The organism is Haloferula sp. BvORR071, from assembly GCF_000739615.1.
In the GTDB taxonomy this organism is placed as follows: Bacteria; Verrucomicrobiota; Verrucomicrobiia; order Verrucomicrobiales; family Akkermansiaceae; genus Haloferula.
In genome coordinates, this window is the sequence record NZ_BATP01000030.1 from 1 (window position 1) to 56741 (window position 56741).

The window sequence follows — 56741 nt, forward strand, 5'->3', positions numbered from 1 at the left end:
TGATTTCCGTCCGCGGGATTGAGCGCTGCTGGGGCTTTGCAGGTGCGAGTCCGGGCACAAGCGGCAGAGGCCAGGGCAAGGGCTCCGTTGCCCAAAAGGAACTGAGCCGCGAGCGCGGCGATCAGGAAGGCGGGGTATTCCCAGCCGCCATTCGGCGCGGTGAACATCCAGCCATTTGGCAGATGGACCAGCAGAGCTCCGAGCATCACCGGGATGAGCAGCGCGGCTACCGGCCGCACCGCGAAACCCAGTGCCAGCAGCAGGCCGCCTAACAGCTCCAAGGCGAAGACCGGATAGGCGCTCCAGCCCGGGAAGCCGTGCGCGGCGAAGAAAGCCGCGGTGCCCGGTAGGGTGAATAGCAGCAGCTTCGCCATGGCGTGGGCGATCATGACTGCCGCCAAGGCCAAACGCAGGACAAGCGCGGCATAGGCGGACAACTTCTCTTCCGAGGCAGGCAAATGTAATTGCATGCGCAACTACTTGCCGATTTGGTTGCACGCGCAACTAAATTTCTTCAGGCTTTCCTGGTGAAGAAGAATCCCAGCTCCGAGTGCATCGCCGCATGGCGGCGCCTGCTCACGGTTCATGCCCGCGTGATCGCCCGGATCGAAGACAAGCTGGCGGCAGCCGGGCTGCCTCCCCTGGGGTGGTACGATGTGCTCTTCGCGCTGCATGAGCAGCCCGGCAAGCGCCTGCGGATGGCCGCGCTGGCGGAGGAGGTGCTGCTCAGCCGCAGCGGGCTTACCCGCCTGGTGGACCGCCTGGAAGCGAAGGGCCACCTGCGGCGCGAGCCCTGTGCCACGGACAAGCGCGGCTTCCTGGTGGTGCTCACGGAATCGGGCACCGAGGTCATGAAGCAAATCTGGCCGGTTTACCGGGCCGGGATCGCAGAGCACTTCTCCGGGCCGCTTTCGGACACGGACGTTGCGAACCTTTCCTCGGCATTCGGGAAGATTCTACTACCTTCACCGTAGCCGGGCGGTTCACTTGAACTCTAGCAGCCAGGCCAGCAGAGCCTGGAAGTCCTTCTCCGGAATTGCCTGCGCGAAGGAGGGCGGCATGAGGGACATCGAGGTTTCTTCGTTGCTGGCGATTTCCCGAGCCGGGATGCGCTGTTCCTTGCCGGTGGCATCCACGCAGACGAGAACCTCCCCTGCCCTGCCGCGCTCCAGGCCGGCGAAGGCGCTGCCATCCGTGCGGGTGATCATGTGCAGTCGGAAGTGGGCATCGACGTTGCGGCTGGGATCGAGAATGTCCTCGCAGAGGCGGGCGGCGCCGCGGTTGCCAATGCCATCCAGCTGCGGCCCGACCAGCGCGCCCTTGCCACCAATGGCGTGGCACATGGCGCAGTTGTTAGAGAAGACGCTGGCGCCGCGGGTCTTGTCGGCGGTCTTTGGATCGAAGGCCGCGACGCGCTGCTGGATGATTCGGTCCGCTTCCGCGCGCATCTCCGGGGTGATGGCAGAAGGCGGCGGTGGTGGCGGCGCGGGAAGGTAGGCCGCGAGGCGATCGCGCAGGCCGGCGGGCGCGGCGTATTTCAAGAGCAGCGCGAGGCGTCCCAAACGCGTGCCGCGGTCATTGCCGGGGCGGAAGGAGTCCACGTTGATCGCAGAGGGCTCGAAGCCGCCCACGGCGAGCCAAGCGTAGGCGTCGCCATCATCTCCATCAGTGATCTCAAAGCGCAACGGCTTGCCAGCCTGCGCGGCGAGATTCCAGCGGATGCGGACGCTGGCATCGTTGCGTGGTGGGAGGGCGCGCTGGAGTTCGGTGCCGGTCGCATCGTCGATCAAGCGGACGAAGTTCCGCGGGTGGGCCGCCTTGTCCGGGTAACCCGAGTGGCCGCAGAGCAGGAAGGAGAACTCCGCGGGCGCGGGAAAGGCCGGGGAGCGCAAGGTGCCCATGCGGCCCTCGGGCTCGGCCCCGGCGCCATCCAGGCTGGAGATCATGGTCGCTTCCCCACCCCCCTGGCGGGGCCGCGCTTGCAGGGTCCAAGGGGCGATGGGTGATTTCGGATCGGGGACTATGGTCCAGGCGCTAGGCTGCTCCTTGGCATCCAGCAGGACTGCGGCGAGTTCATTGCCCCAACTGGTGAGCTCGCTGCCGGGCAGTTCGCCGCGCTGCTGGACGCCATCGGCAATGGCGACGAGCAGATCCGCCTGCGTGCTTGGGTCCTTCTCGAAATGCGTGCGTGCGAATGCCACCAGCTCCGCGGCGGGCATCAGGGTGGCGAGCTGCGTGAAGGACTTGGCCAGCTCCGCAGGCGGCTGCGGATGATTGCGCAGATAATCGAGCAGGTAGCGTGCGGCATCGGCCGACCTCACCGAGCGGGCGATGTAGGCAAGGGCATCCGAGCCGGCGGGAACTTTTGCAAATGCGCCCGGCAACTCGAGATGCTTGCGGATCACGATCTTCAGCTGCTGGGACAAGGCCTCATCTTCCAGCGGGGTCTTGCCCAGCAGGTCGATCAGCTCGGGCAACCAGTCGACCGAGACCGGACGAATCAGGGCCTCCACCGCAGCGCGCTGCTCAAAGACATTCGAAGACTTCAGCCAAGTCTTCACTTGTGCCAGCGATTCTGCCGAAAGCGGCCCGCTGCGCGCCTTGAAGCGCAGCGCGGCGATTGCATCCGTGTCCTGCGCGGCCGGGGGAAGACCATCGGTCTTCACAATCCGCCAGATCCGGCCGCGCTCGCGGTCACGCCCGGGGTGCGTCAACGGCACCTCGTAGTGGCCGATCACCTTGTTGTAGAAATCGGCCACGTAGAGCGCGTGATCCGGACCGATCCGCAGATCCACGGGGCGGAACCAAGGATCCTCGCTGGTGAGGAAATCCGGCTCTTCGCTGGCCATGGGGGTGCTGCCCTTGAAACTCACGCGGTCGCGGTTGATGCGGGAAGTGACCACATTCCCGATCAGGATCTGGTCCTGCCATTCCTTGCCCCAGATGTTCTCCGTCAGGTAGGTGATCCCGCAGATCCCGGTAGAGGAGTGGGTGTGGTGCATCATCACTGGCCCGAAGCCGAGGCCGTCATCCGGCTTGCCGAAGCTGGGATACACCGCGCCAGGCAGGAGCTGATAGATCGGCGCGCTGTGGCAATCCGCGCTGTAGAGATTGCCATGCTGGTCCCAAGCGAGGCCAAAGGGATTCACCTGCCCGGCGCTGAAGAGCTCGATGCGGCTGCCATCCGGCAGGAAGCGGTAAACATTGCCGGAATTCAGCGAGAGTTCGGTGCCGGGATCGCCGGGCTTGAGGCCCTTGAGATTCTCCGGGCGGACCTTGAACTCACTGGTGTTGCTGAAGCCGTGGGTCGCATAGACCCAGCCATCCGGCGCGAGGCGGAAGCTGGAGTTGTTGCCATGCACGTCCTTCTCCCAGCCAAGCGGGCCGAAGAGGATCTTGCGCTGATCGCAGACGCCATCGCCGTCCGTGTCGCTGAAGAACCAGATATTCGGGATGCTCCAGGCGATGCAGCCATTGCCATAGGGCAGCACCCCGGTGGGGATGTTCAGGCCGTCAGCGAAAACCGTGCGCTTGTCGGCCCGGCCGTCATGGTCGGTGTCCTCGAAGATCAGGATCGCATCGCGGCTATCGGCGACGCGGCTGCCCTCGGGATCGGCCCAGCGCTCGCGCTTGGCGGCGTAGGGATACTCGTGGCTGCTGGTCACCCAGAGGCGGCCGCGCGCGTCGAAGGCCATGTTGATCGGCTTGTCGATTTGCGGCTCCGCGGCGAAGAGCTGGATCGAAAAGCCCGGCGGCAGGGTGAAGCCCTTCAGCTCCTCCTCCGGCGTGAGTGGCCCGGATTCGCGCACCAGCGAGGTGTCCAGAGCCATGGCGGAACTCGCAAAGGCGAGCAAGAGGGCGGAAAAGCGCGGGGAATCCATGCAAAAGAAAGCGGCGATCTCCTCTTACATGCGGAAAGTGCCGGACTTTTCCACCAGCTGGCCCGTTCCACCACTATCGACAGCCGCCCGCTCCCCGCCTAGGCTGGCGGCGGATGACGCTGGCCGAGCTGGGATGGGATGATTTTTTCGAAGAAGCCTTTGCCCCGCACGCGGCGAAAGGCTGGGTCCCGGCACGCCTGATCCGCGAGACCGCGATCAATTACAGCGCCTTCGTGGCGGAGGATGCGGATGAGGTGGAGGAGATCGACGTGGTGCTCTCCGGCAAGGTCTGGCACGAATCGGAGACGGATGCAGATTTGCCGGCCGTCGGCGATTGGGTCGCGGTCGAGCTGGGCGGCGAGAACGAGGATCACGTGATCCGCGCCCGCCTGCCGCGGAAGTCCTGCTTCTCCCGCAAAATGCCGGGCAAGAGCGTCGAGGAACAGGTGATCGGCGCAAATGTGGACGTGGTGGCGGTGGTCACCGACTCCGGCCCCGACCACAACCCGAGGCGGATGGAGCGCTACTTCGCGCTGATCGGCCGCAGCGGCGCGAAGCCGGTGGTGCTGGTCAACAAGTCGGACCTTTTCACGGCGGGCCACAACGAAGGCTGCGCGGACGAACTGCGGGCGCTCTGCCCGGAGGCGGACGTCCACGTGACCAGTGCACTGACCGGCCAAGGCCTGGAGGTGCTGCAATCCTACCTGAAGGAAGGCGTGACCATGTGCGTGGTCGGCTCCTCTGGTGTGGGCAAGTCCACGCTGGTAAACCAGCTCTACGGCGAGGAATGGCAGTTCACCTACGATGTGAACGAGGTGACCGGGAAGGGCCGCCACACGACCACTTCCCGCGAGCTGGTCCCCCTGCCCTATGGCGGCATGCTGATCGACAATCCCGGGATGCGGGAGATCCAGATGTGGACCGATGAGCAGACGCTGCGCGAGAGCTTCGCCGACGTCGAGAACATGGCGTTGGAATGCAAGTTCGCCGACTGCAAGCACGGCAACGACAAAGGCTGCGCGATCCGCGCGGCGGTCGCGGTGGGAACCCTAGACCTGCATCGCCTGGAAAGTTTCCTGCGGCTCGACGATGAGATCCTCAAGCTGAGAAAGCAGATCAAGAAGCGCCAGATGACGGTCGAGCGCTGGGCGAAGCGCAACAGCCGCGTGAAAGCGCGCAACCTCAATGACCGGATTCAGTTGGAGAAAGATGAACGCGGCGAGTGCGACTGAATTGACCGGCGTTTATACTACTTCTCATGAAATGGTTGATTGCGATTTCCGTGGCGATGGTGCTCGGGCAGGTTTCTTGCTCTCCCCGTGCCCATACCGGGCATGACGAAACCACCACCAAGGAGGCTCCCAGCAAGGATGGCCCGGTGAAGGTGGAAGAGGCCGCGAAGGAAATCGATTCCGGCATCCAACTGCTCGATGTCCGCACGGCGGAAGAATGGGAAACCGGCTTCCTCAAGGGTGCCACGCGAGTGAGCTTCGGCGAGCCGGACCTGGTCGGGCGGGCCAAGGCTGCGGTGGATCCCGCAAAGCCGGTGCTGGTCTACTGCCGCAGCGGCGCGCGCAGCGCCAAGGCAGCACAGGAACTGCGCAGCGCCGGCTTCGCCCATGTTCTGGAACTGGATGGCGGCGTGATCGCCTGGGAGAAGGCCGGAAAGCCGCTGGTGAAGGGCCAATAATGAAACATTTCCTCCGGCAGCTTCCGTTTCTAGCAGCGATGAAATGGCTCCTTCCGCTCTTCCTCGCGAGTTGCTCGGTCGTGCCGGCACAGGAATCGCCGCTGCCCCAGCCCCTGCTGTCGGAGCTCCAGAAGGAGTGGCCGAAGAATCGCACGATCCATCTGGTCTTCCACGGCCACAGTGTCCCGGCGGGTTATCACGAGACCCCGGAGGTGAAGCCCTTCGAGTCCTATCCGCTGATGGCGATGGAGAAGATCCAGAAGGCCTATCCGCACGCCGTGATCAACGCGATCACCACCGCGATCGGCGGCGAGGACTGCGTGAAGGGCGCGGCGCGCTTCCAGCGTGATGTGCTGAGCCTGAGGCCCGACATCATCTTCATCGACTACGCGCTCAACGACCGCCGCGTGCCAGAGGCCGAGGTGGAGAAGGCCTGGCATTCCATGGCCCAAGCTGCGAAAGCAAAGGGTATCCCGGTGGTCTTCCTGACGCCCACGGGTTCGCGCGGCGTGAAGATCGATGATCCGACCGAACCGCTGGAGATCCGCGCCGCGATCATCCGCAAGGTGGCCGCGGAAGAAGGCGTGCTGGTGGCCGACGTGTGGGCCGCGTGGAAAGCCGAGCTGAAGCACGGCGTGAACCAGGATAGTCTCCTGGCGCAGGCGAATCATCCGAACAAGAAGGGCCACGAGATCGCCGCGCGGGTGATTGCGGGGATGTTCGGGGTGAGGTAGGGTTGCGACGATGCCTGCGGAGAAAAAACCGAGTTCCGGGGAGGAGTCCTCGTGGAGCTTCGATAGCCAGGGCGACCACGCGGTGGACCGCGGCCAGCGGACGGAGCGGATCGCGGCCCTGGCGGTGGCGGCCTTGTGGATCGGGCTGATCTTCTACAATTCTGGCTTGGGCTACGCGATCCGTGGCGCGGCTCTCTTCGGCTTGGGAGTAGCCGCGATCTGGTGGCCGGATGCGCTGAGCCAATTCCACAGCCTTCGCCCCTCCTTGAGATCCCTCGATTGGGAGGCCATGAAGGGCGGGCGCCCGTCGCTGGGATCGGCACGCATCGCGGGCTGGTTGATCTTGATCCTTCCGGTGATCATTTGGGGAGTGGCGAAGCTGATCCGGGTTTCAGGCTGAGCTTCTCCAAGGCTGTCCGACACATATCGGGGAGAAATCCTCCCTATTCGCATAGGTAGATCCGTGCCCTGTGATTCCGTATCGTGTGATAGTCGCGACATCGGCGGCCAGATCATCCCACTCCTCGCTTTGAAAGACTTTTTGCCGTTCTGCTTCCTCCCGCTGTTGGCACTCGCCTCTCCCTTGAGAGCAGCGGAGCCGGAGCATGTCGATTTCAGCAAGGACGTGCGGCCGATCCTCTCGAACCGCTGCTTCAAGTGCCACGGTCCGGACGAAGGAGCACGCAAGGGCAAGCTGCGGCTCGACCTCAGGGCCTCGGTCCTCGCCCCCGCGGAATCCGGGAAAGCCGCGATCGTCCCGGGCAAGCCGGAGGAAAGCGAGTTCGTGAAGCGCCTATTTCATAGCGATCCGGAGCAGATCATGCCGCCCGCGAGCGCGAAGATGGAAATGTCCGAGCGAGAGCGCGAGGTGCTGCGCCTGTGGGTCGCCCAAGGCGCGGAATACAAGGACCACTGGGCATTCCTGCCGCCGGTGAAAGCCACGCTGCCCGGCGGCGAGGGGACGAACCCGATCGATCAACTCGTGGGCAAGCGCCTCGCGGTGGAGCATTTGAAGCCCTCCCCGGAGGCGGGCAAATACCAGCTCATCCGGCGGGTGTCGCTCGACCTCACCGGCCTGCCGCCTTCGCCGGAGGAGACTGAAGCTTTCATCAAGGACACGGCGCCGGATGCTTACGAGCGCTTGGTCGACCGCTTGCTCGCCTCGCCCGCCTATGGGGAGCGCTGGGCCCGGCGCTGGATGGACCTGGCGCGATATGCGGACACCAACGGCTACGAGAAGGACCGCGAGCGCAGCATCTGGCCATGGCGCGATTGGGTGATCCGCTCGCTCAACGAGGACATGCCCTTCGATCAGTTCACGATCCGGCAACTCGCCGGGGACATGCTGCCGAATGCCACGCCCGATGACATCGTGGCCACCGGCTTCCACCGGAACACGATGCTCAACGAAGAGGGTGGCATCGATCCGCTGGAGTTCCGCTATCACGCCATGACCGACCGGGTGGCGACCACCGGGATCACCTGGCTGGGCATGACGGTGGGCTGCGCGCAGTGCCACACCCACAAGTACGACCCGATCCAGCACCGGGAGTATTTCCAGTTGATGGCCTTCCTGAACAACACGGAGGAGATCAACTACGAGCTGCCGGATGCCAGCTTGGCCCAGCGCCAGGCAGCCCGGGACAAGGAGGTCGCGGATCTGATCGCAGCGCTTCCGGACAAATGGCCTGCACCGCCACCACCGGCGGTGAATCTGGCCGCGGTCGAGACCGGCACCGGTGAGAAGGCCACGATCCTGCCGGACCAGTCCGCGCTCTTCAGCGGGCCCGGGGCGAACAAGGACACCTACACTTTGTATTTCGATGCCAAGCAGCACGTGGTCGATCGCATCCGCCTGGATGCGCTGACTGATGCGGGGATCATTTCCGGCGGTCCCGGGCGGACCTCGCATGGGAACTTCGTGTTAAGTGAGATTCAGGTCTTCACCCGTGCGGATCGGGCCGGTGCGACCTGGGAACCGGTTGAACTTGCCAGCGCGAGTGCGGCCGTGGAGCAGCCGGGATTCCCGGCGGCCGCGGCGATCGATGGCAAGCTGGATACCGGTTGGGCGGTGCAGCAGGACGGCGTGCCGCTCAAGGCAGACAAGGATATCAGCTTCACTTTCAAGCGACCGGTTGCCGGCGATCGCTCGCCTCACTTCATGGTGAAGCTGGTTCAGGAGTTCGGCGGTTCGCACACCATCGGGCGTGTCCGCCTTTCGGTGAACGGGCCGGACAAGGCCCAGCGCGGTGCGGATAATGCCGTGAAGCTCGCCTTCGACGCTTGGCTGACGAAGACCCGCGCGGAGACGCTGCCGTGGACCTTGCTCAAGCCGGTGAAGATGGAGTCGAACGAACCCATCCTCACCCTTGAAGATGACAAGTCGGTCTTCGTCTCCGGGGATACCACGAAGGACGACCGCATCGTCCTGACTTTCCCAAATCCTCCCGCCGGTCTCGCGGCGATCCGGCTGGAAGCGCTGGCCGACAAGCGCCTGCCTGCTTACGGACCCGGCAGGACCTACTATGAAGGGCCCAAGGGCGATTTCCTGCTCTACGACATGATCGTGAAGGCGGATGGCCGTGAGATCAAAATCGCTAGCGCTACGGCGAGCAACGACGGCACTCCGCAGTTGGCCATCGATGAAGACGACCTAACAGGCTGGGGACCGGGCGACCGCATCGGCGAAGATTGCCAAGCTGTCTTCAACCTTGCCGAGCCCCTCCCCTCTGCCCGTGAGTTGACTGTGGAACTGCGGATGGGCCGCCACTATGCGGCGACGCTCGGAAAGTTCCGTCTCTCTGGCAGCACCAAGCCGGGCAAGGCCACGTCTAACATCCTGCCGCAGGAGCTGGAGGAAGTCCTCGCCAACGGCGATGCCGGGAAGCTGGCCGATGAGCGCGAGAAGCTGTTCCGCCAGTTCCTGCTCAACGCACCGGAACTCTCGAAATACAGCGGCCAGATCCGCTCGATGCTGAAGCCGCTGTCTTCCACCCCGACGCTGGCGATGGCGGAGCGCGATCCCCAGCACCCGCGGAAAACCTTCCTGCACAAGCGCGGCGAATTCATGCAGCCGGCGGAAGCCGTGACGCCGGATGTGCCTGCCTTCCTGCCGCCGATGGATCCGAAGGAGCCGAAGAACCGTCTCGGTTTCGCCCGCTGGCTGGTGTCGTGCGGCCATCCGCTAACTGCGCGTGTCACCGTGAACCGCCAGTGGCAGGCCTTTTTCGGGACCGGCCTGGTGAAGACCTTGGATGACTTCGGCTTCCAAGGCGAGATGCCAAGCAACCAGGAGCTGCTGGATTGGCTCGCGGTGGACTTCATGGATCAGGGCTGGTCGATGAAGAAGCTCCACCGCCTGATCGTCACCAGCGCGACTTACAAGCAGAGCTCGAAGCTGACGCCCGAACTCCTGGAGAAGGATCCGCAGAATCGCCTGATCGCGCGTGGACCGCGCGTCCGCGTGGAAGGTGAGATGATCCGGGATCTCTCGCTCAGCGCCGCCGGCCTGCTCTCCCACAAGATGTATGGACCCTCGGTGAGGCCACCGCAGCCTAACAGCGTCACGGAAGCGGCCTATGGCGGGATGTCCTGGGATGTGAGCAAAGGCGAGGACCGCTATCGCCGCGGCCTCTACATCTTCTCCAAGCGCTCGGCACCCTTCGCTTCCTCGATCACCTTCGACGCGCCGACCGGTGAGGCCTGCATCGCCCGCCGCGAGAATGCGAACACACCGCTGCAATCGCTGGTGCTGCTGAATGACGAAGTGTTCTTCGAGGCCGCGCAGGTGCTCGGCAAGAAGGTCGCAGCACTATCCGCGACGCCCGAGGAGAAGCTGAGCTATGCCTTCCAGCGCTGCCTGACCCGGCCGCCTGAGGCCAGCGAGGTCGGGACTCTCGTTACTTTCTACAAGAGCCAGCTCGACCGCATCTCGAAGGGCGAGCTGAAGACTGCCGAGCTGATGCCCGCCGGTTCGAGCGACGACGAAACCGCCTGGATGACGGTGGCCCGCATCCTTCTCAATCTCGACGAGACCATCACCAAGAACTGATCCGATGAACTGCCACAACTCACTTTTCGCGAGGCAGCATCTGCCCGGCAATTCGGTCAGCCGCCGCTGGTTCCTGCGCGAGTGCGGGCTCGGGGTCGGCAAGATCGGCCTCGCCTCCCTGATGGGAGACGCGATGATCCAGACTCTCTCCGCATCGCCGGAGCCGATCGGCGCGAACTACCGCGGCAAGGCAAAGTCGGTGATCCATCTCTTCATGGCGGGCGCGCCCTCGCAGCTCGATCTTTTCGATCCGAAGCCGGAGCTGGCGAAGCTGGATGGCAAGCCGCTGCCGCCATCGGTCACCAGTGGGCAGCGCCTCGCCTTCATCCGCCCGGACGCTGCGGTCATGTCGTCGCGCTTCAAGTTCGCGCAGCATGGCCAGAGCGCGGCATGGGTCAGCGAACTCCTGCCGCACACCGCCAAAATCGCCGATGACTTGTGCTTCGTGAAGTCGGTAAAGACCGACCAGTTCAACCACGCGCCGGCGCAGATCTTCTTCAATACCGGGTTCCTCCAGCCGGGACGCCCCAGCATCGGCTCATGGGTGACTTACGGGCTGGGCTCGATGAACGAGAACCTACCGGCCTTCGTGGTGCTGAGCACCGGTGCGGGTGTAAGCGGCGGCGCGGCGAACTGGTCGAGCGGCTTCCTGCCGACCATTTATTCCGGCGTGCGTTTCCGCAACTCTGGCGATCCGATTCTCAACACCGCCAGCCCGCGAGGTGTTGATGACACGCTCCAGCGCGAGACGATCAATGTCACCGCCGAGCTCAACCGGATGCAGCTCGATAGCGTGGGGGACCCGGAGATCTCCACCCGCATCGCCGCGCACGAAATGGCCTTCCGCCTTCAGCACAGCGCGCCGGAACTCACCGACCTTTCCGGCGAGAGCGAGGCCACGCTGAAGATGTATGGCATCGATGACATCAAGAAGCCGTCCTATGCCCGCGCCTGCCTGCTCGCGCGGCGCATGGTCGAGCGCGGCGTGCGTTTCATCAATATCTACCACGAAGGTTGGGACGCTCACTCCGACCTGGCCGGGAATCACAGCAGCATGTGCAAGGCCACCGACCAAGCGAGCGCGGCCTTGGTCGCGGACCTGAAGCAGCGTGGCTTGCTGGACGAGACCTTGGTGGTCTGGGGCGGCGAATTCGGCCGCACCCCGATGGTCGAGACCAACCCGACCCTCGGCCGCTCACTCGGCCGCGACCACCACCCCTCCGCCTTCACCGTCTGGATGGCGGGCGGCGGCATCAAGGGCGGGCAGAGCTACGGCGAGACGGATGATCTCGGCTATCATGTGGTGGACAAGCCGGTCCATGTTCACGATCTGCAGGCCACGATCTTGCACTGCCTCGGGATCGATCACGAGCGCCTCACTTACCTCTACGCCGGCCGCCATTTCAGGCTGACCGACGTGCATGGGAGTGTGGTGAAGGACCTAATGGCCTGAGGCGGCCCTCAATGCCCGCTGCTCGCCTTCTCGGCACCGAGGCCGGTTTGCGCGCGGAAGTTGAGCTCGGCGAACTTCGCTTCCGCATTGGGATCACGCGGCGAGAAGATGGTGCCCAGGTAGGCTCCGAGGAAGCCTAGCGGGATGCTGACGATGCCCGGGTTCTCCAGCGGGAACAGCGCGCCTTCCTTGCCGAAAATACCATTCGGGCTGAGTAGGATCAGGATCACCGCGGAAGCCAAACCGGTGGCGAGACCACCCACGGCACCGGCAGTATTGAAGCGCTTCCAGAAGATCGAGAACAGGATCACCGGCAAGTTCGCCGAAGCGGCCACGGCGAAGGCCAAGCCAACGAGGAAAGCAGCATTCGCGGTCGGGCCCATCTTGATGGCGATGCCGATACTGACCGCGCCGACGAAGAAGGCGGTGATGCGCGCCACCTTCACTTCGGTCTCCGGTGCCGTGTCCTTCCCGTGCTTCATGACATTCGAGTAGAAGTCATGAGCGAAGGAGGTGCTGGCACTCATCGTGAGACCGGCGACCACTGCGAGGATGGTGGCGAAGGCCACGGCGCTGATGAAGGCGAAGAACAACTCGCCGCCGAGCGCTTTGGCGAGGATCGGTGCGACCATGTTGGTGTTCTCCTTGGCACCGATCATGATGTCCGGCTTCGGCAGCACGGTGGCGGCACCGAAACCGAAGAAGGTGGTCAGGATGTAGAAGACACCGATCACCCCGATCGCCCAAGCCACGCTGACACGCGCGGTCTTGGCATCGGGCACGGTGTAGAAGCGCACGAGGATGTGCGGCAGGCCCGCCGTGCCGAGTACTAGGCCAAGCGCGAGCGAGATGAAGTCGAGCGGTCCCCAGGGATTCACGGAGGCACCGTATTTCATCCCGGGATCAAGCAGGTTCTTCGGCGGAGCGGTGCCAGCATAGTCGGCGTGTCCCACGGCGGTGAAGAACTTGGTGAGGCTGTAGTCGTGCTTGCCGAGCACCAGCCAGCTCAGGGCGAAGGCACCGCCCATCAGCAGCACCGCCTTGATGATCTGCACCCAGGTGGTGGCGAGCATGCCACCGAAGACGACATAGACCAGCATCAGCACGCCCACGCCGATCACGGCGGGCGCGAATTCGATGTGGATCAGCTCCTTGATGATGCCACCGGCACCGACCATCTGGGCAATCATGTAGATGGTGGAGACCATCAGGGTGCTGAGCGAGGCCATCGCGCGCACCGGCCGGGGACTCATGCGGTAGGCCAGCAGGTCGGCCATGGTGTATTTGCCCGCATTGCGCAGCGGCTCGGCTACCAGCAATAGCACCGTGAGATAGGCGACGAGGAAGCCGACCGAATACATGAAGCCATCGTAGCCCTTGAAAGCGATCATCCCCGAAATGCCGAGGAAGCTGGCGGCGCTCATGTAGTCGCCGGCGACGGCCAGACCGTTTTGCCAGCCCTTGATGCTACGGCCGGCGGCGAAGTAGGCGGCGGAACCTTTCGCCTTGCGAGCGCTAAGCCAGGTGATGACCAGGGTGAGCGCCACGAAGGCGAGGAACATCCCGAGTGCGGGCGTGAATTGAATCGCGGAGAGAAGCATCATCGGCTCAGGACTTGGATTGGGAGTTCTCGATGGAGGACAGGAGGGCGTGCTCCATCGCATCCCACTGGCGGGCGCGGCGCATGTAGAGGGCCGCGACGATGAAAGTCATCAGGAACTGCGAGAATGCGAAAAGGTAGGCACCGTTGACCTTCCCGACCAGCGGGCGCTTCATCAGCTCCGGGAAGTAGCCGATCAGCACTGGCAGGGCCATGTAGTAGAAGAGGAAGAAAATCGTGGCCGGGATGATGAAGCGGCGCTTGGCCGCCAGCAGCGCGGCGAAATCGGGACGCGCGGCGAGCGCTTCCCAATCGGGTTTGGTCGGGTTTGCCATGGTTATTCACAGGGCCTAGCAGCCGCAGCGGAACGTGTCAAAAACGCATGGGGGTGATGCCGCAGTGAGAATCCATTGGGCAAGGGGCCCGGGCTGTGGTTGCGTGGGTGTGGCGATGCGCTGCTTCTACTCGCAAGACCTGGAGCTGAAATTGCCATCGGGGCACCCCTTCCCGATGGAGAAGTTCCGTATTTCCAAGGACATGCTCCTGGATGGCGGGATCCTGCGGCCGGAGGAAATCGTGGAGGTGAAGGTGGCCGACAGCCATTTGCTCAAGGCGGTGCACGACACCGCCTACATCGAGCGGATCTATTCAGGCCTGCTCGACCGCAAGGAGCAGATCCAACTCGGCCTACCGGTCACCCCGGAGCTCTACGGCCGCAGCGCCACCGAGGTGGAGGCCACCCGCCAGACCTGCCACGCAGCGCTGGCCGAGGGCGTGGCAGTCTGCCTCGCCGGCGGCACCCACCACGCCTTCCGCGAGCACGGCGAGGGCTATTGCGTTTTCAATGACGTTGCGATCGCGATCCGGGATCTCCAGGACAAGCGCCCGGGGATCAAGGTGATGGTGGTCGATACCGATGCCCATCAGGGCAATGGCACCGCCGCGCTGCTGGGCAATGACCCGCGGGTCTTCACCTACTCGATCCACGTCGGGAAGAACTACCCGACCCAGAAGATCGCCGGCTCCATGGATGTGGAGACGGTGCGCTACGTGGAGGGTGAGATGTACTTAAAGCAGCTCTTCAGCACCCTGGCAGCCGCGCTGGATACCTTCGCACCGGATCTGGTGATCTGGATCGCGGGTGCAGACAATCACCGCAACGACCGCTTTGGGCAGATGCATCTTTCCGTGAAGGATCTGCAAAAACGCGATGAGGTGCTGCTCCGGTCCTTTATTCGGAACCGCGTGCCGGTGGCGGTTTTGTATGGCGGTGGCTATAACCGCCAGCCGGACTTCACCGCGAAGATCCACCGGAACACGGTGGCCACGGCGAAGAAGCTGGCCGGGGAGTATCGGGGTTTGTGATGTGGAGTGCGGTGGCACGACACCGCTTTGACTGCGGAAAGTTGCCGCTGCGGTTCACGGCCACGAATCGGTGGAGAACAAGTCTTCACCAAGCCAAAGCGACGTCGTGCCGCCGCACTCCATAGGTAGGCTTAGCGTCCGGAAGCCAGCGCCACCAGGATCGCCTTCTGCGCGTGGAGGCGGTTCTCCGCTTCCTGGAAGATCACGTCGGCGTGCTTCTCCAGTATTTCCTCCGTGATCTCCTTGCCGCGGTAGGCCGGCAGGCAGTGCAGGACGATGTGATTCGGCGCGGCGTGTTCCAGCAGAGCCGAGTTCACCTGGAAGGGCCCGAAAGCCTCCTCCTTGTCCTTCTGGTCCTCTTGGCCCATCGAGAGCCAGACGTCGGTGTTGATCACATGCGCGCCCTTCGCGGCAACTACGGGATCCGTCGTAACGGTCACGTTCGGCGCATCCAGCTTCGCGAGGAAATCCGCGGTCGGCTGGTAGCCCGCCGGTGCCGCGACGGCGAGTTCGAAGCCGAGGTGCTTGGCCGCCCACATCCAGGAAATGGTCATGTTCGAGAAGCCATCGCCGATGAAGGCGATCTTCTTCCCTTCCCATTCGCCGAGCACTTCCTTCACCGTGAGCAAGTCCGCCAGGATCTGGCAGGGGTGCTCGTCATCGGTGAGAGCATTGATCGTCGGGATGCCGGAGTATTCGGCAAAGTCCACCACGTCCTGCTGCGCGAAGGTCCGGATGATGCAGCCGTGCACCATCCGCCCCAGCACGCGGGCGGTGTCCTTGATAGGCTCTCCGCGACCGAGCTGGATGTCATTTTTCGAGAGGAACATCGGGAAGCCACCCAGCTCGCGGATGCCGACCTCAAAGGAGACTCGGGTCCGCGTGGACGACTTGGTGAAGATCATCGCCCAAGTCTGTCCTGCCAGCGGCTGGCCACTGTGATAGCCACGCTCCGCCTTCAGTTCGGTGGCGCTATCGAGCAGCGAGACCATCTCGCTGGCGGTAAGTTCCTCAATGGAAAGGAGGTGCTTCATGACAGGGTGACTAGGACGGATTTGAAGATGGCAAGGGCCTCGTCGATCTCCGCATCGGAGACGTTGAGCGGTGGCAGCAAGCGGATGGTTTCGGGGCCGGCGGGCGGAACCAAGAGGCCCGCTTCGAGCAGCTTCCCGCAGACGAAGGCAGCAGGAAGCTTGCCTTCGGGAACAGCAAACGTGGAGGTATCGAGGCCCACTCCCAACAGCAGGCCAACGCCGCGGACTTCCGTGATCGCGGGCAATTGCCACGAGGCAATCGTTTCGCGAATCTGCTGCTCCTGTTTGAGCGCGTTCGCGTTCAGATCCTTCTCCGCGACTTCCGCCAGCACCGCGAGCGAGGCCGCGCAAGCAAGCGGATTGCCGCCATAGGTGGTGCCATGCGAGCCGGGCCCCATGAGCGAAGACAGGGTCTTGCCCGAGGCATCAATCGTCTTGTCGGACAGCCAGAAGGCACCGATCGGGAAACCACCGCCCATGCCCTTGGCCCAAGAAATGGCATCAGGCTGGATCTCAGGGGCAATCGCCCGCCAAGCCATGGCCTGACCGCAGCGGCCGAAGCCAGTCTGCACTTCGTCGAGCATCAGCAAGAGGTCATGCTTCTTGCAGAGCGCCGCGACGCCCCGCAGGAACTCCGGGGTGGCGACATTCACGCCGCCTTCACCCTGCACTGGCTCTAACAAGATCGCCGCGGTCTCCGGCGCAATCGCCGCTTCGAGGGCCGCGAGGTCGTTGAAGGGCAGATGCCGGAAGCCCGGTAACATCGGATCGAAGCCCTCCTTCACCTTGTCCTGCCCGGTGGCATTGATGCCGCCGAGGGTCCGGCCGTGGAAGGACTTCGTGAAGCTGAGCACCTCGTAGCGCGGCGCGCCGTCCGGCATCGGCCGGGCATGGCCGAAGCGCCGCGCGGTCTTGATCAGGCCGTCATTCGCCTCCGCACCGGAGTTCGCAAAGAAGACCTTGCCCGGCAGCTTCACGTGGTCTTCCACGATCACCCGGGCGAGCTCTTCCTGCTGCGGAATGGTGTAGAGGTTCGAGACATGGAGCAGGGTGCCGGCCTGTTCGCAGATGGCGGCCACCAGCCGCGGCGGGCAGTGGCCGAGGGAGCACACGGCGATGCCGGTGCAGAAATCAAGATAGGACTTCCCAGCCTCATCCCACACCCGGGTGCCCTCGCCGCGGACGAGCGTGACAGGGAATCTGGCGTAGGTGGATAGAACGTGGCTCATGGGAAAGGGGCGGACGCTAGCGGTCTTCATGGTTTTGGCAAATCGGGAATTTGGACGATATCGGAAGCAAACAATCAGGGGTCGGAGACCGCCACGACCGGGGTCGCGGCTGGATCTCCCGGAATCACGGAGGGGGTTTCCTCGCTTCGTCGTCGTTTCGGGGCCGCGGCGACCCGCCAGGTGGCCAGCAGGGTCAACGCGCCACCGGCCAGCTCCACCGCCGTGAGGCGCTCGCCGAAGAACAGATAGGCCCCCGCCGCGGTCACCAGCGGCAGCAGCATCTGGATCGAGGAGCCTTGGGAGACCGGCAGGGTCCGGTAGGCATTGGTCATCACCAGTTGGGAAATGCTGACAATGGCGGCCGCCAGGATCAGCACGACGTGACCCGGCAGCGGGACCTCCATGACATGCCCGGCCCGCAGCGGCAGGGCAAAGAGGATACTATAGAAGCACTGCGAGCCGTAGATCGTCCCGGCGTGCTCGGTGGCCCGCAGCTTGCGGATGATCACGACCACGATGCCCGCGCCCAGCGCACCGGCCAAGGCCAACAGGTCCCAAGCGCTGAAGCCGTGCGCCGCATCCCCTTTCACGAAGGCCAGCAGGCCCACGAAGCCGGCGAACATCCACAGCAGGGCCCGCCGGGAAATCGCCTCCTTCAGCCACCAAGCGGCGATCAGGGTGGCGAAAATCGGGTAGGTCAGGTTCAGCACCACCGCCCGGGAGGCTCCCAAGCTGCCGATCGTCACGTAGAAGGCCGCGGTCGCCAGCGCGCCGATGATCCCCCGCAAGGCGACCAGCGGGGTGCCGACCAAAGCCTTGAAGGACAATCCCCGCCCGAAGCCGTAGAGCGCGGCCACCATCAGCATGCCGACGGAACCCCGGTAGAGAATGCCCATCCAGCCGTCCGCCGCCGGGATATGCAGGCTGAGGGCCCTCATCAGCAGCGTGTTCGCGGCAAACAGGAACACCGAGAGCAGCATCAGCAGCACGCCGCGCGGGTCGGAAAGGGAGGAATCGTTTGGTTTCATCGGATCGGCAGGAGATCCGGAAACGGCTTCAATCAGGCGCGGCGAAAGTCAGCTCATCAGCACTTCCTCCGGAGGCCCGTGGGCCGCGTCCGGAGGTGGCAAGTGGCCATCAAGCTCCGAACGCACCCATACGCCAAATGGCGCGGGCGGCGAGTCGGACGGCTTTGCGATGGAGCGCGGGCACGGGCGGGGAGTGGCAAAGCGCGGGTGGAAAGTCAAGGACGCATTGGAACGGGCCCCGTTAGGCCGGGCTTGCATGCCCCGGAAATCACGCTGAGACTTCGCCCCGATGTTCACGCCGAAGTGGAAGAAAGAGGCGAAGCTCCTACACAAGGGGGCCAAGAAGTTCCTCCATTACAAGCGGGACCTCCTCAAGCAGGACCGGATCGATGAGATCGAGTCGCGCCGCGCCGATCTGCTCGACGCGATGAAGGCCGACGATCAGGCGAAGGCCGCGGAGGCTTCCAAGCATCTGCGCGACACCTGTGAGAAGGCGCTCCCGCATTTCCCGCAGCAGAGCGCTTGGGAGGAGAACGTGGAGGTCATCTTCGTGGCCTTGGTGGTGGCCCTCGGCCTGCGAGCCTACGTGGTGCAGCCCTTCCGAATCCCCACCAACTCGATGCAGCCGACGCTCAACGGGATCAACATCACCGAGCACGACGCCGACGAGAAACCTTGGTTCGGCAAACAGGCGCTCGACTTCGTGCTGCGCGGGCGCTCCTACCAGAACATCGTTGCCGAGAACGATTGCCACGTGACGAATGTGGAAGACACCTCTTGGTTCCTCTTCACCCGCACGGCGGTCACCTTCTCCGATGGCACCAAGATCAAGATCGCCGCTCCGGATGGCGAGACCTGCCGCGCGCTGCGGATCCCACGCGATAGTACCCGCAAGGTGATCGAAGCCCACGCCCCAGTCTACAAGAAGGGCCAGGTGATCTTGAAAGGGACGATCGATGCCGGCGACCTGGTTTTGGTCGACAAATTCTCCTATCACTTCCGCAGTCCGAAGCGCGGCGAGGTGTTCGTATTCGACACGCGGGCTATTCCCACCGGCGGTCTCAAGGCCCGCGCGATGGGCGACCAGGCCGACGGTACCCACTACATCAAGCGGCTCGCCGGCGTGCCCGGCGATACCCTGCAGATCCGGCCGCCGGATCTCTACGTGAACGGCAAGATCGCCCAAGAGCCTGGATTCCAGAGAGTTATTAAAGCTGAGGACCTCTACGGCCGGCTTAACCCGAACGGCTACGAGCTGGCGCGGCCCGATTCGGATTACCCGCAGCCGCTGAAATCCAGCGAGCAGCAATTCAAGCTCAAGTCCGAAGCCCCGCGGGGCATGCGTGAGTACGCGGCGCTCGGTGATAATACCGGGAATTCGCTGGATTCCCGCTACTGGGGCACGGTCAAGGAGTTCAATCTGGCTGGACCGGCGCTTTTCTCGCTCTGGCCGATCACCAGTGGCCATTGGGGATTCATCCGTTGATCTTGCGCAAAAGCACGAATGGCGGGACTGGCACTTCACGTGCATCGTACCCCACCCCATCCCATGCAGCACGATTCCGCTGAGATCACCAAGCAGGCGAAATCGAACCTCGCGTTCGCACTGCAGATTTTGCCGAAGGAGCGGCGTGAAGGCATGGTGTCCTTCTACGCTTTCTGCCGGGTCGTGGACGATCTGGCCGACGACCCTGACCGCCCGATCAACGAACGGGAGGCGAGCCTGCTCGCGTGGAAGGTGGGTCTTGAGAACGGTTTTCCCAATCCCGATCCGCTGCAAGCGGAGGTAGTGGCCCTGATCGAGCGCCACTCGATCCCGGTGCATCTGCTCACCGCGATCATCGACGGCTGCCTGATGGACTTGCGGCCGCAACGCTTCGGGACTTGGGAGGATCTCTCGCAGTATACCTACAAGGTGGCCTGCGCGGTCGGTCTGGCCTCGCTGAAGGTTTTCGGCGCCCAGGATCCGGCCTCAGAACGCTACGCAGTGGAGCTGGGCCACGCCCTGCAGCTCACGAACATCCTGCGCGACGTGGGCGAGGACCTTGCCAATGGCGTGCGGATCTATCTGCCACTCGCCGATTTGGGGCGTTTCCAATACAGCGAGCGCGATCTGATCGGCCGCGTCTATGACGGCCGCTTCGTGGCGATGATGAACTATCAGGCCGAGCGGGCCGCCTCGTTCTACGCGGAAGCGGTGGCGGCCATGCCGAAAAGCGACGCCAAGGCGCTGGTGCCGGCGGAGATCATGCGCTCGATCTACCAGACCCTGTTGGAGAAGATGAAGCGCGACGGCTTCAAGGTTTTCGACCGCCGCTACAGCCTCTCGAAAGCGCGGAAGATGGCGATCTTTTCGAAGCATTTCTTGCGCCTCGGCCCGACGGTCTGAATATTCCGGCATCCGCACCGTCCGACGGCCGAAATGAAAGTGCTACTTTTGCTGCCCTTCGTCCTTGCTGCCAGCTCCTGCATTTATCCGGAGCCCTACACGCAGCAACGGCCTCCGTATCGCCAGGGGAGACCCGGCTATCCCTATGGCCAGAATCGCCCGGGACCGCAGGAAGCGCCGGGACCCGACGCCTACGGTGGCGAGACCGGCCGCTACGAGCGCATGGATGGAGGCGGCAACGCTCCCGGACCCCAAGCGGATTCCCGCCCGACCGCGCCGCGGATCGACGATGATTTCCAACCGGAGGGCAACGCTTCCGCACCCCAGCCGGCCCCGGCACCAGCTCCGGCCCCGAAGAAGGAGTATCCCTTCGGCAAGACGAGTTCGAAGCCCGGTTATGTGGTCAGCCCTTACGCCCCGTATAACGAGCTCGATCTGAACGGCATCAAGAGCGGAGCCTTGGCCAAGGACCCCTCGAACGGGAAGATCTTCCGGGTGCCTTGATGCGCGCTGCGGCTCTGGTCTTCTCGATGGCCTGCCTGACGGCATCTGCCCGGGCGGACTTGGAGTGGCACGAGTTCGATCACGACGCGAAACTGCACATCGGTGAGCTGAGTGTGACCGTGGAGGGCCGCGAGGTCCCGGATGCTGCCTTCAAGGAGGATCATCTCCTGCTCACCGTGCAGAAGCCCGGCGGCAAGCCCCACGAGCTTTGGCTCAATTCGACCTATGCCAGCGGAGCGGTGGCGGTCCACGGGAACTACCTGCTCGTGGAATATGGCATCGGGCGCGGCACCTTCGCACGGGTGAGGCACGTGAAGATCCTGAATCTGGATGGCGGGCTGGAAGAACTCGCGGACGGGCAGCGCTCCTACTACCTGCCAACGGACCATGATCCAGAGGAAGTGATCTATCAGATCGATGTGAAGGAGGAGGAGCACCGCAGCGTGTTGACTTTCACGCTTCCCGCGGCCCGACCCGGCCTGCCTGCCGAGAAGGTGGTGGCGATCCGGAACGAAAGCCGGATCGTTCCCGGCAGGTAATGTGGCGGCCGCATCGGCCCGGGTTGCAGTGCGGCCTTTATATTTCGCGATCTTGCACCCGGCGCTAAAGCCGGAAGACTTACCCCAATCGAATGAGAACATCCTGGCTCCTCCTCATGAGCTGTGCCACCGCGCTCGCCGCGGATCCTCCGGCCCAGACCTTCCAGACCAATTGCTCCGCCTGCCATTCCGTGGATCACGTGCTGGTGGGCCCCTCGCTGGTGGAGGTCGCGGGGATCTATCGCAACAATCCCGACGGCTTCGTGCAGTGGTGCCTGAAGCCGGAGCACAAGCGCGATGGCTTTGTGGATATGCCCTCGATGGCGCATCTGGGAGAGCCGGCGCTGCGCGAGCTGCACGCCTATGTGATCGCCGAGGCCAGCGGCAAGAAGGAGCAGGCCAAGTCCGACACGGATCCCTTCGCCGCGCCCGCCGGCACGGTCCGCCGCCCGCAGGTGATGCGGATCTTCATGCCGGATGCCTCGCCGGCGGCCATCGCGGTGGCACTGCCGGGTGATCTGTCGTTCTGCTTCGATGCCTCCGAGTGCCGCCTGCGCTATGTGTGGAAGGGCGGCTTCATCGATGGCTGGCCCTACTTCAAGGCCAATGGCAGCTCGCTGGCGAAGATCGATGGCAAGGTGGTGTATCACGAGGAGTCGCGGCCTTTCTCGTTCGGGAGCGACAAGACCTTTGTCAGCAAGTTCCTCGGCTATCGCACCGGCAAAGATGGCATTCCCACCTTCCGCTACCGGATCCAGTCGGGAGCGACAGTAGAGGAGACCATCCGGCCTCTTCCCGACGGCCAGGGAATCGAGCGGAACTTCACCGGCGAGGGCATCATGTTCTCCGAGGACCAGCCGAAAGACGCGGAGGGCACGTCGAACACCAGAGTCTATCTCCCTACGCCGCAACAACCCAATTCCGTCAACCTCACCACCCGCTGGAAATGATACGGCATCTCTCTTACTTCGCCGCGCTGACGCTTGGTGCTTCCGCGGCCAGCTTCCAGATCGACCGGCTGCCGAACCCTTCGGGCGTGGACCCGCAGATCGGCGGGGTGGCCGCGCTGCCGGATGGCAGGGTGGCCGCGGTCTTCCATCGCGGTGAGCTGATGTTCTTCGATCCTGCCACGCAGAAGTGGTCGAAGTTCGCCGAAGGCTTGCAGGAGCCGCTGGGCATCCTCGCGGAGTCGCCATCCACCTTCGTGGTGATGCAGCGCGCCGAGTTGACGAGGATCAAGGATAGTGATGGTGATGGAAAGGCCGACGAATATGAGACCATCTATGATGGTTTCGGGATGAGCGGGAACTACCACGAGTTCGCCTTCGGTCCCGCGAAGGGGCCGGATGGCTTCTACTACATCTCGCTCAATCTCGGCTCAAATGGCGCCGGCGTGCGCGAGGAGGTCCGCGGCAAGTGGTCGGATCTCGGCGTGCTCGATTTCAAGCAAATGGTCAACGACCCGAACTGGGGCAAGCGCAGCAAGGATGCGGGCCGCATGTATTCGCGTGTGCCCTATCGCGGCTGGGTGATGAAGGTCTCGCCCGACGGCAAGTCGGTGGAGCCCTTCGCCTGCGGCTTCCGCTCGCCGGAGGGCATTGGCTTCGATCCCCAGGGCAATCTGTTAGTCACGGACAACGAGGGCGACTGGCGTGGGACCTCACCACTGCATGTGGTGAAGCGCGGCAGCTTCAATGGCCACCCGGCCTCGCTGGTATGGCGGGAAGGCTGGGACAAGGGCGATCCGCGGATGCTGCCAGTGCCGGAATTGGATGCGATGCGCAACAAGGAAACCGGCCGCTTCCCACAGGGTGACCTCGCCAACTCCCCTACCCAGCCGGTGATCTTCCCGGCATCGTGGGGTCCTTATGCGGGTCAGATGGTCTTCGGTGAGATGAACCAAAACCGGATGGTGCGCTACATCCCGGACGATGTCGGTGGCTTCCGCCAGTGCGCGCTGTTGCCGATGTTCGACGGCACGGCCTTAGGCAATGGCAACCACCGCCTGAGCTTCGGCCCCGATGGCGGGCTGTGGGTCGGCAAGACGCACCTTTCATGGGCGGGTGCCGAGGGCTTGGTGAAGATCACGCCGAAGGACATTGATACGGCCTTCATCGTGACCTCCGTGAAGCTGGAGAAGGCGGGCGACAAGCAGGCCTTCCGGATCCACTTCAGCCAGCCGGTATCGGCGGGCGCGGATGGCATCGCGGGGAATCGCTTCAGCTACCTCTATCGCCAGGACTACGGTTCGCCGAAGATCGATGAGGCGGCGCTGGCTTTCGGGGCACCGCAGCTTTCCGAGGACAAGCGTGAGATTGTCCTGCCGCTTGAGGCGAAGCAGGGCGCGATTCATCGGATTGACCTCGCGAAGTTGCGGGCCGTGGATGGCTCGGCGCTCGAAGGGAGTGTGCTCTACTATCAGGCGACCATGCTGCCGTAGTCACTCTTCTATCGTCCCTTTGGGACGAAGGATGAGCCGGCGCGTTCGCTTGAAGAATCCTGAGAGGAGCTTTGCCTCTCGCGGCCGCTTCATTCAGATTCCGGCCATGGCAGATCTGGTAGGCATCGTTCTCGGCTCGGGCCTCGGGCCGCTCGCGGACCGCGTGGTGGTGGAGCGCACGACCGGCTTCGCGGAGGTCGGGCTTCCCGTCTCGAAGGTGAAGGGCCATGCCGGGCGCTTCCTCTTCGGCAAGCTTGGCGGACAATCCGTGATCGTCATGCAGGGCAGGGTGCATCTCTACGAAGGCCATGATGCCAAGGCGCTAACCGCCGGGGTGCGCTGGATGCATGAGCAAGGAGTCCGTCACCTGATCCTGACCAATGCCGCGGGATCGCTCGATCCGGGCATGGAGCCGGGCTCATGGATGATGCTCTCCGACCACTTGAATCTGACCGGCACCTCGCCGCTGGAAGGTGGGCCGAACTTCGTGGACATGACGGAGGTCTATGAGATCAAGGCACGCGAGGGCTTCCGCGCGCTGGCGGGAAAGCTGGGGATCGAGCTGCATGAAGGCGTCTATGCCGGGCTACGGGGACCGCAGTACGAAACCCCGGCGGAGATCCGCATGCTGCAGACCATGGGCGCGAATGCAGTCGGCATGAGCACCGTGCTCGAGGCACTGCAAGCCCGCGCCCTGGGGATCAAGGTGAGTGCCTTCTCCTGCCTTACCAATTGGGGTGCCGGCATGGGTGCCACGAATCTGGATCACGCCGAGGTGATCGAGACGGGAGCTGCCGCTGCAGCGGCGATGATGAGCTTGTTAGAGGCATGGTGCGCGGGGAATTGGGAAAGCTGATCTCTGACCGGGTGCCCACTGGGTGCGCCGACTTCAGTCGGCCTGCCAAGTTTCAGTCTCCCTTTTCCGTTTCGTGCTTTGGGGCCAATCGGGCCGACTAAAGTCGGCGCACCCAGTGTCCTTGCCCGGAACCTTCAGGCACTGTGGAAACATCTCCCTGTTTTCCACCGCCGCCACAGCCGGTAGGAGTTGCCGCCACCCCGCGTTTCCTGTTGGAATGCGATTGTGCCTGCTGAAGCAAACTCCGGCATCTTCGCGCTTGAGCGTCCCCACCCTTCCCTGTGGAAGCTCTATCTGATCCGTTGCATCCTGACCGGGCCGGGCATCCTGATCGCGCTACCCTATCACTTCTTCCGCTACCAGACGCTGCGCTACCGCTTCGACGAGGAAGGGATCCACATGAAGGTCGGCATCCTCTTCCGCCGCGAGGTGAACCTGACCTACGCCCGGATCCAGGACATCCACCTCAGCTCCGGCTTCATCCAGCGCTGGCTGGGCCTGGCGGACGTGCAGGTGCAGACCGCCTCCGGCAATGCCGGTGCCGAGCTGGTGATCGAAGGCTTCAAGGAATTCGAGGCGATCCGCGATTTCCTCTACTCGCGGATGCGTGGGGCCCGCGGCGATCTGCGTCCCGCCTCATCCCCGGCATTGGCCACTGCGCCTCCTCAGGAAGCCGTGGGCAGCGGTGCCATCGAGTTACTGCTGCAGATCCGCGACGAACTGCGCCAGACTCGCGAAGCGCTGGAAGCCCGCCAACCCTCGCCTCCCTCCGATGTATAGCGCCTTCCGCCAACTCGCCGAACGCTGGCTGCGCATCCCGCCCGAGCCCGAGGCACCGCCGGGCGACGAATCGAGCGCGCGGGTCTTCCGCGCCGCGCCGAAGTACCTGCAATACCTGAAGGTGCTCTGGGGCATCGGCACGGCCTTCTCGGCGATCCTGGCGCTGATTCCGCTCGCGATCATCCTGGGAGTGATCTTCGGGTCGCCCGGCAGTGCCGCGGGCGATGGCATGATCGCAGTGATGATCGTGGTGGAGATCCTGCTTATCGCTTCGCTCGTGGCCCACGCCTTGTTCCGCCTGGCGATCGTTCATCTCGATTTCGAGAAGCGCTGGTATCTGGTCACCGACCGTAGCCTGCGGATCCGCGAGGGCGTGACCAATGTGCGCGAGATCACCTTTACCTTCGCCAACATCCAGAATCTCTCGGTCACCCAAGGCCCGATCCAGCGGATGCTGGGCATCGCCGACCTGAAGGTGGAAACCGCCGGAGGAGGTGCCGTGACTGCCACCAGCCAGCATCAGACGGTCGGTCTCAATCTCCACACCGCCTACTTCCGCGGCATCGACAATGCGGAGGAGGTGAAGAACCTGATCGCGGCACGGATGCGCGGCCACAAGGACAGCGGCCTAGGGGATCGCGATGATCACCACCACTCCGCTCCGCCCGCGCTTCCTGCAGCAAACGGGCTCGCGTTCAATGCGGCCCTGGAAGAAGTCCTGGCCGAGGCCCGGGCACTGCGACAAGCGGCGGCATCACGCTGATACAATCAATGGCTCGTCCGGCGGCGATTGCGCCAGATGAGCAAGGCACCGGCAACGGCGATCACCTGGAAGGGCACCTGCGGCTCCGGAACGGTATCGACGGGTGCCTCCTTGGCAATGACCTCCACTCCTGGCTGAGGCTTCGCCGCGGAGACCGTGTCAGCGGGAGCGGCGAGGGACAACGCGCCTAACAGCATAGCGACCCGGATCCCGGTGGAACCAAGGCGGGCAAAAGTGAAAGGGAGGGCGGGGCGCATCGGGCAGCAGCAGTCAAAGACCACCCGGGCTAATAAACATTTCCTAATAAAACCCAAGCTCCGAGTGCCCATCCTACGCGATTGCGTCAGGGCGCTAGGACCCGCAGGCGGGCGAAGCGCTTCCAGCTACCGTCCTGCGGGATGCTAGCCCGGATCAAGGGCAGTTCCGCCGTGCCACCGATCACGGTCTCTGTGATGCCATCGGTGCTCCAGATTCCCAACTGGTCACTCCACTCCACGACAAATTGGGTGCCGTGTTCGACGGCCGCGGTGGAGCGGGGATAGGTCAGGTGGAAGAGAGCGCCCTGCTGCAGGGCCACTGGATTCGTCCCGGGAATCCATGGATCGCCTCCGGTGGCATACTCCAGGAGGTTGGCGATGCCGTCATTGTCGGCATCCGCGCCATCGGCCGCCTGCCCGGCATTGGCAGCGGTGCCGAAACGGGCCAAGCGCCACTCCTCAAGATGGTTCAAGGGCACCAGCAAGGACTGGCTCTCCACCAGGCCCGACGAACCGTTATACATCCCGCCCGCGACGAGGGCCCGGGCGCGGACAAAGTTGCCCCCGGCAAGATCAAGGCCGCTTGCTTCCCAGCCGCCCGCAGTGCGGGTCGCATTGGCGAGATGGGTCCATTCGTAGCCATTGCTGGAGGTCTCGAAATAGACCCGGCTCGCGTCCGGCGCGGATCCCCCTCGCAGCCAGCGCAGGGAAGAGGGACCGGTCATCTCAAAAGCCGCAGTCGCAGGATCGTTGAAGAGCCGGGCCAAGGAGGTGCGGGCAAAGGGACTGGCGCTGGTGAAGGCTCCGCCGATGAGGATGCTGCCATCCCCTTGCAGTGAGATTCCATTCACCGCCGCGTTCGCCCCAGCGAAGGTGAAGCCCGAATCAAGGCTGCCATCCGGATTGAGGCGGGCCACTTGCGGGCGCGATTGCCCCGCCACTTGGGTGAAGCTGCCGGCCAGCAGGATCCTTCCGTCGGCCTGCAGGGCGATGCTGTTGACGCTGGCGTCCAGAGCTAGCGCCGGCGAACTGTCCAGGGTGCCGCCGTGAAGCAGACGGGCATAGCCGCGGGCCGAGCCGCCGCCGGTGCTCTGGAAGTCACCACCCGCCAGGATCCGGCCATCCGGCTGGATCACCAGCACGGAGACTGCCGCGCTTGGATTGGGATTGAAAGTCGCATCAAGGGCACCGCTGCCATCGATCCGGGCAAGGTTGTTCCTCGGGGTCGAGCGCACACTGGTGAAAGCCCCGCCGATCAGGATGCTTCCGTCCGGTTCCAGGGCCACTGCATTGACGGACCCTCCCACACTCGCATCGAAGCTCGGATCAAGCGAACCGTCCTGATGCAGCCGTGCGATCCCCGTGCGGGTCACGCCACCGACCGAGGTGAAGGTACCGGCGACGAGCATCTTGCCATTTTCTAACAGCAGGATATTCCTAACTTCACCTCCTTGGATATTCGGATTGAAGGCCGGTTCCGTGGGCCCATAACGAGCGATCCGGGCCAGCCCCCTGCGGGTGGAAGAGTTCACTTGGGAGAAGTTACCGCCGAGCACCATTTGGCCATCGGCTTGCACTGCGGCACAGCGGACACCACTGCTGGTAGTGAGATCGAGTGAGACATCCGGGTTGCCATCCGCTTTCAGGAGCACGAGATCGTAGCTATACTTCGACTGCACGGAGTTGAAGTTTCCGGTCATGAGAGCCTTGCCCCCCGGTGCCGGGACCGTCGCGTAAGACGATGGGAGCATTGTTGGATGCACGGACGACCGGCGCATAAGCGGGGTCCACCACGCCGGGCCCTTTCAAAAGCAGCATCACGTCATTGCCGTCGCCCCCGGCATAGAGGACGAAAAAGTCGTAGTGAAGCGCACCGAAGGTGGCGCTGACGATACTCCCTTCCGCAAGGTTCGCGAAGGTGCCGGTCACCGCGGTGCTGGCGGTGTTATTGACGAGCTTGAGAATGGTACCTGGCTGGGGTGAGAAGCCCAGGGTGATCTGGCCCAGGCTAAGGTCGCTTGCCTTGAATCCCGCGTAAGTGGTTCCTGCCTGAGCTGCCGTCGCAAAGGAGGGAGAGAACACCGTGCCGATCCCTGTGCCCGACAGCTGGATCAGGAATGGCGAGGGCGTGGCATTACTGGTGATCTCCAGCGTCGCGAGCCGCGGCCCGGCCGCCTGGGGAGAGAAGCTGACCTGCAGGCTTCCGCTTTGGGCAGGCAGCAGCGGACCGGAAACCCATACCAACCTGAAGTCAGCGGCTTGCGGGCCTGTGATCCGCCAGGAGAAGTCTCCGAGATAGCCCGTACCCTGGTTCGCGATCGTGAAGGAGCTGCGAAGCGAGTTGCCGCTGAGCACGGCTCCCAGATCGACTACCCCGGTATTGCTGGCGAGCACCTGTGCCTGCGGGCCGGTGACCTTCATGACCGGAGCGGTGCCACCGTAGTTGGCATAGCGCTCCACGGCACCATTCGAGCCACCATAGTAGCCACCTTTCGTCCTCCCGCGCGCCGCCACGATGCCTGATGCCGGAAGCGCCAAGCCCGAGACCTTCCAAGCGCTGGCAGTGCGGTTGGCCGTGGGAAGGCTGACAGCTGAGGAGGACCCCGAGCTGTAGCGCCTGAAAGTCACCCCTGTAAGATCGGGGAAGCTCCCGCCCAGGGACCATTCCACATTCGCCAGATCCGGTACCGCCAAGGTGGAGACCGCGGGCGTTCCTTCCAAGCGGCTGAGGTAATTGAACCCCGCAGGCGAAGCCATGGCGCCGGCAGCCAGGACCTGGCCATCCGGCTGCAAGGCGATGGCCCGTACCGTGTTGATCAGGCCGCTGGCGAAGGTGGGATCGGTGGCACCTGTGGAAGTCAGCCGGGTGATCGCCAGCGCCGAAGCACTTTGGGAACCGGCGGCGATGATGCCACCATCCGCCTGCAGGAGAAGGCTCACCACCTCGCCCCGATCCGCCGGCTGGAAGTCGGGATCGGCCGAACCGCTAGGGAGCAAGCGCGCTAGGTTGCTGCGGCTCGCCCCCCCCGATGGCGGTGAAGTTGCCACCCACCACAATTTTGCCGTCAGGCTGGATCGCCAACGCATTGACAGTGCCATCGGCACCAGAATTGAAGGTCGGGTCCAAACTGCCGTCGGAATTCAAGCGGGCGATCCGTTTCCACGGCACCCCGTTCACCGCAGTGAAGCCGCCGCCGATGAGAACTTTCCCGTCGGCCTGCACGACGACCGACCTCACCGAGGGGGTGACCATGGCATTGAAGCCGCTATCCACGGAACCGCTTGCATTCACCCGCCTGACGGCCGTCTGGTAGACGCCGTTCGAAATGACCCCGCCGGTGCCTATGTAGAATTTCCCATCGGCGAGCGGCGGGGTAATGCACAAGGGAGTGCCAGAAAAGAGGGTGAAGGAGAAGGAGGTGTCCGTCGATCCATCCGCAAGGAATCTTGCGAGGAAGTTCCAGCTTGAGGTCGAACCAAGCTTGGTGAAAAGGCCTCCGGCAAGAATCTTCCCGTCCGGCAAAAGGGAAACGGAATAAACGTAACTATCCGCCACGGTACGGAATGATTCATCGACTTGGCCGTTGGGGAGCAAGCGCGCGAGATAGTCCGGTCCGACGCCATTCCTCGCAAATGGCCCGCCACCGATCAGGATTTTCCCATCCGGCTGGAGCGCCATCGCATACACCTCCGCGTCGGCATCCCCGGCGAAGGTGGGATCGAAGTCACCCTTGCCAGTGAGAATGAAGACCAGGTCATTCCCGGTGCCGCCGGTGTAGCTGGCCCGGAACAGGTACTCCACCCCCTGATGGCTGGCGCTCACGATCGCGCCATCTGGCAGGTTCGTGAAGCGGCCCGGGAAGGCGGCGGTGCCCGAGAAGTCCAAGGCCCGCCACATCGTGCCCGCTGCGGGGGCCGCGTTCAGGGTGAGCGCGCCAAAGCTCAGGCTGGAGGCGTCGAAACCGGTAAATGCGAGGTTCTCCTGCCCGAGATAATTGAAGACCGGCGAGAAGACGGTGGTGGAGGCGGTCCCGGACAAGGTGATGGTGAAAGGCGCTTCATCCGGATCATTCGAAGCGATCAAAAGGGTTGCCGATTTTGTACCGGCTGCCGTGGGCTGGAAGCGGATAACAAGTTCCGTCGAACTTCCGGGGAGATTCGCCGCCACGGGTTGTTTGGTGATGCCGAAACTGGCGGCATCCGGCCCTTGGATACTGGCGAGCACCCCTTCAAGAATACCATCCCCCACATTGGAGATCCGCAGGGTCAGGCTGGACCGGGTGCCTGTGAGCGCATTTCCGAAATCGAGGTTGGTGGACCCGTTCTGAAGCCCTTCACCCAAGGGCCCTTTCACCGCGATCTCCGGAAGCGCTCCACCGAAGGTGAAGATCGTCTCGACTGTGCATGCCGTCGCACCATCGCGGGCGGTAGCGGTCTTACCCCGCCAGCGGCCGACGCCTTGGGTCGGTAAGGAAAGTCCGCCCGCTTCCCAGTCACCGGAAATCCGCGTAGCGCTCACCGGAGCGGACCAAGTGGACTGGCCCTGGGGCATGATCTCGATCTGCGCGGCGGTGAGTTCGGCCGCGCTGCCGCTCACGGTCCAGCGGGCAGTATCAGGGCCGACGATCGCCGGGGCACTGGCTCCCGCGTCGTTCTGAAGCCTGGCCCACCCATTGCGCTGCACCCCGCCCACCGCGGTGAAGTATCCGCCGATGAACAGGCTGCCATCTTCGGTCAGGGCCAAGGTTTCGACGTTTGCTTCTGCACTTGCATTGAAGGTTCCATCCACACTGCCATCCGCCAACAGGCGCGCCAAACGGGTGCGCGGCAGGCCGTCCAGCTCGGTGAAGTTTCCTCCGACGACGAGTTTCCCGTCCGACTGCCATGCAAAGCAACGCAGCGATCCATTCGGCGAAGGATTGAAAGTAGCATCCAGCGCCCCGGCCGCCGATAGCCGAGCGAAGCGATTGCAGGCCACTCCGGCCAGTGTCTGGAAGGAACCCGCCAGAAGGATCTCACCGGTGGGCGAGAGACCGATCACGCTGACCTCGGAATCGGCATTCGGATCGAATCCGGGGTCGAGGTTGCCGTTTGCTTCCAGGCGGGCCACGCGGTTGCGCGTCTGGCCGCCCATGGTGGTGAAGCCGCCGCCCACCAAAATCCGGCCATCCGGCTGCAGTGCGATGCTGTAGACCGGACCGCCGGAGTTGGGTTGGAAGCTTGAGTCCAAGCTGCCATCCGCATTCAAGCGGACCAAATAGCGGCGAATGCCGGTAAAGTAGCCGCCCACGAGAATCTTCCCGTCAGGCTGCACCACGATGGTCGAAGCGGGCCCTGGGTCCAAGCTGCCAATGCTGGCGACCTTGGCATTGAAACCCGAGTCCGGAGTCCCGTCTGGAAGGAGACGGGTAAGGATCGATGCGCCGGAGGAAATTGAGGAACTCGAAACCAGAACTTTGCCGTCGTCCTGGACCGCCATCGCACGGACCGGATCGGATGAGGAAAAGCTGGAGGAATAGTTGAAGCCCGTATCGAGCGAGCCGTCCCGGTTGAAACGACCGATCCCGTAGCGGATCTGGTTCTCGATGAAAAAGGAGCTGGTCGCGTAGAGCTTTCCATCAGTTGCCGGAACGACGAGTTCCACGAAGCTGGTGGATGCCTTCATGGCAGCAAGGGGCGAGCCGGTGCCGGTGCGGGTAAGGACCAGATCGTTGCCGTCGCCACCGCGATAGCCTGCCGTGAAGGAATAGGTCTCGCCGCCGAAGCTGGCGCTGACCACTGCCTCCGCCGGAAGATCTGTAAAGGTCCCGTTGATCGCTGCGGCGGAGGTATTGTTTACGACGGTGAAGACTTCGCCCGGAGCGGGAGCGGCATCCAGCACCAAGGTTCCAAAGCTCAATCCCGTGGCGATAAAGCCTTCCGAGACCACCAGCGGCCCCTTGGCGATACCGAAGACCGGTGCGGGCACCAGCGTGCTGCCTGCGCCTTGGCCGCCCAAGGAAATGACGGCCGGGCTGATGCCGGTACTGCCCACTTGCAGGGACGCGAGGCGACTACCCGTGGCACCGGGGGTGAAGCGGACCCGGAAGGCCGTCAGCTCCCCGGGGGCAAGCGATTGCCCGCTGCCACCCTCCACCTTGAAGTCCGCAGCATCGGGACCGGTCACCGTCACGGTCAGGCCACTCAAGGTGCCATCACCGGTGTTGCGGACCTTCACGGTCTTGATTTGCGAATTGCCAGCCATCGCGGAACCCACATCCAGGGACCCGGCGAGCGGGTTGCCACCCGCATCTTCCACTTGGATCGCGGGCACGGCATCCCCGAGGGTCAAGGTATCGTCGACCGTCCAAGAGCGGGAGCCCGTGGGAGTTGCCAAACCGCGGAAGCGTACGGTTCCGCGGGGCGGAAGCGGCGGGGAAGCCGACCAGCCGCCGGGAATGCGGGATGCCTCGCCAGCCGGAACCCAGCCGCCCTCTGCGGTGAAAACATCCACCAGCACCCGCTCCAGCCCGGGAGCGGCACCGCTGCGCAACCAGTGGAGCGCTCCGGCTTGCTGCTCCAGGGATTGGGTGATGGGACCGCCTTCCAGGCGGGTGAGATAAGAACGTGTCACCCCGTTCACGGAGAGATAGGATCCACAGACGAGCAGCCTTCCATCTTTCTGCAGCGCCATTCCCGAAACCGAGGATGAGAAGGCCGGATGGAGATTCGGGTCGAGATCACCGTTCGGCTCCAGCCGCGCCACTCCGGAGCGAGCTTCGCCATTCACATCGGAAGAACCGGAAAAGCGGGCGAGAATCCGGCCATCCTCCTGCAGAATCAGGGAAACGACGGTGGAAGAAAAGCTCGCTTGGAAAGCGGGGTCGGTGCTGCCATCCGCCAGCAAGCGGCCGAGGTTCTTGCAGGGATAGCTGGAAAAAGTCGAAAAATCGCCACCGACTAGGATCCGCCCGTCCGGCTGCAGGACCAAGGCAGAAACGGAATAATAGGACACCGCACCGATGAAGGAAGGGTCCGCATTCCCGTTTTCCAGCAAGCGGGCAATCCGCTGGCGGATCTGACCGCCCGCGCTCGTGAAACTCCCGCCCGCCAGCAGCTTGCCATCCGGCTGCAAGGCCAGCGCCGCGACCGATCCATTCACCCCGGGATTGAAGCTCTCATCCACGCTGCCGTCCCGGTTCAAGCGGACGAGATTCGACCGGCTCTGTCCCGCGATGCTGGTGAAGTTGCCGGCAACGAGCAATTTGCCATCTGGAAGTCCGAGGAGGAAGTAGGGAGCATTGCTGCAACCCGGATTGAAGCTCTGGTCCAAGCTGCCGTCCGCATTCAGGCGGGCGACCCTAGACCGCGGAGTGCCGTTGACCGTGGTGAAGGAGCCGGCGATCACCGCTTGTCCGTCCGGCATGAGGGCGATGAGGCTCACCGCCGCATCCGTGCTGGCGAGGTAGCCGGGATCGGCGCTCCCGTCGCCATTGAGCCGCGCCAAGTATCTCAAGGGCGCATTGGAAACGGTCGTGAAGGAGCCGCCGATCAGGATCTGCCCGCCGGGAAGCGGCAGCACCGACTGCACGGAACTATTCAACGCGGGATTGAAGGTGGCATCCAAATCGCCAGGCGCGGCAGCAGCCGGGCGCGCAAGCAGGGCCAGGCAGATCGCGATGATCGTCGCAAGGGCAGATGACAGAGATAGGCGCAACATAGCGTCGACAAAGAGAGAGCGCGACGATTCGTCGCGCCGTAAGGCAGCTTCTTCTCCCTTGCCGCACGATGCCCGTCAAGAACGGGAGTTATGCCGTTAGAGGTCCAGCCGCTCGCGGATTCTCTCCGCCAAACCTGACAAATGCGGAACTGCCACTCCGGCCTGCTCCGCCCGGCGCAGCGGCTCGGCCCAGATGTTCTCGTACTCGACCTCCCGGCCCTCGACATAGTCGATCATACTGGAGGGGCGGTAAGGGCCCATCGGCCGGGTGCGCTCGACGTTGAAGTCGATCAGGGAGTCCTCGAGCGCCAGGCCTTGGGCGCTGGCGGCGGCGATGACCTCTGCCATCAGTGCCCGGATCTCAGCTTCCACGGCGGGCTGTTGGAGCAAGACGTCGGTGGTGACTCCACCCTCGGCGATGGCGAGGCCGTTGAAGGGGATGTTCCAGACCAGCTTCTTCCACTGGGCTTCGGGCAGACTCGCCGAGGCCTCGGCGGGAACGCCGGCTGCCGAGAAGCGCCTGGCGATCTCGGTTGCGCGCTGGCATTCGTCGTCATTCACGAACTCGCCGATGCTGAGGCGACCGCCCGCGGTATGGCTCACGAGGCCGTGATCCAAGCGATTCAGGCAGACGAAGCAAAGCGCGCCGAGGACTCGCCCGGGGCCGGTGATCTCCGCAATGCGCTCGCAGTTGCCGAGGCCGTTTTGCAGGGTGAGGACTTGCGTCCCCGCGTGGAGGAGCGGCGGCAGGATCTCGCCTAACAGGTGGTTCGAGGTCGCCTTCCAGGCGATGATCACCAAATCGACGGGGCCGATCTCTTCCGGGCTGCGGAAGGCTTGGACCTCCTTGAGATGGAGATCACCGGCGACGCTTTCGATGCGGATGCCATCGGCCTTCACCGCATCGTAGTCGGAGCGCAGGAGGAAGCGGACATCGCCACCGGCCGCGGCAAGGCGCGCACCGTAGTAGAGTCCCACCGCACCTGCACCGACGACAGCCACTGATCCGAAGCTCCAGCTCGCGCTCACGAGGGAGATTTAGGAAAGCAAAGGGCTGCGGGGAAGCGAATAGGCGGAAGTCTTTCTCAGCGCTTCAGCCACGAATCCAGCAGGCTAGGCCAAGCGGAGAGGTCGCCTTTGTCCTGCACGTTCATGCCGTAGCCGTGGCCGCCCTTCTCAAACAGGTGCAGGCTTACCGGCACTTGGTTCGCCTTGCAGGCGGCGGCGAAGTTGAGGCTATTCCGGCAATCCACGAAGTCGTCGAAGGTGGTGAGCAGGAAAACCGGTGGGGTATCCTTGGTCACCTGCTTCTCGCCGGAGCACCTCTCGACCAACTCCGGTGCCGGCGACTTGCCCAGGAGATTTGTCTTCGAGCCACCATGCGCGAGCTCGCCCATGGAGATCACCGGATAGATCAGTATCGAAAAATCGGGGCGGCAGTTTTGCTTGTCGATCTCGTCCTTGCCTTCCTCGGGGAAGGTATCGGCGTAACGAGTGGTGCAGAGGCTGGCCAGATGGCCACCGGCGGATGAGCCCATGACTCCGACCTTGGCGGGATCGACGCCCCACTCGGCGGCGTGGGCACGGACGGTGCGGATCGCACGGCGGGCATCGAGGAAGGGAACGGGAAATTGATAGCCGAGCTCCGGCTTGCCGCTGACGCGATACTTCACCACCACACCGGTGATGCCGCGCTCGTTGAGCCACTTGGCGTAGTCGTGGCCCTCGTGGTTCATCGCCAGGATCCCGTATCCGCCGCCGGGAAAGATCACCACGGCCTTGCCGGTGTTCTTGTCCTTCGGCGCAGGGTAGGCGAAGTACTGCGGCACCTCGATGTCGGTGAAGCGCCAACCTTCAGCGACGCTTTCGGTGCCTGCGGGGGGACGCTTGGCACCGGGTGCCTCACCCGGCCAGAGGGGTTGCCAGTCGGCGGCTGCTGTCATTGCGAGGGCGAGGAGGCAGAGGATGGGCTTCATCGGGCGGGGATACTGATTAGAAGAGAAGAGAATTACTAATGACTAAGCACTAATTTCTAAACGGGAGTGCCGCTGCGCGGAGAGGCCTGCACGGCTTTTGTTAGGACAAGTCGCCCCGCGCGACGGCGGAGGATGTGACCTGCCGGCAGGTTCACCGCGGGAGCCGCCTCGGGATCGAGAAGCTCCATGCAGCGCAGCACCGCCTCCCGCGAAAGATCGGGCACGGCGGAAGTACGAAGGAAATCGTAGATGCAGGCCGATTGCAGGGCCGGCGGCAGACTCTTGAGCTTGGGCAGGTGCAGGCGGCACTGCGGGTCCACCGCGGCGGCCTGCTTCACCGCCCATGCCTCGATCGCGTGGCGCTCAGCCCCGGCTTCCGCCGAGCGGACCAAGGACTCCGCGGGATCGCGCCGGGTGATGTCTGCCAGCAGCGGCAGGACCTCGTGGCGGATGCGGTTGCGGATCGCGAAGGGCTCGGCATTGGTCGCGTCTTCCCGCCAAATCAGGCTCCGCGATTCCAGCCAGGCGCGCAGCTCGGGGCGGCGACGTGAAAGAAGGGGGCGGATGCACTCCATCGGGCGGCCACCCATTGGCAGCAGTTGCACCTCTTTCATGCCAGAGACCCCGCGGCTACCGCGCAGGAGATTCCACAGGACGGTCTCCGCCTGGTCGTCGAAATGATGGGCCAGTAGAAGGCGCGGGCAGCGATACTTGCGCGAGCAGATCGCGAAAAAGGCGTGCCGGGCCTCCCGGGCCGAAGTCTCGATCGAGTGGCCCTTGTCCTCGGCCAGGGACTTCACCTCGGCCTTCCCCGACTCACAGGGGTAGCCAAGATCCCCGGCCAGTTTCTGCACGAAGCGGGCGTCCTCACAGGAGGCCTGCCCGCGAAGACCGTGGTCGAGATGGCAGACGACGACGTCACGGAAGCCATGACGGTGAAGGAGATGCAGCAGTGCAACGGAATCGGCCCCGCCGGAGACCCCCGCCAAGTAGCGGCGGCGCTTCGGAGCGTCATGGAACCACGGGACAGGGAGTGGCATTCCGCGAATCTAGGAAAAAATGTGTAGAGGCCAAATGGAAATACCGCCCTCGCCATTTCGATTGGGAAACATTAATGTTTCATCTCATGGAACCAAACGAACTGATCGGCTGGGTTCTGCTCGGGCTAGTCGCCGGCTTGCTTGCCCGCTTCCTGATGCCCGGTGAAGGCAAGGGCAGCTGGCTCATCACCATTTTCATCGGAATCATCGGCGCGGTCGTCGGCGGCTGGATCGGTCGTCACGTCGGTTTCCTGCCGCAACCGACCTCGGCGGGGATCCGCTTGCCCTCCTTCCAGTCGGTCGTGACCGCGACGGTCGGCTCGCTGATGGTGCTCAGCGTGTGGAAGTTTATCCGGGCCTGACGAGGTAGTCCGCCCAAGGATCTGAGCGGACTACGCCGAAGACAGGCCTCAACGGATCTCGTGGAAGCCGAAGTACGGCACCAGCGCTTCCGGAATCCGGATCGAGCCGTCCGGTTGCTGGCATTGCTCCAGCAGCGCGACGTAAAGGCGCGGTAGGGCGGTGCCGGAGCCGTTCAGGGTGTGGCAGAAGCGGTTTTTCCCTTCCACGTCCTTGAAGCGCAGCTTCATGCGGCGGGCCTGGTAGTCGCCGAACCACGAGCAGCTGGAAACTTCGAGATACTTCCCCTGCCCCGGTGCCCAGACCTCGATGTCGTAGGTCTTGGCGGAGTTCGCGCCGAGATCGCCGGTGCAGAGCTCGATGGTGCGGTAGTGCAGGCCGAGCTTCTCCAGCGCCGACTGGGCGTGGGCGGTCAGCTCTTCCAGCGTGCGCAGGCCGTGGTCCGGGTGGACCAGTTGGACCAGCTCCACCTTGTCGAACTGGTGCATACGGATGATCCCGCGATTGTCGCGGCCAGCGCTGCCAGCCTCGCGGCGGAAGCAGGGTGTGTAGGCCACCAGCTTCTTCGGCAAGTCACTCTCCGTGAGTAGAGTATCGCGATAAAGGTTCGTGACGGGGACCTCGGCGGTAGGAGCGAGGAAGAGCTGGTTGCGGCCATCTTCGCCGGCGTCGGTGCCGTACATGTCGTCCTCGAACTTCGGCAGCTGGCCGGTGCCTTCCATGCACTCGCGCTTCACCACGTGCGGGACGTTCACTTCCTCGTAGCCGTTCACCCCGCTCTGGAGATCCAGAAGGAAGGCGATCAGGGCGCGCTCGAGGCGGGCACCCTTGCCGCGGAAAACGGCGAAGCCGGAACCGGCGATGCGGGTGGCATCTTCCAGCGAAATCAGGCCGTGGGCCTCCGCGAGCACGAGGTGGTCCTTCGGCTCGGCGATCTCGGGCTTCTCGCCCCAGACGCGGACCACCGGATTGGCGCTCTCGTTCTCGCCCGGTGGGCAGTCCGGGTGCGGCAGGTTCGGGATATTCATCAGCAACTCGTGCTGACGCTGGGTGGCGGCATCCGCCTCGGCATCGAGGGCGGTGATCTTGTCGTTGATACCGCGGACTTCCGCCTCGATGGCGGAGGTGTCCTCGCCCTTGCTCTTCAGGATCCCGATCTGCTTGGAGGTCTGCTTGCGCTCGGACTGGAGCGCTTGCTTCTCGGTCTCGGCCTTACGACGGGTTTCGTCGCAGGCGAGAACGTCATCGATCAAATTCCAGTGGGCACCGCCGCGTGCCTTCAGACGGGCACGGATGTCGGCGGGATTTTCGCGGATCTCGCGGATGTCGAGCATGGCGCGGCGAGGCTTAGAGCATCCCCGCGCGAACGTCCACGCCTCACTTCGATAAGTGCACGACCACGAAGTAGAGCACGATCAACAGTAGAAGACCGCCGAGGACCGCCAGGAAATTGCGTTTTGCCTCGCTTGCCTTCTTTTTCCGGACCGGAACCTGGAAGTTCGTCTGGGGCGCGAAGACACGGCCTGGCTGCGGCCGGGTGGCCTGCGGGACATTGACGTTGACGTTGCTGGGTGGTGGCGGGAGATCGGGCGGCGGCGGGCCGGTCTCCACGGCAACCTCGACCGGCTGGGTGTGGTGAAGGCTTGGCGGCGCTCCGTCCCGCGCAGCCAGCGGCTGGGGCGTGGTGTGGGTCTTCACCGGCTGGGCCAAGGGAATCGGCGTCGGCACGGGGGCCGGACGAGGCGGGGCCGGGGACCCCGGAGCCCGGGGGCGGGCCGGACGCGGGCCGATCGGTTGGGTGATCGTCTGCGAGGGCGGGACATCCAGTTGGATAAAGCTCTTGAGCGTCTCGCGGGCGTTCTCCGGACGCTCAACGGGGTAACGGTTGATGTGCCACATCACCCAGTCGCAGGCCCACCTCGGCAGGTCCGGGCGGACTTGATTGAGAGGAATCACCCGGTGTTCCAAGTGCGACGCCATCACCTGCAAGGCCGTGTCGCCCTCGAAGGGCGAGCGGCCGGTCAGAGTGAAGTAGTAGACGCAGCCGATGGAATACATGTCCAAGCGCGAGTCCACCTCGCCACGCTCGAACTGCTCCGGGGCCATGAAGTAGATCGAGCCGAAGATCGAATCGTGGTGATCGACAGTCTGGAGCGAGGCCTTGGGGCTGAACTTGGCGAGACCGAAATCGAGCACCTTGGCCTGGAAGCGGCCCGAGGGCAGCCAGTTGACCATGATGTTCGAGGGCTTCAGGTCGCGGTGGATCAGGGTCAGGTCCTGGGCGGCGATCAGCGCCTCCTGGATCTGCAGGACCAGTTCGCGGAAGTCCGGCCAGGTCAGAGGGGCCTTCTCGACGATTTCATCGAGGGTCTGCCCGGTCAGCAGCTCCATGACCACGAAGGGCCCATCTTCGTCTGAGCCAACATCGTAAATGGTGACGATATTCGGATGTTGGAGCGCGGCGAGGGCACGGGTCTCCTTCTCCATCTGATTGGTGGCCTCTTCGCGGTGCTCCTCGTCGTCCCCGGAAATGATGCGTTTGACCGCCACCTCGCGCTTCAGGGCGCGATCATAGGCACGATAAACCGCGCCGAGGCCTCCTTGGCCAAGCTTCCCGCGGATCTCGTAGCGTTCCTCCATGCAGTGATCTACCGCTAATTTGAAGCCGGGGTTTGCGATGCGGCAATGAATAAAAAACCGGAGCCGTTAGGTGGCTCAATCGGCCCAGAATCTGCGGATTCCAGTGCGCAGCATCGGATCGTGGCGGCTTGCTTCGTCGATCACGTCATTATCTCCCCGCTTCCAGCCATGATAGGCGGAGATCGCCTCGAAGCCGGCATTTAGGGAACCTTGCATGGGATTGTGGAGAACCAGCCCGACCTCCATGTTCTCAGGGAGGCCGTAGGGGAAAAGGAGTCCCCCCCGGTCGAGATTTTTGATGCCGGTGGCCAGATCGGCCCGGCCGGTCATGGCCAGTTCCATGACCATGGCGTGGGGATGCAGCCAGCGAAAGCCGGGGAGATCCGCGCCGCTGGCAGTGTAGCCCGCACCGGGCATGCCGGCCTCGCCCCCGGAAAGCCCGAAGAGGCCGAGGCGGGCGGCGGCGGAATCCGGCCACTGGTCCACCACATACCGGGCCTGCCGCTCGTAGAGATCGCGCCGCGCCGCAGGCCAAACGGTGCCGGTCATCAGGTCCGGCACGGTGCTATCGAAGTCGGGATAGAAGAGGCTCTGGATCTCCGCGATGAAGGCGGCACCGCGGAAGACGCGGCCGCCGGTCTGCATGTGTCCGCGGGGTTCGCGGCCGGGAACCATCGCCTCCAAGGTCAGCACCAAGGCCGTTTCGCCACCCCAGTCGCGCCACTTGCCGGCCAGCGGGGTGGTGCCGTCTTGGGTAAAGCCGTGGCCGATCCAGCCCTCGGAGTCGGTCACTTGGTCGAAATTGAGATCCGCCACCGCCTGAGCAACCGCACCGGAGACATCCTGCAGATCCAGGATATCGGAGGCGAGCCGCAGGGCGTGGAAGGCGATCGAGGTATCGATGGTGCTGTACTCCGTACCAGGGTGGACCTCGGCACGGCCGTCCGGTCCGCGGCGGGCGAAGTGCGGAAGAAAGCCTGCCGCCTTTTGCATGCCGAGCATCGCCTGCGCGGTGCGTCGGATTTCCGCGGCCGCCGCTTCACGGTCGAGAATACCCTCTTGCGCTGCCGCCGCAGTGGCCAAGGCGTGAAGGCCTGAGGAAGAAATCGAATCGAAGACCCCCGCCGGGGTGTGTGCGCGGTCGCGGGTCAAGCCGCTGGCAGGATCGTGGCAGCGCCGCAGCTTGCCGAGCGAGATACGGAACAACCACTCCTCGGGGCTCATCTTACGGCGCTCGACCTCGAAGCCGACCGAGGAGACCTCGGCGGCGCAGCCGGGCTCGGCGACCCAGTTGACGTACTTGAGCAGGCCCAGCTCGCCGGGCTTGATCTCGAAGCGGTGGCGGCTCCTTTCGCCCGGCACCAGGGTAATCGGCTTGGCCCAGCGGACGACCTTGGCGGAGTCCGCGAGTTCAACGCGGAGTTGGCCACTGCCGCGAACATCCACGGTCACCGCTATCACCCGGGCGCGGTCCGCCTCCGGCCCGCCGAAACCGAGAACATCGTCGGGATCGAACATGCGGCCCTCTTCCAGAGCGAGGCCCGCCAGCGAGTGCCAGGTGCCGGTCCACTCGCCCTCCGCCTTGGTGCGGATGCTGCCGGAGTGGGCATCGATCCGTGCCTGGCCAGGGCCCATCCAACCGAAGTCGGTGCCGAGATGGGTGAAATTCTCGAAGGGGTTGATCGGCGGCGCGGAATTCGGCCGGTCACCGGGGAAGGAAATCGAGTAGTCCGTGACGGGCTGCCACGAGACCTCCGTCTCGGCAGCCAGCGCGAGTGCCGCTGAACCGAGGGAGAAAGCCCCGATGAAGAGAAGGGAGCGCCAATGGCGTCCACGTGCTTCTCTCCTTGTCGCGCCGGGGGGGACGGCGTTCGCATGAAGGCTCTGTTCTTTCAAAACGGAAATACTGTTGGGTGCCAGGTATTTCGGCCGGGGGTGGAGTCCCAGCACATGCCACTATGCCCGCGGGACCGGGCTCTATCAACTCTATATGGCCAACCTACGCGATTATGCGTGTTTTCCGCCCCCCTGGGAGCCCGCGCAGGTCCTGCTAGATACGGTTACGGGGTCCCTCCCGTCAGGCTTTCAGGGCCTCGCCCTGTTAGCGGCTGTCGGCGGTTGCCTTGATATCGGTTAGAGCGGCAATGAAGTCGCCGAGGATCTCGGCCGGGACCATGATCGTATCCCGATTGCCGCTGACGTCTTCAGTGATCTTCACCACCATGCCGCGAGAGTTCTCTTTGAGATCGAGGAAGAACGTTTTCCGGTCCGCCAAGATCTTTTCCGTGTGCAAAAGGTCGCTATCCACCATGCCCTCCTTTCCTTGGATGGGCGCCATTTTGTAAAGCAAACCTTAATTGTCAAGTAAAACGGCCGCCCTAGTACTAGAGGAATAGGTACTCGTGCTTGAGCCAGTGCAAGAGGTCTTCCTTGCCCTTTTCCGACTTGAGATCGGCGAAGAGAAAGGGGCGGCTGCCGCGCATTTTGGCCGAATCGCGAGCCATGACTTCCAAGTCGGCGCCGACGTAGGGGGCGAGCTCGGTTTTGTTGATGAGCAGGAGATCGCTGGTGCGGATTGCCGGACCGCCCTTGCGCGGGATCTTGTCCCCTTCCGCCACGTCGATGACATAGATGTAGGCATCGACCAGTTCGGGCGAGAAGGTGGCGGAGAGATTGTCGCCGCCGCTCTCGATCAGGATCAACTTGAGATCGGGATGGGCGCGCTCGAGGTCGACCACCGCGGCCATGTTCATGCTGATGTCATCGCGGATCGCGGTGTGCGGGCAGCCGCCGGTCTCGACCCCGCGGACGCGGTCGGCAGGTAGCACGCCCTCGCGCAGGAGGAACTCGGCGTCCTCGCGGGTGTAGATGTCGTTGGTGATGACGGCGAGGGAGATCTCGTCCTTGAGCCACTGTGAGAGGCGCAGCACGCACATGGTCTTCCCGGAGCCGACGGGGCCGCCGACGCCGAGGCGGAAGGGACGCTTGTTAGGCGGAGAGGCTGTGGAATTAGGAAATGAAGAGTCGGGCATCGGCGCGGGCATGGCGGAGTGAAGCGATTTCTAACAAAGGATTGAACCAGCCGTCGGGCGGGCGGGAGAGCGCGGCATCGATCTCCGTGCCAAGACGGTCGAGGGTGCGGCGGACGATCGACTGGCAGGCAGTCTGGCCAAGGCGCATGAGCTTCATGGATGCGGTGGCGAAGCCGCTGATGGTCTGGAAGGCAAAGGCGCGGGCCGCTTGGGTGATCGGGATTGAAGCCAGTTCGATGGCGGTGACGACGAGGTGGTGACTGAAGGGACAGGCGGCGGCGTGGGCTTCCACCAAAGGCGATGGCGCGAGCTGGCGGAGCAGCTCCAGGCGGCGGGAGCCGATGCGACGCGAGGCATCGCGGGTCTCGGCGGGGAGGCGCCAGGCGTCCAATTCGGTGTCCAATTCTAACAGGCGGGCGGTGTTAGCTTGGTTGGCCGCGGCATGGGCTTGGACGAAGTAAGGGAGGTCGAAGGTGAGGAGCGCGGGGAGGATCTGGGTGGCGAGGAAGCGCTCCAAGTCATCGGCGTTTTTCACGACGCCAGCTTCAACCAGCTCCTCCAAGCCGTAGGAGTGGGCGTAGGCTCCCGAAGGGTATTGGGAGTCATTGGCCTGCATCAGCCAGAGCCAAGGGTCAGACGGCATGGGCCATGGCTTTGAGAGGCTGGAAGAGGACGACGGGTTCGCTGAAGGGCCAGCCCTCGCGTTCGAGGAGATTGGTCATCGCTTCATCATGGAGGACGAGGATGCGGTCTTCGAGGATCTGGGCGGGGAGGTGGAGGTTGCCGACTTTCCAAGCGACGAGAGCGGCGTGCGCGGGAGAGTCGTAGATGACTTCGTACACCGCTTCGTGAAGCTGGCGGACGATGTAATCCTTGCCGTTTTGTTGGAAGATCACGCAGCCATCGGTGAGGCGGGTTTCAAGGTCGAAGCCAAACTCGGTGCCGTCTTCGGCGATGCCACGCCAGCGGCGCTTGAGGAACTGCCGGCGCTCGGCGCTAAGGGTGATCTGGTCTTCCACGGAGAGGGCGGAAGACAGGGCGAGCATGTGCTGGATGAGATGCATGGGATCCAGTGGGCGCTAGCCGCCGGTGGGGAGGTTGGAAAGGTGGAAGGCACCCGCAACGCCAATCCCAAGACAGACCACCTGGAGAAGGAATAGGCCCACCAAAGGTGCGAGACGTGCACAAAAGAAGGTGAATCCGCCATGGATGGCCAAGCCCAGCACCACCATCCAAAAGCTGAGCTGCCCCGGGAACTCCCCAACCGAAACCAAGTGGGCGAGACCCAAGGCAACGAGGAGTGGTGCGGTCAACAGAAGCTCCATCGCTTGCGGTTCGTCCGGCGATGGAGGAAGCAGGAAGAAAAGCGCCGCGAGCGTCCCTAGCCATGGGACGAGGTAGGACACGACCCGCCACCGCAGGCAGGTGTAGCTCTTTGGAATCTGCACCGGCCGGATGAAGCCGCGCCAATCTCCGTCTTGCCCAAGATGCACCTTCCCAAGATCGGGAAGATCCGCGAATCCGCGGAGGGCGCAGGATGAATTAGGAGTGAAGAATAAGGACCGCACGGCGTCCGGCGTTGCTAGAACAAGAAATACCTCTGCGCCATCGGCAGCACGGCAAGCGGCTCGCAGCGGAGCTCCTTGCCGTCGGCAGTGACGGTGTAGGTCTCCGGATCAACGGTGATCTTGGGCAGAGCAGCGTTGAATGGCAGATCACGCTTGGTGACGGAGCGGCAGCCCTTCACCGCAACGAGGCGCTTCTGAAGACCGAGGTCGTCGAGAGCCCCTGAGTCGAGCGATGCACTGCTCACGAAGGTGACGGAGGTCGAGTGGATCGCCTTGCCGAAGGCGCCGAACTGCGGGCGATACATCATCGGCTGCGGGGTGGGGATCGAGGCATTCGGATCGCCCATGTTGGCCCACGCGATCAGGCCGCCCTTGAGCACGGTCTCAGGTTTGACGCCGAAGAAGGCGGGCTTCCAGATCACCAGATCGGCGAGCTTGCCCACCTCAATGCTGCCGACCTCGTGGGCGATGCCGTGGGTAAGCGCCGGACAGATCGTGTATTTGGCGACGTAACGAAGCGCGCGGAAGTTATCGGCGGCAGGATGGGTCTCATCCTCCAGCTTGCCGAACTGGACCTTCATCTTGTGCGCCGTCTGCCAGGTGCGGGTGATGACCTCGCCGATGCGACCCATGGCCTGCGAGTCGGAGGACATCATTGAGATGGCACCGAGGTCGTGCAGGAGATCTTCCGCCGCGATGGTCTCCGGACGGATGCGGCTCTCGGCGAAGGCGACGTCTTCCGGGATGCGGGAGTCGAGGTGGTGGCAGACCATGAGCATGTCGAGATGCTCATCGATCGTGTTCACCGTGAAGGGTCGTGTCGGATTGGTGGAGGAAGGCAGGACATTCGCCTCGCCGCAGACTCGGATGATGTCCGGAGCATGGCCGCCGCCGGCGCCTTCCGAGTGGTAAGTATGGATGGTGCGGCCCTTGAAGGCGGCGAGGGTGCTCTCGACGAAGCCCGCCTCATTCAGGGTGTCGGTGTGAATGGCGACCTGCACATCGAGTTCATCGGCGACCGCGAGGCAGGTATCGATCGCGGCGGGAGTGGTGCCCCAGTCCTCATGCAGCTTCAGGCCGATGGCTCCGGCGAGGACTTGCTCGCGCAGGGGTTCGGGAGAAGAGCAGTTGCCCTTGCCGAGGAAGCCGAGATTGACCGGAAAGGCTTCCGCGGCTTCGAGCATGCGGCGAATGTTCCACTTCCCCGGCGTGCAGGTGGTGGCGTAGGTGCCATGCGCCGGGCCCGTGCCGCCGCCGAGCAAGGTAGTCGTGCCGCTGGCGATGGCATGCTCGATCTGCTGCGGGCAGATGAAATGGATGTGGGTATCGATGCCGCCGGCGGTGATGATGCAGCCTTCCCCGGCGATCACCTCGGTACCCGCGCCGATGACCATGGTGATGCCATCTTGGAGCAGCGGATTTCCCGCATGACCGATGCCGACGATGCGACCCTGTTTGATGCCGATGTCGGCCTTGATCACACCTTGGGCGGCATCAAGAATCAGGGCATTGGTAATGACGAGATCGAGGCAATCGGTATCGCAAGCCAGAGGTGACTGGGCCATGCCGTCGCGGATCACCTTGCCGCCGCCGAACTTCACTTCATTGCCATAGCCGCCATTCTCCTCGATCAGGTCGCGCTCGACCTCGATGAAGAGTTCGGTATCGGCAAGGCGCACCTGATCACCTACCGTGGGGCCGAAGGTGCCGGCGTAGTTGGCGCGGGTTTGGTTCATCGGCTGCGGGAACGGGAGCCTCGGATGCGAACGGGAACCGGGGCGGGTAGCCAAGGGAGGTACGGCGGCCTGAGATGGAGGTTAGCCGCGAACTTTCGGAACTGCACCAGGATCACTTCGACCTCCCGCCTTACTGCCTTTAGATTTAGCGTCATTTCGCGTTTTTCGCGGTTCAATTTCTAGTCCAGCTTCCCATCCACCTTGTTGTTCAGCCCGTAGATTTCCCGCTTTCCGGCAAAGACCACCAAGGGCACCTGGCGCGTATCACCCGGCTCGAAGCGCACCGCGGTACCCGCGGGGATATCAAGCCGGAAGCCACGCGCGGCGCTGCGGTCGAAGTCGAGTTCGCTGTTCACCTCGGCAAAGTGGAAGTGGCTTCCCACCTGCACCGGGCGGTCACCCTTGTTAGAAACCGCGAGACTGAGCTTGGCCAAGCCGACATTGATCTCGATGTCGGGCGCGCCGGCCGGGGTAATGATTTCGCCGGGGATCATCTCACGGGGTGGTGAACGGTGACGAGTTTGGTGCCATCCGGGAAAGTCGCTTCCACCTGGATGTCGTGGATCATCTCGGCGACGCCTTCCATGACCTGGTCGCGGGTGACGAGGGTGGTGCCGTAGCTCATGAGTTCCGCGACCGACTTGCCATCGCGGGCGCCTTCAAAGATCTCCGCAGTGATGAGCGCGACGGTCTCCGGATGATTGAGCTTGAGGCCACGGTCGCGGCGGCGGCGGGCAAGGTCCGCGGCAACGACGACGAGCAGCTTCTCCTGTTCGCGCGGGGAAAGATGCATGGCGCGGAAATCAGAGGGCTGCGATCATGGCCAGGGAAGCGCCGAAGGCGACGACGGCACCGATCTTCACGCGCAGGTTCGAGTGATAGCGGAAGACCGCCATGGCCGCGAGGGCCACCGCCACGAGACCGATCTCCAGATAGCCGTGCAGGTGGAAGTAGTCGGAGCGCAGCTTGGCAAATTCATCATCCTCGTCCGGGTGATAGTGGCCGGGATGGGCGGCGGCAATCGAAGGAAGAAGCAGCAAGAGAAACAGCAGCAGACGCTGGTGGGCTTGGCGGATCATGATCAAAGGTCAGACAGTGAGAAACTCCTTGATGAGTTCGTCGGAGAGGCCGCTCATCGGCCCGTCGGCGGCCACGCGGCCACGTTCAAGGATGGCAAAGTCATCGCCCAGCTCCTTGCAGAAATCCAAGTACTGCTCGACCAGTAGAATCGCCATCGCGCCCTCGTCGCGCAGCATCTTGATGGCATCCCCGATCTGATCGATGATGTTCGGTTGGATACCCTCGGTGGGCTCGTCCAGAATGAGAAGCTTCGGCCGGGTGAGCAGCGCGCGGCCGATCGCAAGCTGCTGCTGCTGGCCGCCCGAGAGCATGCCGCCCTTGCGCGGCAGGAATTCCTTGATGATGGGGAAAAGCGTGAAGACTCGGTCGAGCTCTTCCTTCTTCGGCTTGCGGCCGCGCGCAATGGTGCCGACATGGAGATTCTCCTCCACCGTGAGCTGAGGGAAGATCTCGCGGCCTTGCGGGACGAAGCCGATCCCCTTGAGTGCCCGCTTCTCCGGGCTGAAGCGGGAGATCTCTTCACCAAGGAGCTTCACATGACCGGCATTGGTATCCATCAGGCCGGTGATCGCCTTGAGCGTGGTCGTCTTGCCGACGCCGTTGCGGCCCATCAGGCAAAAGACGGTCTTCGGGCGGATATCGAGATCCACTCCCCGCAGGATTTGGCTGCCTCCGATCGCGACTTTGATCCCGCGGACTTCGAGCGTGGTGGCTTCAATGGCGACGGCACTCATGCAGCTTTCTTCTTGCGACCCAGATAGACTTCGATCACGCGCTCATCGTTCTGCACCTTGTCCACCGCGCCCTCGCAGAGGACTTTGCCCTGGTGGAGCACGGTGACGATGCGACCTTGGGAAATCTGGCGCACGAAAGTCATGTCGTGCTCAATCACCACGATCGTATGCTTGCCAGCCAATGACAGCAGCAGCTCGCCGGTGCGGTGCGTTTCCTCATCCGTCATCCCTGCCGCGGGCTCATCGACCAAAAGCAGCTTCGCATCCTGCGCGAGTAGCATGCCGATCTCCAGCCACTGCTTCTGGCCGTGCGCCAGGGAGCCGGCCTTCGAATAAGCGCGCTCGGTGAGCTTGATGGTATGCAGGATCTCCTCCATGCGATCCTCTTGCTCCTTGGTAACCTTGCCGAAGAGCGAGTGCCAGATCCCGCGTGAGCCCGCCAGGGAGAGCAGGAGATTCTCCTTCACCGAGTGGTCGGTGTAGACCGTAGGCGTCTGGAACTTTCGGCCGATGCCGAGACGGTAGATCTGATACTCGTTCATCTTGAGCAGATCGTGGGTCTGCTCGAAATGGAGTGTGCCGCTGTCCGGCTTAGTGCGGCCCGTGATCAGATCGAGGAAGGTGGTCTTGCCCGCGCCATTCGGCCCGATGACCGTGCGCAGCTCGCCCTTCTGCAGGGCGAAGTTGAGGTCGCGGATGGCCTGGAATCCCGAGAAGGACTTGTTCAGTCCCTCCGCGGCCAGGAGATAGGGCTGCATGCTCATTTGGTCTTCGCGGCGGAGGTGAGAAGTTCGTCTTCAGCAGCGGCGATGCGGCGGCGCTGACGGCCCGCCATGAGCTCACGGATCTGTCCCGGCAAACCCACCAGCCCCTTGGGCATGAAGAGCACCACCACCACGAAGCTGGCACCCATGATGATCAGCCAATAGTCCGGGAATTCCGTGGTCGCCCAGCTCTTGAGATAGTTCACCACGATCGCGCCGAGGATCGGACCATAGAGTGTGCCGCGGCCACCCACTGCCACCCACACCACCGCTTCGAGCGACTTGTCCATCCACATCTCGCTCGGATTGATGATGCCAACCTGCGGCACGTAGAGGGCCCCGCCGATCGCGGCGATCACCCCGGAGATCACAAAGATGAAGAGCTTGAAGTTCGCGGCCGAGTAGCCCGAGAAGAGCACGCGGTTCTCGCTATCGCGGATCGCGCGCTGGATCAGGCCGAAGCGGCTCTTGGTCAGCCAACGGCAGCCCATGAAGATCAGCACCAGAGCCACCGCGGAAGCGATGTAGAGCATGCGCTTGGTGTCCTCCGCCCGGATGTCTGCGCCCAGGATGAAACGGAAATCCGTGAAGCCGTTGTTCCCGCCCATCTTGAACTCATTGCGGAAGAACATCAGCGCCGCGCCGTAGGTCAGCGCCTGGGTGAGGATCGAGAAGTAGACGCCCTTGATCCGCGAACGGAAGGCGAGGTAGCCGAAGATTCCCGCCAGCAAGCCCGGCACCAGCAGCACCATCGCACTGGCGAAGGGGAAGGAGTAAAAGGGCTTCCAAAAGCCCGGCAGATCCTTGTAGCCGAGAAAGACCATGAAGTCCGGCAGATCGCTCTTGTACTGGCCGAGCTTGCCGATCATCAGCATCAGGTGCATGCCCAGCATGTAGCCGCCCAAGCTGAAGAACAGCGCCTGGCCGAGGCAGAGCAGTCCGGTGTAGCCCCACAGGAAGTCCACCGCGATGGCGAGGATGGCGTAACACAGGTACTTGCCCCAAGTGTTCAGAGTGAAGTCCGAGATGGCACCGGAGGCGTTGAGCGCTGGCATCACCACCACTAGGAACAGGGCGAGGGCGGCGAGCAGGATGGTGGGGGTCTTCCCGGCGAGCGGAGTATTCATCGGCGTCTCAATCGAGGCTTCGGGAACGGGTGGCAAAGAGGCCGGAAGGCTTCCACTGCAAGAAGAGGATGATGGCACCGAGCACGAGGATCTTGCCGGTCACTGGATCGCCGAGGGTCTGTTGCAGCGATTGGTCCGACATACCGATGCCGATCGCGCTGATCACGGTGCCCATGATATTGCCCACGCCGCCGACCACGACGGTCATGAAGGAGTCCACGATGTAGTTCTGGCCCAGGTTCGGACCTACGTTGCCGAGCTGGGAGAGGAAGGCGCCGGCGAGGCCCGCGAGGCCGCTGCCAAAGGCGAAGGTCATCATGTTCACCCTTTGAGTGCGCACGCCCATGCAGGCGGCCATGCTGCGGTTCTGCATCACCGCGCGGATCAGCAGGCCCAGCGGTGTTTTGGTCAGCACCGCCCAAGTGAGGAAGATGATCAAGCCCGCGAAGGCGATGACGAAGACACGATTCCAGCCGAAGATCACGTCGTTGACCGTCCAGTTGCCGGAGAGGAAGGAGGGACTTCCGACTTGCACGTTGTTCGCGCCGAAGATCATGCGGAACAACTGCTGCATCACCATCGAGACACCCCAGGTCGCCAGCAGCGACTCAAGCGGACGCTTGTAGAGGAAGCGGATGATCCCGCGCTCCAAGAGAAGTCCCACTCCCGCTGCAGCCAGGAAGCTCGCGGGAATCGCCACCAGGAAATAGCAATCCCACCCGGTGCCGGAGAGGTTCATACCGGGGATGTCGATCTTCAGACCGAAGGGCGACATGTGGATGCCGGTGCTGAAGAGATTCTGGACCAAGTAAGTGGTGTAGGCCCCCACCGCGATCAACTCGCCATGGGCCATGTTGATCACGCCCATCAGGCCGAAGGTGATGGCCAGTCCCATGGCGACCACCAGTAGAATGCTGCCGAGCGAGATCCCGCGGAAGAGGGTGCCCGCCGTATTCACCCGCGAAATGTGCGCCGCGATCTCGCTCAGGGCCCGGTTGCAGGAGTCCGCAAGCTCCGTCTGTCCCGCTGCCTCCGCCTCAGACTTCACCGTCTTGATCGTGTCCTGCGAGGCGATCGAGCCCATCTTGCCGAGTTCCTCGACCGCCGCCTTGCGCACGGCGAGATCTTCAGAGCGCAGCTTGGTGATCGCGATGGCTTGCGTGAGCGCCGCCTTCACCTTGCCGTTTTGCTCGGACTTCAGGAGATCTTCCAGCAGGGGGAGCTTCGCGGGATCTTGTTCGAAGCCGGTATCCTCCACTGCCCGCAGGCGCTTCGCCACATCGGCTGATGAGAGCGCGAGACGGTCGGTCACGCCCTTCATCACCTTGCGTAGCCCGGAGTCCGTGTCCGCCAGATAGAGATCATCCTTGGTCGCGCGAATTGCAACGCCGTCTGCCGCGCTCAGCGGCTTGCCCGCGGCTACGGTGGCTAGCGCATACTTCTCCTCGGCATCGGGCCCGCCCTCCAGGGTGACGGCGGTGCTTGTGCCCGCATCGTCCTGATGGGTGTAGATCTCGCCTTCCTTCCACTTCGCGAACCAGTACGTGACTTCGTCCGGATCCGCCCCGGCGAGACTGGCGACGAGCTCCTTCTGCTTGTCCGTATCCTCGGTGACAATTGCCTCCGCGATGATCTCCCGGGCCGGGCGCGCCGCACTCGTCTGGGCTCGCAAGACCGGCAGGAGAAGCGGCAGGACAGCCCATAGATAGAGGACCTTGCGGCTCCAACGAATCCACTTGTCTGGCGACGCGAGCCTCATGGTGAATTTACGCAGAGCACCCGGCGTGCCACGTGGATCCTTGGATTCGTCACCTTAGGCTGCATGACGGATTCCGGATTATGGGTAAGCTGGTACGGAACTAGCATCTGCGGCGGGAAGCTCGACAAAGGGTGAAAATTGATGCACCCCTTCCGGGCTTTTGCGCTCCCTGAAGCGCCCCGCAGTCAAAGACATCCACCCCTTCATCCGCCGAACCCGCGACCTCTGCCATGCCCGGATCTTTCCTGCCGAAACCCTTCGCCCATTCCTACGAGATCGACCCCAGGTTCTCGAAAAGCGCGGTTTATTTTTCCTGCGAGTTCGCGATCGACCAGATCTTCAAGATCTACTCCGGCGGCCTCGGCTTCCTCGCCGGCTCGCACATGCGCTCGGCCGCGGCAATGAAGCAGAACCTCTGCGGGATCGGGATGCTCTGGACCTACGGCTATTATGACCAGGCCCGTGGCGAGGAACGCGAGATGGCGGTGCAGTTCCGCAAGAAGCAGTACGCCTTCCTGCAGGACACCGGCATCAAGTTCCAAGTCCCCGTCCATGGTCACCCGGTGTGGGTGAAGGCGATGTTCCTGCCGGGCGACGTCTTCGGCACGGTGCCGATGTTCTTCCTGTCCACCGACATCGACGAAAATGACGGCCTGTCGCGTGCGATCACCCATCGTCTCTACGACAACGACCCGCTGCGCCGCATTGCGCAATACATCGTGCTGGGTGCCGGCGGCGCCCGCCTGCTGGAAGAGCTGGGAGTGGACCCGGAAGTCTGGCACCTGAACGAGGCCCATGGCCTCTCTGCCGCCTTCCGCGTCTACGAGAAGCATCGTAGCCTTGAGGAGGTGAAGAAGCGCTTCGTCTTCACCACCCACACACCGGAAGAAGCCGGCAACGAAAAGCATGATTTCAAGCTGTTGCATGACTTCTCCTTCTTCGGCTCGGTGCCGATGGCCGAGGTGCGGCAGGTGACCGGCATTGCCGACGACGTCTTCAATCACTCGCTGGCGGCACTGCGACTCAGCCACCTGTCCAACGCGGTCTCAAAGCTCCACGGCGATGTCTCGCGCAAGATGTGGGAGACCTATCCCGGCATCTGCCCGATCACCCATGTGACGAACGCGCAGAACGCCAAGTTCTGGAAGGACCGCGGCCTCGAACACGCCCGGATCGACGGCGACACCGCCTCACTGGCCAGCCGCAAGCGCGAGCTGAAGTCCCGCCTCTTCCAGACCGTGGCGAACCAGACCGGCAAGCTCTTCAACCCCGACGCGCTGACCATCGTCTGGGCCCGCCGCTTCGCCGGCTACAAGCGCCCGGACCTGATCACCCGCGACATCCGGATGTTCCGCGCGCTGGTGAACAACAACGAGCGCCCGGTACAGATCATCTGGGCAGGCAAGCCCTTCCCCTTCGACTTCGGCGCGATCGAAACCTTCAACCACCTGGTCCAGACCACCAAGGACTTCCCGAATGTGGCGGTGCTGGTGGGCTACGAACTGGAGCTCTCGCGCCAGCTGAAATACGGCGCGGACATCTGGCTCAACAACCCGATCGTCACCCGCGAGGCTTCCGGCACATCCGGCATGACTGCCGCGATGAACGCTGCGGTGAATCTCTCCACCTATGACGGCTGGGTCTGCGAATTCTCGAAGGACGAGCACAACAGCTACATCATCCCGCCAGCCGACCTCAGCCTGCCGTCCGATGCCCGCGACCGCCACGACCTGCTCGGCTTCTACGAGGCCATGGAGAAGGCCCTGACGCTCTACTACGATGAGCCGGAAGCCTGGTGGAAACTGGTGCTGAACTCGATGAACGAGGTGGTGCCCTTCTTCGACTCCGACCGGATGGTCACGGAGTACTACGAGAAGATTTACGCATGAGGAAGGTAGTCCGCACACGCCGTGCGCGGACGAAGCAGTTCTGGCGTGCCGCATCCATGCACGGTGAAATGACGCTCTTCACAAGGCGTCATTTCTCGGACAAGTTTCTTTCAGAAGCTCGTCACGCCTTCAACCACAAGCACCCCGCCGTATCCGCGGCGGAGCACACCTTGGCGTGCCGTCGGCTCACCCGCCTCCACGCTCGCTTGATCTTCACATCTCCCCACATTCCTCTCTTCCGGCAGAGCACCGCGACCAGCCCGAAGAAGCGCCTCTCCAGCCGCTGCCTTGATCCATCAGCTCGCGAGCCGGCTTCCCTGCGGTAGTCGCTCTCCCCGCCCGCGTGGAAATTCCCTTTCGTCATGGGCCCTTCGTCTCCTCGCATACTGACGGCACTTCGCCGTGCTTGCAAGGACACCAAGCGACGGTCACCGGCACCGCGGTCACAAACCTCACCGGCTGGATCCCGGTCCCCTTGTGGCTGCCATCGCAGAAGGGCAGGTGGCCCGAATGCCCGCAGGCGCACCAGAAATGAACGCCCGCCTCGACCTCAAGCAGCTGCGGCTCGCTATCGCCAATGACGGGCTCCTCAGGCATGGCTAAGCAAGAACATGCCCGCTCCGCGCCAATCCGCGAGAGCCAAAGACGAAAGAAGCGGCCCACGCCGCTCCTCCATCAAATCAATCACTCCAAGTTCGCCACCGGAGCTTTCTCTTCCAAGCCCACTGACGCCATCGGCTTCTCTTGGGCGGCAGGCTTCGCGGCCTTCGCTGAAACTGGCACCGATCCGGGACCCGACTGGATGTAGGTATCGACCGGAACTTCGCTCAGGAATGTGGCAACCAACCAGACTGCCAGCAGGCTGGCGGAACCGGTGACAAAAAATCGGACTTTCATCAGAGAGCAAGGGTGCGGCTCATGGCCGGCGGAAGTTGCGGGACGGGCGCTATATGCCCGAGATACCTAGCAAAAGTAAAGTATATTCAACGTCTTGCCTGCGTTGGGGAGTGCCGCTTGCGGGGCGCGTTCCACCAGTTCCGCCGCCGGGAAACAAGGGCGAATTTCGGGACTCCGACGAAAGTCCTATCAGCGCGTCAAAACCACCGGCGCGCTGATGTTGCCGAAGCGGTCGACCGCGCTCACCGCCACCGCATCCGGAGCCGAGCTGAGGTCCACGCTCTTCGTTCCGGCGGAGACGACCTTGGCCATCTTCCACTGGCTGCCGTAGCGGGCTTGGATCGCATAGCGGGAGGTCGAGCGGTCACCACTCTGGATGTCCACCTTCACCGAGCTGCCATTGCCGGCCGCACTGGCGCTCGGCCGGCCCGGTGCCTGCTGGCTCATCCACGGCATTGGCGGCACCAGCGCCGCTTGTGAATAAGCTCCCTTGGCCAGCATCGTGGAGATGCCGCCGCGGTTCTGGGTCAGGCCCTTCACGCTCCAGTGGATGTGCCCGGCCCAGTTCTTGCCGATGCTCCGGGACAGGTCGACCTGCTTGGTAATCTCGCTGGCCGGGCGGCCGGGGTCTTCCGAGCTGTTGATCCGGGTGGTCGCGATCCCCGGCCAGACCGGGCGACTGCCCTGCTGGCGCCACCAGCCGAGCAGCGCGGAGAAGCTCTGCTTCCGCGGCTGGTCGCGCCAATAGAGCTGCGGCGCGAGGTAGTCCACCCAGCCGTTCGCCAGCCACTTGCGGGCGTCGCAGCCAATCTGCTCGTAGGCGTCGATCCCCGCCTCGATGCCTTCCGGCACGCCGGGCCGCCAGATGCCGAAGGGCGAGATGCCGACCCGCACCCAAGGCTTCCGCGCCTTCACGTCCGAATAGAGCTTCTGCACGAAGTCATCCACGATCTTGCGCCGGATCGCCGGGCTGCGGCCGTCCGGGAAGACCCGCCCGCCTTCCGGGTAGGGGTAAAAGTAGTCGTCGAGGTGCACGCCATCGATGTCGTAGCGCTGGACTACATCCAGGATCGCGCCGAAGGCCCGGGCGCGGGTCTCGGTCTCCGCCGGGTCGCACCAGACCAGATTGCCGTAGCGCTTCGTGATGTTCGGCGAGGCTTGGCAGACGTGGTTGGAGCAAGTGCCTTGGCTGGCATTCGAAAGCGCTCGGAAGGGATTGAACCACGCGTGGACCTCGATCCCGCGGGCATGGGCCTGGCGGACGCAGTATTCCAGCGGGTCATAGCCCGGCGACTTGCCCATGGTCCCGGTCAGCCACGGGCTCCAAGGCTCGCGGGAAGACTGGTAGACAGCATCGCAATGCGGACGCACCTGCAGGAGCAGCGCATTCATGTTCAGCGAGGCCATCCGGTCTAGGATCGCATCCATCTCCGCCTGCTGGGATCCCGCCGACATGCCACTTTTACTCGGCCAATCGATATTGTGCACCACCGCCGCCCAAGCCGCGCGGAACTCCCGCGCCGGCATCGGCGGCTTCTCCCCGGAGGGGCGGTAGGATTGGGCGTCAGCAACGCAGAGCGAGGATAGCAGACAGGCGAGGGCGGCGATCCGGGCAAGCATGGCGCTTTAGATGCCTTGATTGTCCGGGCCTTGCAAGCCGCTATGGCCCGCCGACCACTAACAACCCGACCCGGTGGTAAAAGACGGGAGGCACCACGAATCAAAACCCAATCGACACGAATGAAGATTCAGTTCCGGGGCTCTCTTGCCCGGATTCGTGTGGATTGGGTTCTCATTCGTGGTGCCTTCCACTCCTTGATTCTTGGATTTCTTATGAGGCGCTAAGG

The 56741-nt window shown here is 63.5% G+C and carries 53 protein-coding genes (1 of these 53 running past the window's edge); 19 read left to right on the forward strand and 34 right to left on the reverse strand.

Annotated elements, in window-relative coordinates:
- The coding region (locus BV071_RS34775) for a DoxX family membrane protein (protein WP_265594517.1) at window positions 1-470 on the reverse strand (470 nt) is incomplete at its 3' end.
- 57 nt (window positions 471-527) lie between these two features.
- Between BV071_RS34775 and BV071_RS16370 the strand changes: the two genes are divergently transcribed.
- Window positions 528-974, forward strand: a complete 447-nt coding sequence (locus BV071_RS16370) for a MarR family transcriptional regulator (RefSeq protein ID WP_052573444.1) — start codon at window positions 528-530, stop codon at window positions 972-974.
- 9 nt (window positions 975-983) lie between these two features.
- On the opposite strand, the gene BV071_RS16375 is transcribed toward BV071_RS16370, so the two are convergent.
- Window positions 984-3881, reverse strand: a complete 2898-nt coding sequence (locus BV071_RS16375; RefSeq protein ID WP_052573445.1) for a PVC-type heme-binding CxxCH protein — start codon at window positions 3879-3881, stop codon at window positions 984-986.
- Window positions 3882-3994: 113 nt separating this feature from the next.
- Here BV071_RS16375 and rsgA point away from each other — a divergent pair, with 113 nt between their 5' ends.
- From rsgA to BV071_RS16410, 6 genes are all read left to right on the forward strand, one after another.
- Window positions 3995-5113 (forward strand): ribosome small subunit-dependent GTPase A, encoded by a 1119-nt coding sequence (rsgA, locus tag BV071_RS16380; RefSeq protein WP_035609378.1) that lies wholly within the window; start codon window positions 3995-3997, stop codon window positions 5111-5113.
- Window positions 5114-5139: 26 nt separating this feature from the next.
- Window positions 5140-5571 carry a rhodanese-like domain-containing protein gene (locus BV071_RS16385; RefSeq protein WP_035609381.1) on the forward strand — a complete coding sequence of 144 codons (432 nt, stop codon included), beginning with the start codon at window positions 5140-5142 and terminating at the stop codon, window positions 5569-5571.
- A gap of 38 nt (window positions 5572-5609) precedes the next feature.
- Window positions 5610-6305 carry an SGNH/GDSL hydrolase family protein gene (locus BV071_RS16390; RefSeq protein WP_052573446.1) on the forward strand — a complete coding sequence of 232 codons (696 nt, stop codon included), beginning with the start codon at window positions 5610-5612 and terminating at the stop codon, window positions 6303-6305.
- 10 nt (window positions 6306-6315) lie between these two features.
- Window positions 6316-6705, forward strand: coding sequence for a hypothetical protein (locus BV071_RS16395; RefSeq protein ID WP_035609383.1), 390 nt, complete (start codon window positions 6316-6318; stop codon window positions 6703-6705).
- Window positions 6706-6870: 165 nt separating this feature from the next.
- Window positions 6871-10356, forward strand: a complete 3486-nt coding sequence (locus BV071_RS33105; protein WP_265594518.1) for a PSD1 and planctomycete cytochrome C domain-containing protein — start codon at window positions 6871-6873, stop codon at window positions 10354-10356.
- A 4-nt stretch (window positions 10357-10360) separates the two neighbouring features.
- A complete protein-coding gene (locus BV071_RS16410) occupies window positions 10361-11809 on the forward strand; it encodes a DUF1501 domain-containing protein (protein WP_035609386.1) in 1449 nt (482 codons plus the stop codon).
- An 8-nt stretch (window positions 11810-11817) separates the two neighbouring features.
- On the opposite strand, the gene BV071_RS16415 is transcribed toward BV071_RS16410, so the two are convergent.
- Window positions 11818-13410, reverse strand: coding sequence for a sodium/solute symporter (locus tag BV071_RS16415; protein WP_052573502.1), 1593 nt, complete (start codon window positions 13408-13410; stop codon window positions 11818-11820).
- A 7-nt stretch (window positions 13411-13417) separates the two neighbouring features.
- Entirely contained in the window at window positions 13418-13744 is a 327-nt protein-coding gene (locus BV071_RS16420) for a DUF485 domain-containing protein (RefSeq protein ID WP_035609389.1), read from the reverse strand.
- A gap of 115 nt (window positions 13745-13859) precedes the next feature.
- Between BV071_RS16420 and BV071_RS16425 the strand changes: the two genes are divergently transcribed.
- Entirely contained in the window at window positions 13860-14774 is a 915-nt protein-coding gene (locus BV071_RS16425; RefSeq protein WP_035609948.1) for a histone deacetylase, read from the forward strand.
- A gap of 131 nt (window positions 14775-14905) precedes the next feature.
- Here the strand turns inward: BV071_RS16425 and argF are convergent, their stop codons facing one another.
- The 3 genes from argF to BV071_RS16440 are packed head-to-tail and all read right to left on the reverse strand — an operon-like array spanning window position 14906 to window position 18065.
- The gene (argF, locus tag BV071_RS16430; protein WP_035609391.1) at window positions 14906-15808 is read right to left on the reverse strand and encodes an ornithine carbamoyltransferase; all 903 of its coding nucleotides are present in this window, start codon (window positions 15806-15808) and stop codon (window positions 14906-14908) included.
- Window positions 15805-17067, reverse strand: a complete 1263-nt coding sequence (locus BV071_RS16435; protein ID WP_265594520.1) for an acetylornithine/succinylornithine family transaminase — start codon at window positions 17065-17067, stop codon at window positions 15805-15807. The genes argF and BV071_RS16435 overlap by 4 nt, the downstream gene beginning before the upstream one ends.
- 44 nt (window positions 17068-17111) lie before the next feature.
- Entirely contained in the window at window positions 17112-18065 is a 954-nt protein-coding gene (locus BV071_RS16440; RefSeq protein ID WP_035609394.1) for a DMT family transporter, read from the reverse strand.
- A 289-nt stretch (window positions 18066-18354) separates the two neighbouring features.
- On the opposite strand from BV071_RS16440, the gene lepB reads away from it, so the two are divergent.
- From lepB to BV071_RS16490, 9 genes are all read left to right on the forward strand, one after another.
- Entirely contained in the window at window positions 18355-19551 is a 1197-nt protein-coding gene (gene lepB / locus BV071_RS16445) for a signal peptidase I (RefSeq protein WP_035609397.1), read from the forward strand.
- Window positions 19552-19614: 63 nt separating this feature from the next.
- Window positions 19615-20454: a squalene/phytoene synthase family protein gene (locus BV071_RS16450; protein WP_052573449.1), complete on the forward strand. Its 840-nt coding sequence runs from the start codon at window positions 19615-19617 to the stop codon at window positions 20452-20454.
- A gap of 33 nt (window positions 20455-20487) precedes the next feature.
- Entirely contained in the window at window positions 20488-20958 is a 471-nt protein-coding gene (locus tag BV071_RS16455; RefSeq protein WP_035609400.1) for a hypothetical protein, read from the forward strand.
- The gene (locus BV071_RS16460; protein ID WP_035609402.1) at window positions 20958-21497 is read left to right on the forward strand and encodes a hypothetical protein; all 540 of its coding nucleotides are present in this window, start codon (window positions 20958-20960) and stop codon (window positions 21495-21497) included. Before BV071_RS16455 ends, BV071_RS16460 begins: the two co-directional genes overlap by 1 nt.
- Before the next feature lie 92 nt (window positions 21498-21589).
- Window positions 21590-22447, forward strand: coding sequence for a hypothetical protein (locus BV071_RS33110; protein WP_265594521.1), 858 nt, complete (start codon window positions 21590-21592; stop codon window positions 22445-22447).
- Entirely contained in the window at window positions 22444-23937 is a 1494-nt protein-coding gene (locus BV071_RS16475; RefSeq protein ID WP_035609404.1) for a hypothetical protein, read from the forward strand. The genes BV071_RS33110 and BV071_RS16475 overlap by 4 nt, the downstream gene beginning before the upstream one ends.
- A 106-nt stretch (window positions 23938-24043) precedes the next feature.
- Window positions 24044-24793, forward strand: coding sequence for a purine-nucleoside phosphorylase (locus BV071_RS16480; protein WP_052573451.1), 750 nt, complete (start codon window positions 24044-24046; stop codon window positions 24791-24793).
- Between the two features lie 225 nt (window positions 24794-25018).
- Window positions 25019-25573 (forward strand): PH domain-containing protein, encoded by a 555-nt coding sequence (locus tag BV071_RS16485; RefSeq protein ID WP_265594522.1) that lies wholly within the window; start codon window positions 25019-25021, stop codon window positions 25571-25573.
- On the forward strand, window positions 25566-26336 hold the full coding sequence (locus BV071_RS16490) for a PH domain-containing protein (RefSeq protein WP_035609407.1): 771 nt from the start codon (window positions 25566-25568) through the stop codon (window positions 26334-26336). The genes BV071_RS16485 and BV071_RS16490 overlap by 8 nt, the downstream gene beginning before the upstream one ends.
- A 5-nt stretch (window positions 26337-26341) precedes the next feature.
- Here BV071_RS16490 and BV071_RS35460 read toward each other — a convergent pair whose 3' ends face one another.
- From BV071_RS35460 to tilS, 7 genes are all read right to left on the reverse strand, one after another.
- Window positions 26342-26593, reverse strand: coding sequence for a hypothetical protein (locus BV071_RS35460; protein ID WP_265594523.1), 252 nt, complete (start codon window positions 26591-26593; stop codon window positions 26342-26344).
- An 86-nt stretch (window positions 26594-26679) separates the two neighbouring features.
- Entirely contained in the window at window positions 26680-28293 is a 1614-nt protein-coding gene (locus tag BV071_RS16495) for a delta-60 repeat domain-containing protein (RefSeq protein ID WP_035609410.1), read from the reverse strand.
- Complete coding sequence (locus tag BV071_RS16500) at window positions 28256-29590, reverse strand: choice-of-anchor D domain-containing protein (RefSeq protein WP_035609412.1); 1335 nt, start codon at window positions 29588-29590, stop codon at window positions 28256-28258. Before BV071_RS16500 ends, BV071_RS16495 begins: the two co-directional genes overlap by 38 nt.
- Window positions 29580-34292 carry a choice-of-anchor D domain-containing protein gene (locus tag BV071_RS35465; RefSeq protein WP_035609415.1) on the reverse strand — a complete coding sequence of 1571 codons (4713 nt, stop codon included), beginning with the start codon at window positions 34290-34292 and terminating at the stop codon, window positions 29580-29582. Before BV071_RS35465 ends, BV071_RS16500 begins: the two co-directional genes overlap by 11 nt.
- A 96-nt stretch (window positions 34293-34388) precedes the next feature.
- Window positions 34389-35321, reverse strand: a complete 933-nt coding sequence (locus BV071_RS16510; protein WP_035609418.1) for a 2-dehydropantoate 2-reductase — start codon at window positions 35319-35321, stop codon at window positions 34389-34391.
- A 56-nt stretch (window positions 35322-35377) separates the two neighbouring features.
- Window positions 35378-36268 carry an alpha/beta hydrolase gene (locus BV071_RS16515; RefSeq protein ID WP_035609421.1) on the reverse strand — a complete coding sequence of 297 codons (891 nt, stop codon included), beginning with the start codon at window positions 36266-36268 and terminating at the stop codon, window positions 35378-35380.
- A 56-nt stretch (window positions 36269-36324) separates the two neighbouring features.
- Entirely contained in the window at window positions 36325-37308 is a 984-nt protein-coding gene (gene tilS, locus BV071_RS33115) for a tRNA lysidine(34) synthetase TilS (protein ID WP_052573452.1), read from the reverse strand.
- Between the two features lie 86 nt (window positions 37309-37394).
- Here tilS and BV071_RS16525 point away from each other — a divergent pair, with 86 nt between their 5' ends.
- Window positions 37395-37670, forward strand: a complete 276-nt coding sequence (locus tag BV071_RS16525) for a GlsB/YeaQ/YmgE family stress response membrane protein (protein ID WP_035609424.1) — start codon at window positions 37395-37397, stop codon at window positions 37668-37670.
- Window positions 37671-37718: 48 nt separating this feature from the next.
- Here the strand turns inward: BV071_RS16525 and serS are convergent, their stop codons facing one another.
- From serS to urtB, 16 genes are all read right to left on the reverse strand, one after another.
- The gene (serS, locus tag BV071_RS16530) at window positions 37719-39002 is read right to left on the reverse strand and encodes a serine--tRNA ligase (protein WP_035609426.1); all 1284 of its coding nucleotides are present in this window, start codon (window positions 39000-39002) and stop codon (window positions 37719-37721) included.
- Window positions 39003-39045: 43 nt separating this feature from the next.
- Window positions 39046-40308, reverse strand: a complete 1263-nt coding sequence (locus BV071_RS16535; protein WP_035609429.1) for a serine/threonine-protein kinase — start codon at window positions 40306-40308, stop codon at window positions 39046-39048.
- A 75-nt stretch (window positions 40309-40383) separates the two neighbouring features.
- The gene (locus tag BV071_RS16540; RefSeq protein WP_035609431.1) at window positions 40384-42204 is read right to left on the reverse strand and encodes a hypothetical protein; all 1821 of its coding nucleotides are present in this window, start codon (window positions 42202-42204) and stop codon (window positions 40384-40386) included.
- A 205-nt stretch (window positions 42205-42409) separates the two neighbouring features.
- On the reverse strand, window positions 42410-42646 hold the full coding sequence (locus BV071_RS16545) for a DNA/RNA-binding protein (RefSeq protein ID WP_035609434.1): 237 nt from the start codon (window positions 42644-42646) through the stop codon (window positions 42410-42412).
- 46 nt (window positions 42647-42692) lie between these two features.
- Window positions 42693-43340, reverse strand: coding sequence for an urease accessory protein UreG (ureG, locus tag BV071_RS16550; protein ID WP_035609969.1), 648 nt, complete (start codon window positions 43338-43340; stop codon window positions 42693-42695).
- Entirely contained in the window at window positions 43318-43983 is a 666-nt protein-coding gene (locus tag BV071_RS16555; RefSeq protein WP_052573453.1) for an urease accessory UreF family protein, read from the reverse strand. The genes ureG and BV071_RS16555 overlap by 23 nt, the downstream gene beginning before the upstream one ends.
- Window positions 43973-44404: a hypothetical protein gene (locus tag BV071_RS33120; protein ID WP_052573454.1), complete on the reverse strand. Its 432-nt coding sequence runs from the start codon at window positions 44402-44404 to the stop codon at window positions 43973-43975. The genes BV071_RS16555 and BV071_RS33120 overlap by 11 nt, the downstream gene beginning before the upstream one ends.
- A 15-nt stretch (window positions 44405-44419) precedes the next feature.
- On the reverse strand, window positions 44420-44833 hold the full coding sequence (locus tag BV071_RS16565) for a hypothetical protein (protein ID WP_035609437.1): 414 nt from the start codon (window positions 44831-44833) through the stop codon (window positions 44420-44422).
- An 89-nt stretch (window positions 44834-44922) separates the two neighbouring features.
- The gene (ureC, locus tag BV071_RS16570) at window positions 44923-46644 is read right to left on the reverse strand and encodes an urease subunit alpha (protein WP_035609440.1); all 1722 of its coding nucleotides are present in this window, start codon (window positions 46642-46644) and stop codon (window positions 44923-44925) included.
- Between the two features lie 179 nt (window positions 46645-46823).
- Window positions 46824-47138 (reverse strand): urease subunit beta, encoded by a 315-nt coding sequence (locus tag BV071_RS16575; RefSeq protein WP_035609443.1) that lies wholly within the window; start codon window positions 47136-47138, stop codon window positions 46824-46826.
- Window positions 47135-47437 (reverse strand): urease subunit gamma, encoded by a 303-nt coding sequence (locus BV071_RS16580; RefSeq protein ID WP_035609445.1) that lies wholly within the window; start codon window positions 47435-47437, stop codon window positions 47135-47137. The genes BV071_RS16575 and BV071_RS16580 overlap by 4 nt, the downstream gene beginning before the upstream one ends.
- Window positions 47438-47447: 10 nt before the next feature.
- Window positions 47448-47723 (reverse strand): hypothetical protein, encoded by a 276-nt coding sequence (locus BV071_RS16585; RefSeq protein WP_035609447.1) that lies wholly within the window; start codon window positions 47721-47723, stop codon window positions 47448-47450.
- A 9-nt stretch (window positions 47724-47732) separates the two neighbouring features.
- Window positions 47733-48458, reverse strand: coding sequence for an urea ABC transporter ATP-binding subunit UrtE (gene urtE, locus BV071_RS16590; RefSeq protein WP_052573455.1), 726 nt, complete (start codon window positions 48456-48458; stop codon window positions 47733-47735).
- Entirely contained in the window at window positions 48455-49222 is a 768-nt protein-coding gene (urtD, locus tag BV071_RS16595) for an urea ABC transporter ATP-binding protein UrtD (protein WP_035609448.1), read from the reverse strand. Before urtD ends, urtE begins: the two co-directional genes overlap by 4 nt.
- A complete protein-coding gene (urtC, locus tag BV071_RS16600) occupies window positions 49219-50349 on the reverse strand; it encodes an urea ABC transporter permease subunit UrtC (RefSeq protein WP_035609450.1) in 1131 nt (376 codons plus the stop codon). Before urtC ends, urtD begins: the two co-directional genes overlap by 4 nt.
- 7 nt (window positions 50350-50356) lie before the next feature.
- On the reverse strand, window positions 50357-52108 hold the full coding sequence (urtB, locus tag BV071_RS16605; protein WP_035609452.1) for an urea ABC transporter permease subunit UrtB: 1752 nt from the start codon (window positions 52106-52108) through the stop codon (window positions 50357-50359).
- Between the two features lie 230 nt (window positions 52109-52338).
- Here urtB and glgP point away from each other — a divergent pair, with 230 nt between their 5' ends.
- Complete coding sequence (gene glgP, locus BV071_RS16610; protein ID WP_035609454.1) at window positions 52339-53997, forward strand: alpha-glucan family phosphorylase; 1659 nt, start codon at window positions 52339-52341, stop codon at window positions 53995-53997.
- A 360-nt stretch (window positions 53998-54357) separates the two neighbouring features.
- On the opposite strand, the gene BV071_RS16620 is transcribed toward glgP, so the two are convergent.
- The 4 genes from BV071_RS16620 to BV071_RS16635 all read right to left on the reverse strand — a co-directional run.
- Complete coding sequence (locus BV071_RS16620; protein WP_035609460.1) at window positions 54358-54594, reverse strand: CDGSH iron-sulfur domain-containing protein; 237 nt, start codon at window positions 54592-54594, stop codon at window positions 54358-54360.
- A gap of 87 nt (window positions 54595-54681) precedes the next feature.
- On the reverse strand, window positions 54682-54894 hold the full coding sequence (locus BV071_RS35470; protein WP_265594525.1) for a hypothetical protein: 213 nt from the start codon (window positions 54892-54894) through the stop codon (window positions 54682-54684).
- A gap of 189 nt (window positions 54895-55083) precedes the next feature.
- Complete coding sequence (locus BV071_RS16630) at window positions 55084-56514, reverse strand: family 10 glycosylhydrolase (RefSeq protein WP_035609464.1); 1431 nt, start codon at window positions 56512-56514, stop codon at window positions 55084-55086.
- Window positions 56515-56735: 221 nt separating this feature from the next.
- A protein-coding gene (locus BV071_RS16635; RefSeq protein ID WP_035609467.1) for a hypothetical protein crosses the window boundary here: on the reverse strand, window positions 56736-56741 show its end. 1479 nt of this gene lie beyond the right edge of the window; the window shows 6 of its 1485 coding nt (coding positions 1480-1485); the start codon falls outside the window, past its right edge; the stop codon is at window positions 56736-56738.

What these genes read in the sequence shown, in the direction of transcription:
- BV071_RS16375 (WP_052573445.1), bottom strand. Translation starts at nt 3,881, where the DNA reads ATGGATTCCCCGCGCTTTTCCGCCCTCTTGCTCGCCTTTGCGAGTTCC.
- rsgA (WP_035609378.1), top strand. Translation starts at nt 3,995, where the DNA reads ATGACGCTGGCCGAGCTGGGATGGGATGATTTTTTCGAAGAAGCCTTT.
- BV071_RS16385 (WP_035609381.1), top strand. Translation starts at nt 5,140, where the DNA reads ATGAAATGGTTGATTGCGATTTCCGTGGCGATGGTGCTCGGGCAGGTT.
- BV071_RS16390 (WP_052573446.1), top strand. Translation starts at nt 5,610, where the DNA reads ATGAAATGGCTCCTTCCGCTCTTCCTCGCGAGTTGCTCGGTCGTGCCG.
- BV071_RS16395 (WP_035609383.1), top strand. Translation starts at nt 6,316, where the DNA reads ATGCCTGCGGAGAAAAAACCGAGTTCCGGGGAGGAGTCCTCGTGGAGC.
- BV071_RS16410 (WP_035609386.1), top strand. Translation starts at nt 10,361, where the DNA reads ATGAACTGCCACAACTCACTTTTCGCGAGGCAGCATCTGCCCGGCAAT.
- BV071_RS16415 (WP_052573502.1), bottom strand. Translation starts at nt 13,410, where the DNA reads ATGCTTCTCTCCGCGATTCAATTCACGCCCGCACTCGGGATGTTCCTC.
- BV071_RS16420 (WP_035609389.1), bottom strand. Translation starts at nt 13,744, where the DNA reads ATGGCAAACCCGACCAAACCCGATTGGGAAGCGCTCGCCGCGCGTCCC.
- BV071_RS16425 (WP_035609948.1), top strand. Translation starts at nt 13,860, where the DNA reads ATGCGCTGCTTCTACTCGCAAGACCTGGAGCTGAAATTGCCATCGGGG.
- argF (WP_035609391.1), bottom strand. Translation starts at nt 15,808, where the DNA reads ATGAAGCACCTCCTTTCCATTGAGGAACTTACCGCCAGCGAGATGGTC.
- BV071_RS16435 (WP_265594520.1), bottom strand. Translation starts at nt 17,067, where the DNA reads ATGAAGACCGCTAGCGTCCGCCCCTTTCCCATGAGCCACGTTCTATCC.
- BV071_RS16440 (WP_035609394.1), bottom strand. Translation starts at nt 18,065, where the DNA reads ATGAAACCAAACGATTCCTCCCTTTCCGACCCGCGCGGCGTGCTGCTG.
- lepB (WP_035609397.1), top strand. Translation starts at nt 18,355, where the DNA reads ATGTTCACGCCGAAGTGGAAGAAAGAGGCGAAGCTCCTACACAAGGGG.
- BV071_RS16450 (WP_052573449.1), top strand. Translation starts at nt 19,615, where the DNA reads ATGCAGCACGATTCCGCTGAGATCACCAAGCAGGCGAAATCGAACCTC.
- BV071_RS16455 (WP_035609400.1), top strand. Translation starts at nt 20,488, where the DNA reads ATGAAAGTGCTACTTTTGCTGCCCTTCGTCCTTGCTGCCAGCTCCTGC.
- BV071_RS16460 (WP_035609402.1), top strand. Translation starts at nt 20,958, where the DNA reads ATGCGCGCTGCGGCTCTGGTCTTCTCGATGGCCTGCCTGACGGCATCT.
- BV071_RS33110 (WP_265594521.1), top strand. Translation starts at nt 21,590, where the DNA reads ATGAGAACATCCTGGCTCCTCCTCATGAGCTGTGCCACCGCGCTCGCC.
- BV071_RS16475 (WP_035609404.1), top strand. Translation starts at nt 22,444, where the DNA reads ATGATACGGCATCTCTCTTACTTCGCCGCGCTGACGCTTGGTGCTTCC.
- BV071_RS16480 (WP_052573451.1), top strand. Translation starts at nt 24,044, where the DNA reads ATGGCAGATCTGGTAGGCATCGTTCTCGGCTCGGGCCTCGGGCCGCTC.
- BV071_RS16490 (WP_035609407.1), top strand. Translation starts at nt 25,566, where the DNA reads ATGTATAGCGCCTTCCGCCAACTCGCCGAACGCTGGCTGCGCATCCCG.
- BV071_RS35460 (WP_265594523.1), bottom strand. Translation starts at nt 26,593, where the DNA reads ATGCGCCCCGCCCTCCCTTTCACTTTTGCCCGCCTTGGTTCCACCGGG.
- BV071_RS16495 (WP_035609410.1), bottom strand. Translation starts at nt 28,293, where the DNA reads ATGACCGGAAACTTCAACTCCGTGCAGTCGAAGTATAGCTACGATCTC.
- BV071_RS35465 (WP_035609415.1), bottom strand. Translation starts at nt 34,292, where the DNA reads ATGTTGCGCCTATCTCTGTCATCTGCCCTTGCGACGATCATCGCGATC.
- BV071_RS16515 (WP_035609421.1), bottom strand. Translation starts at nt 36,268, where the DNA reads ATGAAGCCCATCCTCTGCCTCCTCGCCCTCGCAATGACAGCAGCCGCC.
- tilS (WP_052573452.1), bottom strand. Translation starts at nt 37,308, where the DNA reads ATGCCACTCCCTGTCCCGTGGTTCCATGACGCTCCGAAGCGCCGCCGC.
- BV071_RS16525 (WP_035609424.1), top strand. Translation starts at nt 37,395, where the DNA reads ATGGAACCAAACGAACTGATCGGCTGGGTTCTGCTCGGGCTAGTCGCC.
- serS (WP_035609426.1), bottom strand. Translation starts at nt 39,002, where the DNA reads ATGCTCGACATCCGCGAGATCCGCGAAAATCCCGCCGACATCCGTGCC.
- BV071_RS16535 (WP_035609429.1), bottom strand. Translation starts at nt 40,308, where the DNA reads ATGGAGGAACGCTACGAGATCCGCGGGAAGCTTGGCCAAGGAGGCCTC.
- BV071_RS16545 (WP_035609434.1), bottom strand. Translation starts at nt 42,646, where the DNA reads ATGGCGCCCATCCAAGGAAAGGAGGGCATGGTGGATAGCGACCTTTTG.
- ureG (WP_035609969.1), bottom strand. Translation starts at nt 43,340, where the DNA reads ATGCCCGACTCTTCATTTCCTAATTCCACAGCCTCTCCGCCTAACAAG.
- BV071_RS16555 (WP_052573453.1), bottom strand. Translation starts at nt 43,983, where the DNA reads ATGCCGTCTGACCCTTGGCTCTGGCTGATGCAGGCCAATGACTCCCAA.
- BV071_RS33120 (WP_052573454.1), bottom strand. Translation starts at nt 44,404, where the DNA reads ATGCATCTCATCCAGCACATGCTCGCCCTGTCTTCCGCCCTCTCCGTG.
- ureC (WP_035609440.1), bottom strand. Translation starts at nt 46,644, where the DNA reads ATGAACCAAACCCGCGCCAACTACGCCGGCACCTTCGGCCCCACGGTA.
- BV071_RS16575 (WP_035609443.1), bottom strand. Translation starts at nt 47,138, where the DNA reads ATGATCCCCGGCGAAATCATTACCCCGGCCGGCGCGCCCGACATCGAG.
- BV071_RS16580 (WP_035609445.1), bottom strand. Translation starts at nt 47,437, where the DNA reads ATGCATCTTTCCCCGCGCGAACAGGAGAAGCTGCTCGTCGTCGTTGCC.
- BV071_RS16585 (WP_035609447.1), bottom strand. Translation starts at nt 47,723, where the DNA reads ATGATCCGCCAAGCCCACCAGCGTCTGCTGCTGTTTCTCTTGCTGCTT.
- urtE (WP_052573455.1), bottom strand. Translation starts at nt 48,458, where the DNA reads ATGAGTGCCGTCGCCATTGAAGCCACCACGCTCGAAGTCCGCGGGATC.
- urtD (WP_035609448.1), bottom strand. Translation starts at nt 49,222, where the DNA reads ATGAGCATGCAGCCCTATCTCCTGGCCGCGGAGGGACTGAACAAGTCC.
- urtC (WP_035609450.1), bottom strand. Translation starts at nt 50,349, where the DNA reads ATGAATACTCCGCTCGCCGGGAAGACCCCCACCATCCTGCTCGCCGCC.
- urtB (WP_035609452.1), bottom strand. Translation starts at nt 52,108, where the DNA reads ATGAGGCTCGCGTCGCCAGACAAGTGGATTCGTTGGAGCCGCAAGGTC.
- glgP (WP_035609454.1), top strand. Translation starts at nt 52,339, where the DNA reads ATGCCCGGATCTTTCCTGCCGAAACCCTTCGCCCATTCCTACGAGATC.
- BV071_RS16620 (WP_035609460.1), bottom strand. Translation starts at nt 54,594, where the DNA reads ATGCCTGAGGAGCCCGTCATTGGCGATAGCGAGCCGCAGCTGCTTGAG.
- BV071_RS35470 (WP_265594525.1), bottom strand. Translation starts at nt 54,894, where the DNA reads ATGAAAGTCCGATTTTTTGTCACCGGTTCCGCCAGCCTGCTGGCAGTC.
- BV071_RS16630 (WP_035609464.1), bottom strand. Translation starts at nt 56,514, where the DNA reads ATGCTTGCCCGGATCGCCGCCCTCGCCTGTCTGCTATCCTCGCTCTGC.